A 57,671-nucleotide genomic window follows, 5' to 3' on the forward strand; every position below is an offset into this window, starting at 1 on the left:
GAGCGCTGATTTTAAAGGGCGCTTCCGCCTGAAAGACGGCAGCTGGTGCCGCCCCTTCACGCTCACCGATAACCACAGCCGCTACCTGCTGTCCTGCGAGCCGGGCACGTCGGAGACCACGGTGTTCGTGCGCGGCTGCATGGAAAAGGCCTTCCTGGAAGGCGGGCTGCCCGACGTTATCCGCACCGACAACGGCTCGCCCTTCGTTGCGCCGGGCATCCTCGCGCTGACGCAGCTGAGCGTGTGGCTGATAAAACAGGGGATACAGCCGGAAAGAACCGCGCCGGGCTGTCCGGGGCAGAACGCCCGCCACGAGCGGATGCACCGGTCGCTGAAGGTCGCCATGAGCCATCACGACGTCTTTGGCTCGCTGCCGGAGCAGCAGGCATGGTGCAGCGGATGGCGGAACGAGTTCAATCAGGAAAAGCCGCATGAGGCACACGGGCAGCAGCCGCCCGCAAAAATATGGACGCCTTCACCGCGGAAATGGAACGGAAAAGTGCCGGAGGTGGGTTATCCGGAGGGGGCGAAGCTGTACAAAGTCGGTGAAAAAGGCGACCTGAGGCTGAACGGGCGGACCTTCCTGAGCGCGGCGTTACGGGGCGAGTACGTGCGGTTCCTGGAAGTGGACGACGGCATTGACGTCATCCTCTTCGACAGGCTCATCCTTGCGTATTATGACCGGGCAGAAAAGCGTATTATCCGGATCGAATGACCACAAAAAGTGTTACCTGTGTGCCCGGTCTGATCTGTTACCCATGTGCCCGGTCGTACCTTAACGCGCACCAGGGAGATTACGGTGCCGGATACGTGTACTGACGGTGAATCGCTTCCAGCGCCTCTAACACCTCGCCGCTCAGCGTCAGATTGAAACTCTCCACGTTAACCTTCAGCTGTTCCATGGTGGTGGCACCGAGCAGGGTGCTGGCCACAAACGGCTGCTGCCGCACATAGGCCAGCGCCATCTGTGACGGATCCAGGTTGTGCTGTTTCGCCAGTGCCACGTAGGCAGCAATCGCCTGCTGTGACTGCTCGCCGCTGTAACGGGTAAAGCGGCTGAACAGCGTATTGCGTGCACCGGCCGGTTTCGCCCCGTTGAGGTATTTGCCGCTCAGCGTACCAAAGGCCAGGCTGGAATAAGCCAGCAGTTCCACGCCCTCATGCTGGCTAATCTCCGCCAGACCCACTTCAAAACTGCGGTTCAGCAGGCTGTACGGATTCTGAATGGTGACGATACGCGGCAGCTCGTGCTTCTCCGCCAGTTGCAGGTAGCGCATCACGCCCCAGGCCGTTTCGTTCGAGACGCCAATGTAACGGATCTTGCCCGCGCGCACCTGTTCGGTCAGCGCTTCCAGCGTCTCCAGCAGCGTAACGGTGGCGGTGTTATCACTGTACTGATAACCGAGCTTGCCAAAGTAGTTGGTCTGGCGCTGCGGCCAGTGCAGCTGGTAGAGGTCGAGGTAATCGGTATTGAGGCGCTTCAGGCTGGCGTCCAGCGCTTCGCGGATGTTCTTGCGATCCAGCGCCTGGTTGGGGCGAATCAGCGCATCGCTGCCGCGCACCGGACCGGCGACTTTACTCGCCAGAATGATTTTGTCGCGGCTGCCGCGCTTTTGCAGCCAGCTGCCAATGTATTTTTCGGTCAGGCCCTGCGTTTCCGGACGCGGTGGCACCGGATACATCTCGGCGGTATCAATCAGGTTAATACCCTGGCTAACGGCGTAATCAAGCTGCTGGTGGGCGTCGGCTTCGCTATTCTGCTCACCAAACGTCATCGTGCCTAACCCCAGCTGACTGACTTCCAGCGTGCTATGGGGGATACGGTGATAATGCATTGCCGGCTTCCTTTTTTCATTATGAAACGGAATGTTGTGTTCTCTGGGACTATAGCCTGTGAAGTGGCGCAGAAGGAAGGGGGGAAAGTTCGGGAAATCGCCTGCACAGGGGGAAAACGCGTACAGGCGAGGCAATTTGGCACTTAACGCTCAATGATGGTGGAAACCTCGTCACCATTAATTTGCATAACATGGCCCTGTTCATCGGTGTACTGCACCAGACCGGTTTCTTTATCAATCGACGGCTTACCTTCGGTCATAATCATGCGGCCATCTTTGGTGGCCATAACGTAATCACTGCTGCAACCGCTTAATGCCAGCGCCGCCAGCAGCAGGCCCACTGCACTTACCAACCCTTTCATTCTCAGCTCCCTCAAGCCACTTCAACAGCAAAAGTGTAGTAATAAATGCTTTTGCCAGCTGGAGTAATCGCATCATTCCTAAAATAACAGGGCGAGATGCGCTCGCCCTTGACAGGTTACGCTTTGTTTTTCCTGCTGCGCATCAGGTTCAGACACTCTACCGCCATGGAGAAGAACATCGCAAAATAAATGTAACCTTTTGGTACATGCATACCAAAACTCTCGAGGATCAGGGTAAAGCCGACCAGAATTAGAAACGCCAGCGCCAGCATTTTGACCGACGGATGCCGCTCAACAAACTCACCAATCGCGCGCGCGGCCACCATCATCATCAGCACTGCGATGACCACCGCCGCCATCATAATGAACAGGTGATCGGACAGACCGACGGCAGTGATCACTGAATCCAGGCTGAAGATGATGTCGAGCAGCATGATCTGCACGATGGCGCCGAAGAAAGAGTGCACATTGGTTTTGTGCTCCTCTTCGCCGCCTTCGATGGTTTCATGGATCTCCATGCTCGACTTCCACAGCAGGAACAGGCCGCCGAACAGCAGAATCAGATCGCGCGCGGAGAAGGCGTGGTCCATGATGGAAAACAACGGCTGCGTCAGTCTCACCACCCAGGCGATGGAGGCCAGCAGCCCGAGGCGCATCAACATCGCCCCCATCAGACCCAGCCGGCGCGCCCGGTTTTGCTGGTGCTGCGGCAGTTTCGCGACCACCAGAGACAGGAAAATAATGTTATCGATACCCAGCACCACTTCCAGAATGGTTAATGTTCCCAGCGCCAGCCAGGCGTTGGGATCAGCAATCCAGTCAAACATGAATCCTTCATTCCTAAACGAAAAGTAAACGGGAATTATACACGGCGCAGGCGGCGCTGCCTAAAGCGATCCTGCAAGGGCGAGGTTGTACCGGGAATTACAGCAGAAAATGCCGCGCCAGCAGCGGTCCGGTAAAGCTCTTCTTGAGATAAAAACCGCGCGGCAGCGTCATGATCGGCTCGCCGTGTTCGCCGATGGCTTCGGTCAGCGCTTTGCTGTTGGCCGCTTTCGGCCGGATTTGCAGCCACGCACCGTGGCGGGCGCTGATGCGCTCCACCTGGCCGAGCACGATCATGTCCATCAGCTCTTCCCAGTCCTCACGTAACTGCTGCTCTTCCTGCGCATTCGGCTGCCACAGCAGCGGCGAACCCACGCGGCGCTCGGCCAGTGGAATGGCGCGATCGCCCTCCACCGGGATCCACAGTACCCGCGCCAGCTTGTGGCGCACGTGGCTGGTTTGCCAGGTAACGCCGCTGTTGCCGGTGAGCGGTGCCACGCAGACAAAGGTGGTTTCCAGCGGCTTACCCAGCTCGTCGACCGGAATGGTTTTGAGTTCAATACCCAGATGCGCAAAATCCTGCTCGGCTTTACTGCCGGCACTGGCGCCAAGCAGCAGCTCCAGCAGCATGCCAACCCAGCCTTTGTCACGGCGTAAATCGGCAGGCATCGGCAGGCCAAGCTGCGCGGCCAGCGCGGCAAAGCTCTGACCAGCCAGCTGTTGGGCACGCTGGAGCAGTTCGGCTTCGTTACGGGGCGCAGCAGGCAAGGCGGCAGGGCAATTCATGATAAAACTCGCATTGGTCAAAATATGGTCAGTAAAGGTCAGCACGTGTTGTCCACACCGTGCCGGACAATGTAAACGTGATAATAGCATGATTCAGCATGCTTTTTTAGCGCGATTGACCTGGCGCTCACCAGTGTAAGAGGCGGTTATCCCGGTTTGTTATCGACAATGAACAGGATCTTAAACCCAGTTATCCACAGAAAAGTGGGATAACCCCACGTTTTGCCCACCCCTGTTTCCATTTACAGCCTTGACTTTGCCGAACTGCGCGCTTTTTTTCCATTCTCTGCCCAGGTTTAGGACATTCTCTGTGGATAAAATCAACGGTGATGGATCTTTGAGCAGCGGTAACCGCGTGGGGAAGAATAACCGGCTTTCACGCTGTGTATCTGAACGGGTTAATTGGCTATCGCTATGATAAATGGGTATTTTAGTGCTATTCTCCCCGCCGTGCATGAGAATTTTCCGAAGCGGTTATTCAACTCATTCCCGTGTTCTGCACAAAGCTATCCACAGAAAAGGTGAATAAGATCGCCGTTAAATGCCCCTGTCTGTTTATAACATGGCTATTATCTGTGAGTTATCCCATTGTTATCCGGTCAGCGGCGCGGATATCCAGTGGTTTACCGCCTGTAAGGAGTATGAAACAATCAGGCTATTCAAATTTAGCTTTGAGGTAGTCCAGTGATCGATGATGATGGCTACCGCCCGAATGTTGGTATCGTAATCTGTAACAGGCAAGGACAAGTGTTATGGGCCAGGCGCTTTGGACAGCACTCCTGGCAGTTTCCTCAGGGAGGCATCAATCCGGGTGAAACCGCTGAACAGGCGATGTATCGCGAACTGTTCGAAGAAGTGGGTTTACACCGCAAAGATGTTCGAATACTTGCTTCAACCCGTAACTGGTTACGTTACAAGTTGCCAAAACGTTTGGTGCGTTGGGACACAAAGCCGGTGTGTATCGGCCAGAAACAAAAGTGGTTTCTTCTGCAGTTGATGTGTAGTGACGCGGATATCAATGTGCAACACAGCAGCACGCCGGAGTTCGATGGCTGGCGCTGGGTCAGCTTCTGGTATCCGGTACGTCAGGTTGTCTCTTTCAAGCGCGATGTGTATCGCCGCGTCATGAAGGAATTCGCTGGCGTGGTGATGTCTATGCAGGAGAGTGCGGGGCAGCGCAATAACAACGCCGCCCATCGACGTAAAAGAGGATAGGCCACGCCCTTTATGCTCACTCAGTTGCGCGAAATTGTAGAAAAAGTGGCGAGTGCACCGCGTCTGAATGAAGCACTCGACATTCTGGTCAACGAAATATGCCTGGCGATGGAGACCGAGGTCTGCTCGGTTTACCTCGCCGATCACGATCGGCGTTGCTACTACCTGATGGCAACGCGCGGCCTGAAAAAGCCGCGCGGCCGCACGGTTACGCTGGCGTTCGACGAAGGTATCGTCGGTCTGGTGGGCCGCCTGGCCGAACCGATCAACCTCGCCGATGCGCAAAGTCATCCCAGCTTCAAATACATTCCCTCCGTCAAAGAAGAGCGCTACCGCTCGTTTCTGGGTGTGCCAATCATCAGCCGGCGTCAACTGCTCGGCGTGCTGGTGGTGCAACAGCGAGAGCATCGTCAGTTCGACGAAAGCGAAGAGTCATTTCTGGTTACGCTGGCCACGCAGATGGCCGCGCTGCTGTCGCAGTCGCAGCTTGGCCAGCTGTTCGGTCAGTTCCGCCAGACGCGCGTCAAAGCGATTGCCGCCGCGCCGGGCGTCGCCGTTGCACCTGGCTGGGTTGATGAAACGCAGCCGCTGCTCGACCAGGTGTCCGCCGCCTCTACGCTCGATCCACAGCGTGAACGCGAGCGCCTGATTGTCGCCATGGGCGAGGCGGGCAACGAGTTTCGCCGCTTCAGCAAGCGTTTCGCGGCCAGCGTGCAGAAAGAGAGCGCGGCGATCTTCGATCTCTACTCGCACCTGCTCACCGATGCGCGACTGAAAAAAGATCTGTTTGCCGAGATCGAGCGCGGATCGGTAGCCGAGTGGGCGGTTAAAACGGTGATCGAGAAGTTTGCCGCACAGTTTGCCAGCCTGCAGGATCACTATTTACGCGAGCGCGCCGGGGATTTGCGCGTGCTCGGCCAGCGCCTGCTGTTCCACCTTGACGACACGCTGGTGGGCACCAATGCCTGGCCGGAACGCTTTGTGCTGGTGGCCGATGAACTCACCGCCACCACGCTGGCGGAGCTGCCGCAGGAGCGGCTGGCGGGCGTAGTGGTGCGCGATGGCGCAGCCAACTCGCACGCGGCGATCCTCACGCGCGCCATGGGTATTCCAACCGTGATGGGCGCGGATATCCTGCCGTCGCAGCTCAACAAGCGGCTGCTGATCGTGGACGGCTATCGCGGCGAAGTGCTGATCGATCCAGAGCCGGTGCTGGTGCAGGAGTATCAGCGGCTGATCAGCGAAGAGAACGCGCTGAGCAAAATGGCCGAAGACGTGGTGGAGCAGCCCGGCGAGCTGAAAAGCGGCGAGCGCGTGCAGGTAATGCTCAACGCCGGTCTCAGCCCGGAACACGAACAGGCGCTCGACAACTGGGTTGACGGCATCGGCCTGTATCGCACCGAAATTCCGTTCATGCTGCAAAGCGGCTTCCCGTCGGAAGAGGAGCAGGTGGCGCAATATCAGGGCATGCTGCAACTGTTTTACGACAAACCGGTGACGCTGCGTACGCTGGATGTCGGCGCTGACAAACAGCTGCCTTACATGCCGATTAGTGAAGAGAACCCCTGTCTCGGCTGGCGTGGCATTCGTCTGACGCTCGACCAGCCGGAGATCTTCCTGGTGCAGGTGCGCGCCATGCTGCGCGCCAACGTCGCTTCGGGCAACCTGAGCATTCTGCTGCCGATGATCAGTCATATTGACGAGATCGAAGAGGCGCGGCGCCTGATCGATCGCGCCGGTCGCGAAGTGGAAGAGATGCTCGGTTATGCCATTCCAAAACCGCGTATTGGCGTGATGATTGAAGTGCCGTCGATGCTGTTCCTGATCCCGCATCTGGCGCAACGCGTGGACTTTATCTCCGTCGGCACCAACGATCTTACCCAGTATCTGCTGGCGGTCGATCGCAACAATACCCGCGTTGCCAACCTTTATGATTCGCTGCATCCGGCGATGCTGCGGGCGTTGCAAACCATCGCCAGTGAAGCCCGCCAGGCCAAACTGGAGCTATGCCTGTGTGGTGAAATGGCGGGCGATCCGATGTGCGTCGCGCTGCTGGTGGGTCTGGGTTATCACCATCTCAGCATGAACGGCAAGAACATTCCGCGCGTCAAATACCTGCTGCGCCACCTCGATTATGAAGAGGCGCAGAAACTGAGTCAGCAGGGCGTGATGGCGCACACCGCAACGGAAGTGCGCCATCTGGTGTCGGCCTTCATGGAGCGGCGCGGCCTGGGCGGATTGATTCGCGGCGGACGTTAACTGTTTACATTTCTGCGGAAATTGTGAAAAGCGGCTGTGCTATGATGCGCAGCCTTTTATTGTATGGCCCTTTAGCCACGCCCTTTTGCGGGCAGAAAAAACATGGTGAAAGATGACTAACGGCTACATTTCATTTCCCCAATTCGATCCGGTGATCTTCTCCATCGGACCGGTTTCGCTGCACTGGTACGGCCTGATGTATCTGGTAGGCTTTGTGTTTGCTATGTGGCTGGCAGTGCGCCGCGCCAACAAACCCGGTAGCGGCTGGAAAAAAGAAGAAGTTGAAAACCTGCTGTACGCGGGCTTCCTCGGCGTGTTCCTCGGCGGCCGCATCGGCTACGTGCTGTTCTATAACCTGCCGCTGTTCCTCGACAACCCACTCTATCTGTTCAAAGTGTGGGACGGGGGCATGTCATTCCACGGTGGTCTGATTGGGGTGATCGTGGTGATGCTGATCTTCGCCCGCCGTACCAAACGCACCTTCTTCCAGGTCTCTGATTTCATTGCGCCGCTGATCCCGTTTGGCCTCGGTGCTGGCCGTCTCGGCAACTTCATCAACGGCGAACTGTGGGGCCGCGTGGCGCCTGAGTTTAAATTCGCCATGCTGTTCCCGGGTTCGCGCAGCGAAGACCTCGCGCTGGCGGCCAATAACCCGCAATATCAGGAACTGCTGAACACGTACGGCGTGCTGCCGCGCCATCCGTCACAGCTGTACGAGCTGTGCCTGGAAGGCATCGTGCTGTTTATCATTCTCAACCTGTTTATTCGCAAGCCGCGCCCGATGGGCAGCGTCTCCGGCCTGTTCCTGATTGGCTACGGCGCATTCCGCATTATCGTGGAGTTTTTCCGCCAGCCGGATGCCCAGCTTGGCCTGTTCGAAGGCGGTATCAGTATGGGCCAGATTCTGTCGATCCCGATGATTCTGGCCGGAGTGATTATGATGGTCTGGGCGTATCGTCGTCGCCCGCAGCAACAAACGCGTGAGGTAAAATGAAACAGTATCTGGATTTGATGCAACATGTGCTGAATGAAGGCGCAGAAAAGGCCGACCGTACCGGTACCGGCACGCTCTCCATCTTTGGCCACCAGATGCGTTTCAATTTGCAGGACGGTTTTCCGCTGGTCACCACCAAGAAGGTGCATCTGCGCTCAATCATTCATGAGCTGCTGTGGTTCCTAAAAGGCGACACCAACATCGGCTACCTGAAAGAGAACAAGGTCACCATCTGGGACGAATGGGCGGATGAAAACGGCGATCTGGGACCGGTCTACGGCAAGCAGTGGCGCAGCTGGGGCAATGCTTCCGGCGAAGAGATCGATCAAATCAGCAAGGTGATTGAGCAGCTGAAACGCGATCCGGATTCGCGCCGCATTATCGTTTCGGCATGGAATGTCGGTGAGCTGGATCAGATGGCGCTGGCGCCGTGCCACGCGTTTTTCCAGTTCTACGTGGCGAATGGCAAGCTGTCGTGCCAGCTGTACCAGCGTTCGTGCGATATCTTCCTCGGCCTGCCGTTCAATATCGCCAGCTATGCGCTGCTGGTGCATATGGTGGCACAGCAGTGCGATCTTGAGGTGGGCGATTTCGTCTGGACCGGCGGCGATACGCACCTGTACAGTAACCATCTCGAACAGGCGCGACTGCAGCTGACGCGTGAAACGCGACCGCTGCCGAAACTGGTGATTAAGCGTAAGCCCGCGTCGATTTTTGATTACCAGTTCGATGATTTTGAGATCGAAGGCTACGATCCGCATCCGGCGATCAAAGCGCCGGTTGCCGTGTAATCTGCCGCTCTTCAGCATCAGGCCCTGCCATCGTGCAGGGCTTTTTTTTTTGCCTGGCCCCGTCCGCTTCTGCGGGGATTTTCTGAATCCGACGCGCAAAAAAAGGGTGTTGTCTGCACCGGGCATAACTTTCCTGCGGCACGCTTTCCATCTTCTCTGTTTGCCGCTGTTGCTTTTCATCCGGCAGGCGCAGAGTGCCGGTTATGAACAGAACCCAAAACGCCGGCTTTACGCTGCCGGAACTGCTGCTGGTTATGGTGATTGCCGGCATCCTCAGCATCGCAGCCTTACAGGGCTGGCAGCGCTGGCAGCAGTATCAGCAACTGCGTGAGAGCGTACTGCAGTTGCAGAGCTTTTTGCTGCGGCTGCGTGCGCACGCCAGCTGGCACAACCGCGACCTCAGCCTGTGGCTGCAGCCGGGCGAAAACGGCTGCCTCGGCACCGGGCCGCAGCCCGCAGAAGGGTGTCAGTTGCCGTCGCGCTGGCTGTTTCGGCCGCCTTATCGCGAAGTGCGCATCACCGCGCTGGTCGGCGAGCCGGGCTTTTACGGCCGACGCGATGTGGCCCGGCCCGGCAGTATCGAACTGGAGAGCGCAGCTGGCCGCTGGCGCGTCATCCTCTCCGCCCGGGCGCGCATCCGGGTCTGCCAGCCAGGAGAGAAGGGATGCGAATAGCGCAGGGGGGCTTCAGTCTGCTGGAGATGCTGATCGCCATGGCGATTGGCGCAGTGCTGATGGTCAGCGTCGGCCGCTTTCTGCCGCTGCTGCTGGAGCAGAACCTGCGCCTGCAGCAGCGGGTCCAGCTGCAACAGGAGCTGCAGCAGATTGCCGGCTCGCTGGCCAAAGCGCTGCGCCGTGCCGGTTACTGTCACGGTCAGTGCGCCGGTGCGGCGCTCACGCTGATGAGCAGCGGCAGCTGTGTACTGCTGCGCTGGGACGAAAACAGTAACGGACGCTGGGAAGGTGTCGGTCACAGTGAAAGCGATTATTACGGCTATCGTCTGCGCAACGGACAGCTGGAGATGCAGCGCGGAGTGGACGAGTGCAACAGCAACGGCTGGGAGCGCATCACCGATCCGGCATTCCTCACCCTCAGCACCTTCCGGGTTGAGCGCCAGGGCACGCGGCTGCTGTTGCAGCTGGCCGCCACGGCGGGCCGCCAGCAGGCAGAGCTGACGATGATAGCGGAGGGGCTGAATCTGTGAAGCAGCGCGGCAACAGCACGCTAGGCATGGTGGTGATGTTACTGCTGATGGGCGGGCTCACGCTGCACGCCGCGCGCACGCAGCTGGCGCAGGGCATGGCGCTGGTCGCCGACGAGCAGCAGCATCAGCAGGATTTCTGGCAGGCGCAGGCCGCTTTAACGTGGGGCCGACAGCAAAACTGGCCGCAGGCCGCGGGCTGGCAATGTCAGACCGCTCTGGCCGACGCGTGGCAAAGCTGTCTGCTGCGGCAGGAGGAGAATCATGGCTTATTATCGGCGCGCGGCACCGGACGTGCGCTCGTGCTCTATCAGTGGGTGTCGCTGCGCAACGGCCAGCTGCAGCCACAGCCGCATGGCTGGATCGACTACTGCCCGCTGGCAAAGGCGGAGCAGTGTCAGCTGCCAGAGGCGACAGCAGGGTTTTAGCCTGGCGGAAACGCTGGTCGCGTTGCTGCTGCTGGCGATGACCATCAGCACGCTGCTGCAGTATCATCGCGCACTGGCGCTGGGATTTAGCCAGCAGTGGCAGCAGCGCCAGGCGTGGCAGGTGGCCGGGCAGGCGCTGCTCGGGCGTGATATTGCCGGCTGGCACATTGTGCACCAGCCGCAGAGTTTACCTGGCGGCTGCGTGCTGGATCGCGTTACCGTCACCGGACCCCATCAGCGCACGGCGTCGCTGGCGCGGCTCAATTGCCGCGAAGGTGATGCCGGCGGGTAGGCAGGCCAGACGATTAAGGGTAGAGTGACCGGGCTGCGCTTTCCCTTCTTTAAGGAGTTTTATGTTCCGGGTTTACCACTCCAATCGGTTAGATTTATTGAAAGACTTAGCGGTAGAGCTGATAAAACTCCAGCCGCTGGCCGATCCGCTCGCGGCTGAGCAGGTGCTGGTACAGAGCCCGGGCATGGCGCAGTGGCTGCAGATGGAGCTGGCTAACCGCTTCAACATTGCCGCCAACATTGATTTTCCGCTGCCCGCCAGCTTTATCTGGAGCATGTTCGTTAAAGTGCTGCCGGATATCCCGGAAGAGAGCGCTTTCACCAAAGCCAGCATGAGCTGGAAGCTGATGCACCGGCTGCCGGTGCTGCTGGAGCAGGAGGCGTTTCAGCCGCTGCGCAGCTATCTGCATGACGACGACGATCAGCGCAAACTCTACCAGCTCAGCGCGCGTGTGGCGGATCTGTTCGACCAGTATCTGGTCTACCGCTCCGACTGGCTGAACCGCTGGGAGCGCGGCGAACAGGTGGACGGGCTGAGCGATGCTCAGCAGTGGCAGGCGGCGCTGTGGCGCGATCTGGTCGAATTCACGCGCAGCCTCGGTCAGCCGATGTGGCACCGTGCCAACCTCTATGCACGGTTTATCCAGGCGCTGGAGCAGGCGTCAACGCCGCCGCCGGGGCTGCCGCAGCGCGTCTTCATCTGCGGTATCTCTGCGCTGCCGCCGGTTTATCTGCAGGCGCTGGAAGCGCTGGGCCGCCACATTGATATTCACCTGCTGTTTACCAATCCCTGTCGTCACTACTGGGGCGACATTCAGGATTACGCCTTCCTCGCGAAGCTGCAGAGCCGCCAGCGGCTGCGCCTGCATTCGCAGGAGACGCAGCCGCTGTTCCGCGATCCGGATGCCGCGCCAGCGCTGTTTAACGAACTGGGCGAGCAGCAGCTGACCAATCCACTGCTGGCCTCGTGGGGTAAGCTGGGCCGCGACAACCTGTTTCTGCTGAGCCAGATGGAGTCAGCCGCCAACGACATCGATGCGTTTGTGGAGATGTCACCGGATAATCTGCTGCACTGCCTGCAGGCTGATCTGCTCAATCTTGACGATCGCGCGGTGATTGGGCTCAGCGCTGGCGAGCTGGCAGACAGCATGGACAAGCGCCGGCTCGATCCGCATGATCGTTCCATCACGCTGCAGGTGTGTCACAGCGCCCAGCGTGAAGTGGAAGTGCTGCAGGATCACCTGCTGGCGCTGATGGAAGCCGATCCGGAGCTGAAGCCGCGCGATATCATCGTCATGGTGGCAGACATCGACAGCTACGCGCCTTTTATTCAGGCGGCTTTTGCCAGTGCGCCGCCTGAGCGCTATCTGCCGTTCGCCATTTCTGACCGGCGCGCCAGTCAGGCGCATCCGGCCATCCTCGCGCTGCTCAGCCTGCTGGCACTGCCGGACAGTCGCTTTGCCTCAGAAGAGGTGCTGGCGCTGCTGGAGGTGCCGGCGCTGGCACAGCGTTTCTCCGTCGAGGAGAGCGGCCTGCGCCTGCTGCGCCGCTGGGTGATGGAATCCGGCATCCGCTGGGGACTGGATGACGCCAGCGTGGAAGCGCTGGCGCTGCCGGTCACCGGCCAGCACACCTGGCGCTTCGGCCTGCAGCGTATGCTGCTGGGCTACGCGCTGGAAAGCCGCAACGGTGACTGGCAGGGCATTCTGCCGTATGACGAATCCAGCGGCCTGATCGCCGAGCTGGCGGGTCATCTAGCCGAGCTGCTGGCGCGGCTCGACAGCTGGCGCACGCGCCTTGCGCAGACGCGCACCCTGGCCGAGTGGCTGCCGCTATGCCGTGAGCTGATCGACAGCTTCTTCAGCGGCGATGCCGACAGCGAGGCGGCGCTGCTGCTGGTCGAAACGCAGTGGCAGGAGATCATTGAGCAGGGGATGCAGGCCGCTTATCAGCAGCCGATTCCGGTCACGCTGCTGCGCGATGAGCTGCGTTCGCGCCTCGATCAGCAGCGCATCAGCCAGCGCTTCCTGGCCGGGCCAATCAACTTCTGTACGCTGATGCCGATGCGCTCCATCCCGTTTAAAGTGGTGTGCCTGCTGGGCATGAACGACGGCGTGTATCCGCGCACCCTGGCGCCGCTCGGTTTTGACCTGATGCAGCAGCAGACGCGGAAAGGCGATCGCAGCCGGCGTGATGATGACCGCTATCTGTTCCTTGAAGCGCTGATCTCGGCGCAGCAGCAGCTGTACATCAGCTTCATTGGCCGGGCGATTCAGGACAACACCGAGCGCTATCCCTCGGTGCTGGTGACTGAACTGGTGGATTATCTGGCGCAAAGTTTCTGTCTGCCGGGCGATGAAGCCTGTGAGCCGGACGTCAGTGAGCAGCGGGTGCGGGCACATTTGCAACGCCTGCATAGCCGCATGCCGTTTGCGGCGGAAAACTTCCAGCCGGGAAGCCACATGCAGAGCTTCGCCGCAGAATGGTTGCCGGCGGCGACCGGCAGCGGCGTGGCGCAGCCCGGGTTTGTCCAGCCGCTGCCGGTTCAGCCGCTGACCACGCTGTCGCTGGAGCAGCTGCTGCGCTTCTGGCGTCATCCGGTGCGGGCGTGGTTCCAGCAGCGCCTCGGCGTGGCTTTCTGGATGGAGGAGAGCGAGCTGCCGGACAGCGAACCGTTCGCACCGGACAGCCTGGAGCGCTATCAGATCAACGCTGAACTGCTCAATACGCTGGTCAACGGTGACGATCCGGCCCAGCTGTATGCGCACCATCGCGCCGCCGGTAATCTGCCTTACGGCGCCTTCGGGGAACTTTTCTGGCAAAGCCAGACCGAAGAGATGCAGGAGGTGGCGGCGGAAGTGAGCGCGCAGCGGCTGCCGGCAGAGAGCTGGGAAGTCAACCTGACGCTGGGCGCAACGCAGTTGACCGGCTGGCTGACTCAGGTGCAAGCTGATGGGCTGCTACGCTGGCGTCCGGGCGTGCTCAACATCAACGATGGCCTGCTGCTGTGGCTGGAACATCTGGTGTATTGTGCGCTGGGCGGCAACGGCACCAGCCGCATGTACGGGCGCAAACAGAGCCGCTGGCGCTTCGCGGCGGTGGCTCCCGCCCAGGCGCAGGCGCAGCTGGCTGAATATGTGGCCGCCTGTGAGGCGGGGCTGGCGCAGCCGCTGCTGCTGCTGAATAAATCCGGCGGCGCCTGGCTGGACGCCAGCTTTGACAGCAAATCCGGCCAGCTTCAGGAAGATGACGCTACGCAGAAAAAGGCGCTCAACAAGCTGTTGCAGGCGTGGCAGGGCGGCTATCAGGTTGAAGGCGAGGGCAGCGATCCCTATCTGCAGCGCCTGTGCCGCACGCTGGACGAGCCGACGCAGCAGCAGATCATCGCTGCGGCGCGTCAGTGGTATTTGCCGGTGCGCCTCGCGCATCAGGATGATGAATAGCAACGGAAGTGCGGCCTGTACCTTGGCAGCCACCGTCTTATAAGAAAGTGTTTGAGTATCCCGACCGGCGCAACGCCGGCGGATAAGGGTAACGTTAAGGGGTTGAAATGCGGATTTACGCACGCTGGATAGGAGCGCTGCTGCTGAGCATGCTGGCGCTGAATGCCTTTGCCGACGACGGGCGTGGCTGGCAGCCGATTGATGAAACCATCCGCAAGAGCGATCACGATCCGCGCAGTTATCAGGCCATTACCCTGAGCAACGGCATGACAGTGCTGCTGGTGTCAGATGCTGCCGCGCCGAAATCGCTGGCAGCGCTGACGTTACCGATCGGTTCTCTGGACGATCCCGACAGTCAGCTGGGCCTGGCACACTATCTGGAACACATGGTGCTGATGGGATCAAAAAATTATCCGCAGCCGGATAACCTGGCGGAGTTTCTCAAGAAGCACGGTGGCAGCCACAATGCCAGCACAGCCTCGTACCGCACCGCGTTTTATCTGGAAGTCGAAAACGATGCGCTGCAACCGGCGGTGGATCGTCTGGCGGATGCAATTGCGCAACCCCTGCTCGACCCAACCAATGCGGACCGCGAGCGGCATGCGGTTAACGCTGAGCTGACGATGGCACGCTCGCGCGATGGGCTGCGTATGGCGCAGGTTGGCGCGGAAACCCTCAATCCGGCGCACCCCGGTTCGCGTTATTCGGGCGGTAACCTTGATACTCTGAGTGACAAACCCGACAGCAACCTGCATCAGGCGCTGCTCGATTTCTATCACCGCCACTACTCGGCGAATCTGATGAAAGCGGTGATTTACAGTAACAAACCGTTGCCGGAGATGGCGACGATCGCTGCACAGACCTTTGGTCGCGTGGCCAATCATCAGGCCAGCGTGCCGGACATTACCGTGCCGGTGGTCACCGATGCGCAGAAAGGCATCATCATTCATTATGTGCCAGCACAGCCGCGCAAGCAGCTGAAAATTGAGTTTCGCATCGCCAACGACAGCGACCAGTTCCGCAGCAAAACCGACACCTTAATCAGCTATCTGCTGGGCAACCGCAGCAAAAATACCCTGAACGACTGGTTGCAGCAGCAGGGACTGGCGGATGGCGTCAATGCCGGCGCGGATCCGATGACCGAGCGCAACAGCGGCGTGTTTGCCATCTCGGTTTCGCTGACCGACAAAGGTCTGGCGCAGCGCGATCGCGTGGTGGCTGCAGTATTCAGCTACCTTGATATGCTGCGCAAACAAGGCATCGACAAGCGCTATTTCGATGAAGTTGCGCACGTGCTGGCGCTGGATTTCCGCTATCCATCAATTACCCGCGATATGGATTACATTGAGTGGCTGGTGGATACCATGCTGCGCGTGCCGGTGACGCACACGCTGGATGCGCCTTATCTGGCCGACCGCTATGATGCGGCCGCGATCAGCGCCCGTCTGGCTGAGATGACGCCGCAGAACGCCCGCATCTGGTACATTAGTCCCGCTGAGCCGCACAACAAACAGGCTTACTTTGTGAATGCGCCTTATCAGGTGGATAAAATCAGCGCCGCGCAGTTTAGCGACTGGCAGCAGCAGGCGCAGCAGATTCCGCTGTCGCTGCCGACCCTGAATCCCTACATTCCGTCGGACTTCGCCCTCATCCCGTCTGACGGTAAGCATTACGATCATCCGGTGGCGCTGACCAGTGGCGATAGCATGCGCATCTACTGGATGCCGAGCCAGTTCTACGCCAGCGAGCCGAAGGCCGCTATTACGCTCGCGCTGCGTAACAAATCCGCGATCAGCGATGCGCGCCAGCAGGTGTTGTTTGGTCTCAACGACTACCTCTCCAGCCTGGCGCTGGATGAGCTGAATTCGCAGGCTTCGGTGGGCGGCATCAGCTTCTCTACCGGTGAGGACGACGGGCTGGTATTCAATGCCAGCGGCTTCACCCAGCGCCTGCCGGAGCTGCTGAAAAAGCTGGTTGAAGGCTACGCCAGCTTCCAGCCGGATGCGCAGCAGCTGGAGCAGGCGAAATCCTGGTATCTGGATCGGCTGGAAGCAGCGGAAAAGGGCAAAGCGTTTGAACAGGCGATTCAGCCGATGCAAATGCTGTCCCAGCTGCCTTATACCCAGCGTGAGGCGCGACGCCAGCTGGTGAAACAGATCACGCTGCAGGAGGTGATGGATTACCGCGATGCGCTGATCCAGCACGCCACGCCGGAAATGATGGTGGTCGGCAACCTGTCGGCCGATCGCGTCAGGCAGCTGGGCGAAGAGCTTAAACAGCAGCTGCACAGCACGGGGCACGGTTACTGGCACAGCAATTATGTGGTGGTGGATAAGCCGATCAAAGCCAACCTGCAGAAAACCGGCAGCAGCACCGACTCAGCGCTGGCGACGCTGTATGTGCCGCTCGGCTACAGCGAGTATCTAAGTATGGCTAACAGCACCATGCTGAGCCAGATTGTGCAGCCGTGGTTCTACAATCAGCTGCGCACCGAGGAGCAGCTGGGCTATGCGGTGTTCGCCTATCAGATGCCGATTGGTCGCCAGTGGGGCATTGGCTTCCTGCTGCAAAGCAACAGTAAACCGCCCGCTTATCTGCTGCAGCGTTTCCAGGCGTTCTATCCGCAGGCGGAACAGCGTCTGCGCAGCATGAAAGCGGAGGATTTCGCCCAGTATCAGCAGGCACTGATCAACGATCTGAAACAGCGTCCGCAAACGCTGGATGAAGAGGCCAACCGCTACAGCCGTGATTTCAATCGCCAGAACTTCGCGTTTGATACGCGCGAAAAAGCCATTGCGCAAATTCAGCAGCTGACACCGGCCAGCCTGGCTGACTTTTTCCATCAGGCCGTGCTGGCGCAGCAGGGCATGGCGATGATCTCGCAGATTGGCGGCAGTCACGATGGCACCCACGATGCGGATTACGCGCCGCTGCCGGGCTTTACCACCTGGGATGAAGTCGCCCGGCTGCAGCAGTCGCTCTCCGTGAAGAGTGATGCGCCATGAGTCAGCGCCCTGAATCGCTCAATCCCCTGACGCTGCCGCTGCAGGGTGAGCGTCTGATTGAGGCCTCCGCTGGCACCGGTAAGACCTTTACCATTGGTCTGCTCTACCTGCGTTTGCTGCTGGGACTTGGCGGACCGAATGCTTATGCGCGTCCGCTGTCGGTGGAAGAGATTCTGGTGGTGACCTTTACCGAAGCCGCCACCGCCGAACTGCGCGGCCGTATCCGGGAAAATATTCATGAGCTGCGGCTGGCCTGTCTGCGCGGCATCAGCGCAAATCCGATGCTGATGCAGCTGCTGGCCGACATTGCCCAGCCCGCTGAGGCGGCCTCGCTGCTGCTGGCAGCGGAACGTCAGATGGACGAGGCGGCGATCTTCACCATTCACGGCTTCTGCCAGCGCATGCTCAATCTCAACGCGTTTGAGTCCGGTATGCTGTTCGAGCAGCAGCTGATTGAAGATGAACAGCAGCTGTTGCGTCAGGCGACGGCGGATTTCTGGCGGCGCCACTGCTATCCGCTGACGCTGGATATTGCGCGCGTCATCGTTTCGGAATGGAGCGGGCCGGAACAGCTGTTGTCGACGCTGCGCCCGTGGCTGCAGGGCGAGTCGCCCAGCCTGCGTCTGGCGCCGCACGACAGTGAAACCCTGACATCGCGCCACAGCAGCAACCTGGCGCGTATTGCCGAAATGAAAGCGCAGTGGCGGGCGCTGGGCGAAGAGGTGCTGACGCTGGTCGGGCAGTCTGATGTCGATAAGCGCAGCTACAGCAGCAAAAACCTGCCGCTGTGGGTCAGCAAAGTCAGCGCCTGGGCGCAGAGCGAGACCGCGGATTACCAGATCCCCGCCGAGCTGGCGCGTTTCGGTCAGCAGGTGCTCAATGAAAAAACTAAAAAGGGCGCGCCACCGCAGCACCCGTTGTTTGCTGCCATTGATACGTTCCTGGCGCAGCCGCTGTCGCTGCGCGATTTGGTGATTGCACGCGCGCTGGTGGAGGTGCGTCACGCGGTGCGTAAAGAGAAACGCCTGCAGGCGCTGCTGGGGTTTGACGATCTGCTGAGCCGGCTGGACGAGGCGCTGCAACAGCCCGGCGGCGAGCAGCTGGCGCAGGCGATTCGCCAGCGCTTTCCGGTGGCGCTGATTGACGAATTCCAGGATACCGACCCGCTGCAGTACCGTATTTTCCGCACGCTCTATTTACAGCAGCCGCAGCATGCGCTGCTGCTGATTGGCGACCCGAAACAGGCTATCTACGCCTTCCGCGGTGCGGACATCTTTACCTATATCCGCGCGCGCAGTGAAGTTCACGCGCACTACACGCTGGATACCAACTGGCGCTCGTCACCGGCGATGGTGGAGAGCGTCAATCAGCTGTTTATGCGCCAGCCCGCACCGTTTCTGTTTGCGGACATCCCGTTTCTGCCGGTCAATGCCGCGCCGCCCAATCAGCGTTTGTCGCTGAGTATCGACGGCGAGGAACAGGCCGCGCTGCGCTTCTGGCTACAGCCGGGCGCAGGCTGCAGCGTCAGCGAATACCAGCAGCTGATGGCGCAGCAGTGCGCCGCCGATATCAGCCGCTGGCTGCAGGCGGGTCAGCAACAGCGCGCGCTGCTGGGCAAAACGCCCGACCAGCGGCCGGTGCAGGCCTCGGACATTACCGTACTGGTGCGCAGCCGGAACGAAGCCAACCTGATTCGCGCCGCGCTCAATCAGCTCGGCATCCCTTCGGTGTATCTCTCCAACCGCGACAGCGTGTATACCACGCCCGAGGCGCGAGAACTGCTGTGGCTGCTGCAGGCGATCCTCGCGCCCGAGCAGGAGCGGATGCTGCGCACCGCGCTGGCCACGTCGCTGTTTGCCTTTGATGCCGCGCAGCTGGACGCGCTGGATCAGGATGCACGCGGCTGGGATGCGCTGGTGGATACCTTTGCCCGCTGGCAGCAATTATGGCACCAGCGTGGCGTACTGCCGATGCTGCGTCAGCTGATGCTGGAGCGCCAGCTGGCAGAAAACCTGCTGGCCTCAGAGAATGGCGAGCGTCGCCTGACCGATCTGCTGCACCTCGGCGAACTGCTGCAGGAGGCGGCGGCCCAGCTCGACAGTCCGCACGCGCTGGTGCGTTATCTGGCGCAGCAAATCGCCCGACCGGACAGCCAGTCGGCCAGCCAGCAGCTGCGGCTGGAGAGCGACCGCCACCTGGTGCAGATTGTCACTATCCATAAATCCAAGGGGTTACAGTATCCGCTGGTGTGGCTGCCGTTTGCCGCCGGTTTCCGCGAGGCCGATATCGCTCTCTATCACGACCGCGAGCATTACAACGCGGTGCTGGATTTGCAGAATGATGAGCAAAGTCTGGCGCTGGCGGAGCAGGAGCGGCTGGCAGAGGATTTACGCCTGCTGTACGTGGCGCTGACGCGTTCGGTGTATCACTGCAGCGTCGGCGTGGCACCGCTGTTTCGCGGCACGCGCAAGAAAGAGGGCGAGAGCGATTTACATAAAAGCGCGCTGGGTTTCCTGCTGCAGCGCGGCGAGCCGGCCACCGCAGAACAGCTGGCGAGTTTACTGCACGACATCAGCGTGACCGGAACCGAAGTGGTGCTGGCGCAGTCGCAGGGCCATGAACGCTGGCAGGCGCTGGACGAGGTTGACGATGAGCTGGATGCGCGCAGCGTCACGCGCGCGCTGGCCGATCCGTGGCGTGTCACCAGCTACTCCGGGTTGCAGCAGCACGGCAGTCACCGTCTGCTGGATGTGATGCCGGGCTTCGATGCGGAAGCGCTCGGGGAAGATCGCGAGGCGGAAGTGCTGGAAGCCGCGCTGACGCCGCACCATTTCCCGCGTGGCGCAGCGCCCGGGACTTTCCTGCATACGCTGTTTGAATCGCTCGACTTCACCCAGCCGCCGTCAGCGCCGCAGCTGGAACAGCAGTTGCAGCAGAGCGGCTATCCGCTGCACTGGCAGCCGATGCTGAGCGAGTGGATTACCCGCGTGGTGAACACGCCGCTCAACACTGAAGGGATCCGGCTGAGCGACATCACACCGGGCAATCGCCTGATCGAGATGGAGTTCTATCTGCCGATTGACGGACTGCTGACGGCACCGGCGCTGGACGCGTTAATGCGGCAGGATCCGCTGTCGCGTCAGGCGCCGCCGCTCGACTTCCGTCAGGTGCAGGGCATGCTGAAAGGCTTCATCGACCTGGTATTTCGCTGGCAGGGCAAATACTATCTGCTGGATTACAAATCTAACTGGCTGGGCGAGAGCCATCAGGCATACACACCGCAGGCGATGGCGCAGGCGATGATCGACCACCGTTACGATTTGCAATATCAGCTGTATACGCTGGCGCTGCATCGCTATTTGCAGCACCGCCTGACGGATTACGATTATGAACAGCATTTTGGCGGCGTATTCTATCTGTTTTTACGCGGCATGGATGGCAGCTCGCCGGATAACGGGGTGTTCCATACCCGACCAACATCAGATTTCGTTTCACAACTGGATAGCCTGTTTCGCGGGCCGGGAGCAGCAGCATGAGTAGCATGAGTACGCTATTGGCACAGGCGGCAGAACTGCGCCTGCTGCGGGCGCTGGATATTCAGTTTGCCCGGCTGCTGGCCGACGACGATCGGCCCGCGCATCTGCTGGCGGCTGCCTGTCTCAGCGCGGAAGCCGGTGACGGTCACGTCTGCCTGCCGCTGTCGCAGCTTACCCGTGAAGGACTCTTTAGCGGTCGTCATCCGGAGCTGGCGCACGCCATCTGGCAGGCCGCCGGCGAGCCGCAGGACTGGCCGACGCTGCTGGCGGACTGGCAGGCGCTCAGCGCCAGCGATCGCCCGGCGCCGGTGGTGTTGCGTGATAACCGGCTCTATCTGCACCGGCTCTGGCATCACGAAGGGGAAGTGGCGCGTTTCTTCCAGCCACAGGCGGCGCCGCAGCTGTTTGCGCCCGAACAGGTGCGCCTCGTGCTGGATACCTTTTTCGGCAGCCAGCCTGAGGACTGGCAGAAAATTGCGGCGGCGGTGGCGCTGACGCAAAAAACTGCGGTGATCTCCGGCGGGCCCGGCACCGGCAAAACCACCACGGTGGCGAAGCTGCTGGCGGCGCTGATTCGCCTCAGTGAGGGAACCCTGCGCATTCAGCTGGCCGCGCCTACCGGCAAGGCGGCGGCGCGGCTCACCGAGTCGCTGGGTAAGGCGCTGCGCAGTCTCGACGTCAGCGATGCGGAGCGCCAGCGTTTTCCGGCAGAAGCCACCACGCTGCACCGTTTACTCGGCGCTCAGCCGGAGACGCAGCGCCTGCGCTACCACGCCGGTAATCCGCTGCATCTCGACGTGCTGGTGGTCGATGAAGCCTCGATGGTCGATCTTGGCATGATGGCAAACCTGATCGCCGCGCTGCCCGCTCACGCGCGGGTGATTTTTCTCGGCGATCGCGACCAGCTGGCCTCGGTTGAAGCCGGTGCGGTACTCGGGGATATCTGCCGCTGTGCTGAGGCGGGCTACAGTCCGGTGCGCGCGCTGCAGCTCACCACGCTGACCGGCTGCGAGGTTGCCGGCACCGATGATGCGGTGGCCCCGGCGGTGCGCGATGCCATCTGCCTGCTGCGCAAAAGCTACCGTTTCGCGGCGCACTCCGGCATCGGTCAGCTGGCTGCGGCGGTCAACGCCGGCGAAGCGCAGGCGGTCGAGGCCGCCTTTCAGGCGGGCTTCAGTGATATCGTGCGCCAGCCGCTCAACGATGCCGAAGCGTATCAGGCGATGCTGACGCAGATTGCCGAAGGCTATCGGCCATTTCTCCAGCTGATTAACCAGCGTGCCGCACCAGCCGAGGTGATTGCTGCGTTTGGCCGTTATCAGCTGCTGTGCGCGCTGCGCGAAGGGCCATTTGGCGTGCAGGGACTCAATCAGCGTATTGAGCACAAGCTGATGCAGCTGCAGCTGATTCGTCGTCCGGCAGGGGGCAGCCGCTGGTATCAGGGACGTCCGGTGATGGTGACGCGTAACGACAGCGCGCTCGGCCTGTTCAATGGTGACATCGGCATTACACTGTTCGATGAGGAAGGGCTGCACAAGGTGTTTTTCCCGCTGCCTGATGGCAGCATCAAAGCGGTACAGCCAAGTCGCCTGCCGGCCCATGACACGGCATGGGCGATGACGGTGCACAAATCACAGGGTTCGGAGTTTGACCACACCGCGCTGGTGATGCCGGCTCAGTTCCTGCCGGTACTGACGCGCGAGCTGATTTACACCGCTATTACCCGGGCGCGCAGCCAGCTGACGCTGTTCAGTGATGAAGCGGTGTTCCGGCGCGCGGTGCAGTTGCGCACGCAGCGGCGCAGCGGGTTGCTGGATCGCTTAGGGGGAGAAGAGGGCAGATGATTGCGCCGCCGCGGGGACTTACCCTCAGCGGCGCGTAAGGTGCGCTGGCGCTTAGCGTAGGTCTGCCATCAGCACTTTGGAACGACGCTGATAGTTGTACATCTGCTTTTTGCTTTCAGGCAGCGACTCAATATCCACGGGCGTGAAGCCGCGCTCCTGGAACCAGTGGATACTGCGCGTGGTCAGCACGAACAGCTTCTTCAGCCCCATCTGCCGCGCCTGTAGCGCCACGCGCTCCAGCAGCAGCTCGCCGCGTGACGAGCTGCGATAGTCGGGGTGCACCGCCACGCAGGCCATCTCGCCGATTTGCTCGTCCGGGAACGGATAGAGCGCCGCGCAGGCGATGGTCATGTTGTCGCGCTGAATAATGGTGAATTTGTCGATCTCCATCTCCAGCTGCTCGCGTGAACGGCGCACCAGAATGCCCTGCTGCTCCAGCGGACGAATCAGTTCAAGAATCCCGCCGATGTCGTTGATGTTGGCGCGGCGAATCTGCTCGGCCGACTCCATGACAATCTGCGTACCGATACCGTCACGCGAGAACAGCTCCTGCAGCAGTGCGCCATCTTCCTGATAGCTGATCAGATGGCTGCGGCGTACGCCGCTGCGGCAGGCTTTGACCGCGCCACGCAGGAAGCGCACGGTGCCGGAGAGAAAATCACCGTCGCTCTCCATTTCATCAATCCGCGTCTGCGCCTCGTTCGGGAACAGCTCGGAAATGATGGTGCCTTCGCGGTCGGTTACGCCCTGTTCGGAGCAGAAACCGATCATCTTCTCGGCTTTCAGCTTAATCGCCAGCTGCGTCGCCACCTCTTCCGAGGTCAGGTTAAAGCTCTCGCCGGTCACCGAGACCGCCACCGGCCCCAGCAGCACAATGGCATTGTTATCCAGCTGACGATGGATCGCCTCTTCGTCAATGCGGCGGATGCGGCCGCTGTGGCAGTAATCGACGCCGTCATCCACGCCCAGCGGCTGAGCGATGATGAAGTTACCGCTCACCACATTAATATGCGCGCCCTGCAGCGGCGTATTATTCAGGCTCATCGACAGACGCGCCGTAATATCGAGCTGTAAACGCCCGGCCGCCTGCTTCACCAGCTCCAGCGATTGGGCATCGGTCACGCGGGTGTGTTTGTGATAAATCGGCTCCAGCTGCTGCTGCGCGAGGCTGGCATCGATCTGCGGCCGTGCGCCATAAACCACCACCAGGCGAATGCCGAGACTATGCAACAGGCCGATATCGTTAACGATGCTGGAGAAGTTCTCATGCTCGATGGCCTCGCCACCCAGCATGATGACAAACGTCTTGTCACGGTGGGCATTAATATAGGGAACGGTATGGCGAAAACCCTGAACCAGTTCGGTACTGCGTTCCTTCACGGCAAACCCTCTGTGAATGGTTATTCGAAATTTATGTATTTTTATGCTCTTTCGCCGCTTTTTGCAAGCATCGGACCTGACGTTACTTTACGATTTTCCTGATGCAAGCCACGCTAACAGACTGCATTATCTGGTTTTTCCGGCAAGACAAGACATTCCTCATTGAATAAAGTTTTCGCCTTCTGCTCGTCAACTGACGATTTTTTAGACATAACACAGTAGCTGGAGCGGCATGTCCGAAGCTTTTACCCGAAGACGACTTTTACAGGGCGCAGGTGCGCTGTGGTTGCTGAGCGTGACGCGCAGCGGTTTTGCGGCCAGTCAGCACATTGTGGCCGTGCGCATCTGGCCATCCTCGACTTACTCGCGCGTGACGCTGGAATCCAGCGTCGCGCTGCACTATAAGCAGTTCACGCTGAGCAACCCCGAACGGCTGGTGATCGATATCCAGAACCTGCACATCAACAGCGCGCTGAAAGGCATCGATAAGCTGGTGCGGGTGGACGATCCCTACATTAAAACCGCGCGCGTCGGTCAGTTCGATCCCACCACGGTGCGCGTGGTGCTGGAGCTGAAGCGCAGCGTGGCACCGAAAACCTTCACCCTCGATCCGGTCGCTGGTATTCGCCACCGGCTGGTGGTCGATCTCTATCCCAGCCAGTCGTCACAGGAAGAGGATCCGCTGCTGGCGTTACTGAAGGATTACAACCAGGGCGAACTGGAGCGCGATCAACCGGCGCAGGCGCCGCTACCGGGTAAAGCCGGGCGCGATCGACCGATTATTATCATGATCGATCCCGGTCACGGCGGGGAAGATCCCGGCGCGCACGGCAAGTACAAAACGCGCGAGAAAGATATCGTGCTGAAGATTGGACGCTATTTGAAAGCGCTGATCGACAAAGAACGTAATATGAAGGCTTACATGACGCGCAACGAAGATGTGTTTATACCGCTGCGCGTGCGGGTCGCGAAAGCGCGCAAGCAGCGCGCCGATCTGTTTGTCTCAATTCACGCCGACGCCTTTACCAGCCGGGCGGCGCGCGGCTCTTCGGTCTTCGCGCTCTCCACCAGCGGCGCAACCTCGGCCGCCGCGCGCTTTCTCGCCCAGACGCAGAACGAAGCGGATTTGATCGGCGGGGTCAGCATGAGCGGCGATCGCTATCTCGACCACACCATGTTCGATATGGTGCAGCGGCAGACCATCAGCGACAGTCTGAAGTTTGGCAAAGAAGTGCTGACGCGCATGGGCCACATTAACCACCTGCATAAACGCACGGTGGATCAGGCCGGCTTTGCGGTGCTGAAAGCGCCGGATATCCCGTCGATTCTGGTAGAAACGGCGTTTATCAGTAACGTCGAAGAGGAGCGGAAGCTGCGTACGCCGCGCTATCAGCATCAGGTGGCGGAAGCCATTCTGCACGGTATTAAGGCGTATTTTGACAAAGGCGGCGTGCTGGCACGACGTTAGGGCAGGGCGGCAGCGATGCCGCTTTTTACCAGGCGCAGAAACAAAAAAACACCCGTCAGGGTGTTGTGATGTTCTTCGTCAGAAGAAGTGGTTGCGGGGGCCGGATTCGAACCGACGACCTTCGGGTTATGAGCCCGACGAGCTACCAGGCTGCTCCACCCCGCGTCCGTCTGTCGCACTGAGCGACTTTGCACATTGTATTCTTCGTTAAGACAATTGGTTGCGGGGGCCGGATTCGAACCGACGACCTTCGGGTTATGAGCCCGACGAGCTACCAGGCTGCTCCACCCCGCGTCCGTCTGTCGCGCTAAGCGACTTGCCACATTGTCTCTTCATCACGAAGAATTGGTTGCGGGGGCCGGATTTGAACCGACGACCTTCGGGTTATGAGCCCGACGAGCTACCAGGCTGCTCCACCCCGCGTCCGTGGATGCGCACTATACACCGGGCGTATGATGATGCAACCCCTTTTTTGTGTTAAAGCGCTAAATAGACAAACAGTTGCTGAATTATTTGGCCATTGGGCGATTTATTATACAGATGTGAGCGCGCTAGCCTGCGGCAGATTTCATTCTGTCTGCCCCTTTGCTATCGTCGCCGTGCAAACAACCAGCTTAAAAAGAGAAGGTAATGAAAGGACATTGGGCGAAGTATGCACTTACTGGCGCATTTCTGGCGCTGTTAGCCGGTTGTAGCTCTAAGCCGACCGATCGCGGTCAGCAATATATTGATGGCAAGCTGGAGCAACCGCTCGGGCTGGTGAATGAGCCGAACGCCAAAGGGCGTCCGGTCAATGGCCGTGATTTCGGCCTGCAGGTGCAGCAGATCCAGTCGGCGTCGTCCGGTCTGTATGGCCGCAACCTCGGCACTTACAGTGCGATTCAGAACTGGCTGCTCTCCGGCGCCGATACGCGTCAGCTGCGCCAGTTCGGCCTGAACGCCTATCAGATGGAAGGCACCGACAGCTACGGCAACGTACAGTTTACCGGTTACTACACGCCGGTGGTGGAAGCGCGTTATACCCGTCAGGGCGAATTTCAGTATCCGATTTATCGCATGCCGCCGCGTCCGCGCGGACAGAAGCTGCCAAGCCGCGCTTCTATCTATAGTGGCGCACTGGATGAGCGTTATGTGATTGCCTGGAGCAATTCGCTGATCGACAACTTTATGATGGACGTGCAGGGCAGCGGCTATGTCGATTTCGGCGATGGCCGTCCGCTGCGCTTCTTCGGCTACGGCGGCAAGAACGGCTGGGCTTACCACAGTATTGGTAAAGAGCTGATCGATCGCGGTGAAGTGAAGCGCGAAGACATGTCGATGCAGGCGATTCGGCAGTGGGCGCAGGAGCACTCACCGCAGGAAGTGCGCAATGTGCTGGAAACCAACCAGTCGTTCGTGTTCTTTAAGCCGGAAGAGTATGTACCGGTGCGCGGCGCCAGCGCGGTACCGCTGATCGCCAAAGCCTCGGTGGCGTCCGATCGTTCGCTGATTCCCGCCGGCACGGCGCTGCTGGCTGAAGTGCCGCAGCTGAATGAGAAGGGCAAATTCAACGGCAAATATGAGATGCGCCTGATGGTCGCGCTGGACGTGGGCGGCGCGATCAAAGGCCAGCACTTCGATATCTACCAGGGCGTCGGCCCGGATGCGGCGCATCTGGCGGGCTTCTACAACCATTATGGCCGCGTCTGGGTGCTGAAAGCCGCACCGGGAACCGGCCAGCCGCTGTTCAGCAATCCGCAAAACGGCAATAATGGTTCATTGATTATCGGCGCAAATTGATAGGCTGCGCACCCTGGGTTTGTCGGGTGCGCGTCTGCGCATCGTACTAAAAGGTTAGCTATGAAAGTTGTCAGCGACGCCTGGCGCCAGCGATTTGGCGGCACGGCGCGTCTCTACGGGCAGGAAGCACTGCAGCGTTTTGCCGACGCGCATTTCTGCGTCATCGGCATCGGCGGCGTCGGTTCCTGGGCGGCCGAAGCGCTGGCGCGCACCGGCATCGGTAAAATTACCCTGATCGACATGGATGATGTGTGTATTACCAATACCAACCGTCAGATTCATGCGTTGCAGGGGCATGTCGGTCAGGCGAAAACCGAGGTGATGGCGCAGCGTATTCATGCCATCAATCCGGAGTGTGAGGTGATCTGCATCGATGACTTTATCACGCCGGACAATACCGCTGAGCTGATGGCTGCGGGGTTCGACTATGTGATTGACGCGATTGATAGCGTGCGCCCTAAGGCTGCGCTGATTGCCTGGTGCCGGCGTAATAAGATCCCGCTGATCACTACCGGTGGCGCCGGCGGACAGATCGATCCGACGCAGATTCAGGTCAGTGACTTAGCCAAAACCATTCAGGATCCGCTGGCTGCCAAATTGCGCGAGCGGCTGAAAAGTGATTTTGGCGTAGTGAAAAACAGCAAGGGTAAACTGGGGATCGACTGCGTGTTCTCTACCGAGGCGCTGGTGTATCCGCAGCCGGACGGCAGCGTATGCGCTTCGCGCAGCACGGCGGAAGGGCCAAAGCGCATGGACTGTGCCGCCGGCTTTGGTGCGGCCACCATGGTGACCGCCACCTTTGGTTTTGTTGCGGTGTCGCACGCGCTGAAAAAATTTCTCGCGCGCGCGGCGCGTCAGTCTGCCTGATGCGCGCGGGCAGCACGCTGTACCGCCTCAGCCAGCGCCTGTAAACCACTGCTGCGCGAGGCGCTCAGTTGCGCGCGCAGCCCTAAGGTATCAAACAGCGCCAGCGGATCTGTGGCTAACAGCGCCGCGGGTGTTTTTCCTTCCACCGCTGTCAGCAGCACCGCCAGCAATCCGCGCACAATGCGTCCCTCGCTGTCGCCGTAAAAATGCAGCGTACCGTCGGCCCGCTGCTGGCTGCTGAGCCAGACGCGGTTTTCGCAGCCGGACAGCTCAATTTCCGCCGTTTTCAGCGCTTCCGGCAGTGCCGGCAGCTGGCGGCTGAGCTGAATCAGCTGGCGATAGCGATCTTCCCACTGATGAAAATGGGCAAACTTCTCCGTCAGGCTGGCTTCGGTAATCAGATCACCAAACGGATGGGGGGCAAGCAGGGCTGATGTCATTACGTTACTCACTCAGTAAATCCACGGCATGGTGCATGGCGCGCACCAGCGCGTCCACGTCCTGCAGATTATTATAGGGGGCAAATGAGACGCGCAGCGTGCCGCTGACGCCAAGCGCCGCCATCAGCGGCTGGGCACAGTGCTGGCCGGCGCGCAGCGCGATGCCCTGTTCCGCCAGCAGCGTCACGATATCGCTGTGGTGAATACCGGCGATATCAAACGCCAGCAGGCTGGCGCTGCCGCAGCGGAAACTGCGGAAGCCGGGAATAGCGCTGAGTTGCTCTTCGGCAAGGCTGGCCAGCTGCTGGCTCCAGCGTTCGGCTTTTTCCGCATCGTACTGCCCCAGCCAGTCCAGCGCCGCACTCAGCCCGACCACGCCCGCCACGTTCGGCGTGCCTGCTTCAAAGCGCCACGGCACCGGCTGCGGCGTGAAGCCGCTGAAATCGACCTGCGTCAGCATTTTGCCGCCGCCCTGCCACGGCGGCATCGCGTCCAGCAGCTCCGCTTTGCCGTACAGCACGCCAGTGCCCATCGGGCCGTACAGCTTGTGCGCGGAAAAGGCGTAGAAGTCGATATCCAGCGCCTGCACATCCGGCGGGCAGTGCACCACGCCCTGCGCGCCATCCACCATCACTTTCGCCCCGACGCCGTGCGCCAGCGTAATCGCCTGCGCCAGATCCGGACAGCCGCCGGTCACGTTAGACATCTGACCTATCGCCAGCAGCCGGGTGCGCGCGTTGAGCAGCTGCGGCAGCAGGGCGATATCCGGTCGCCGGTCAGCGCCAAGCGGCCACTTTATCACTTTCGCACCGCTGGCCTGCGCCACCATCAGCCACGGCACCAGATTGGCGTGGTGCTCGGCTTCGCTCACCACAATCTCGTCGCCCGGCTGCAGGCGCGGCGCCAGCCAGCTGTGCGCCACCAGGTTGATGGCTTCCGTGGTGCCACGCGTCCAGACGATTTGCCGATCGTCCGCCGCCTGCAGCCAGTGCGCCACGCGCGCGCGCGCCTGTTCATACTGTGCCGTCAGCGCGCGGGCAGCGGCGAACTGGCTGCGGTGGACGGTGCCGCCACTCAGCGAATAAAACTGCGCGGTCGCGTCAATCACCGCCTGCGGCTTCAGCGCGGTGGCGGCGCTGTCGAGATAGACACCCGCATCGCTCAGCGCGGGAAACTGCTGACGAAACTCGCCAGGAGAGAAATGGGTCATACTCAGCTCACTTACTTGGATGTTAGGACCAGGCTGAAAGCCACGCCGTGGCCTGGCAAAGCTGGAAAAGCGCGTTATGCTAATTATTGCAAGGTTTGAACCGAAACCCGCATAACGAATCGGTCTGTTCCAGTCGATCGCTCTGTTTGCTGCCACTGGTCAGCGCACGCGGGTGGTTTAATGCAATCAATCTGCAAGGAGATAGAAGATGAATAAACTCGCCGCAGTGCTGGCCGTGTGCACCATGGCCTTTACCCTGGCCGCCTGTTCCAGCAACTACGTCATGCATACCAATGATGGTCGCACCATTGTTGCGGATGGCAAACCAAAAGTTGACGATGAAACCGGTATGATCAGCTATAAAGATGCCAATGGCAACGAGCAGCAGATTAACCGCTCAGATGTGAAAGAGATGGTGGAAATGGGCCAGTAAGCCCGGTAAGCAGGTAAAAAAAAGCACCGCAATTTGCGGTGCTATTTAAAATCACTATGGACAGACAGGGTAAATCTACAGGAATTAAAAGTTTGATCTGCAATCGTCAGATCAAAATGCAAACACAACATCACGACCACAAGCCAAAAGCTCTCTAAAAGTCTGCGATCTCTCGCACGTTTCCAGAAATCTTTTCGTTCCGGCTCAGGAAGTGCGGCAACTATAGGTATTTGCTGGAGCTTCCTCAACGGACAAATTATAATGTCTCGGATTAAAAAATCTAATACGTAACGACTTTGTATAAGTTGCAGTGTTACGCTGTCAATCCGGGTACGGAAAACCATGTCAAAACGCCTTCCGCCGCTTAATGCTCTTCGCGTCTTCGACGCTGCGGCCCGTCATTTGAGCTTCACCAAAGCCGCTGAGGAGCTGTTTGTGACCCAGGCGGCTGTCAGCCATCAGATTAAATCGCTGGAAGATTTTCTCGGTCTTAAGCTGTTTCGCCGGCGCAATCGTTCGCTGTTATTGACCGAAGAGGGTCAAAGCTACTATCTCGATATCAAAGAGATTTTTTCGGCACTGAACGATGCCACGCGCAAACTGCAGGCGCGCAGTGCCAAAGGGGCTCTCACCGTCAGCCTGTTGCCGAGTTTCGCCATTCAGTGGCTGGTTCCGCGCCTCTCCAGCTTTAATCTGGCTTATCCGGGCATTGATGTGCGTATCCAGGCGGTAGACCGTGATGAGGAGAAGCTGGCCGACGATGTCGACGTGGCGATTTTTTACGGCCGCGGCAACTGGCCCGGTTTGCGGGTAGAGAAATTGTATGCCGAATATCTGCTGCCGGTGTGCTCGCCGCTGCTGCTGACCGGCGACAATCCGCTCAAATCACCGGCCGATCTGGCGCATTTCACGCTGCTGCATGACGCCTCGCGCCGTGACTGGCAATCCTATATTCGTCAGCTGGGCTTGCAGCACATTAATGTTCAGCAGGGGCCGATCTTCAGCCACAGCGCCATGGTGCTGCAGGCGGCGATCCACGGCCAGGGCGTGGCGCTGGCCAATAACGTGATGGCGCAGAGTGAAATTGAGGCCGGACGTCTGGTCTGTCCTTTCAACGATGTCTTAGTGAGTAAAAATGCTTTTTATCTGGTTTGTCATGACAGCCAGGCAGAACTGGGTAAAATAGCCGCCTTTCGGCAGTGGATTCTGGAAAAAGCCGCAACTGAACAAGAAAAATTCCGCTTCCGCTACGATCACTAACGCGTTGCCTGCCGCACAGTGATGTGCGGTTTCACCTTGAGGATAAATGAATGTCCAGTCGTGCCATGTTTATATTTGCCGCCATCAGCGGCTTTCTGCTGGTGGCGTTTGGTGCTTTTGGGGCGCACGTGCTGAGTAAAGCGCTCGGCGCGGCCGAGATGGCGTGGATCCATACCGGCCTTGAATATCAGGCGTATCATACGCTGGCGATTATCGGTATTGGCGCAGCGATGCTGCGTCGCGCCAATATCTGGTTTTACTGGAGTAGCGCCGCGATGGCGCTGGGTATCGTCCTGTTCAGCGGCAGCCTGTATTGTCTGGCGCTGTCGCACCTGAAGTTTTGGGTGTTTGTTACGCCGGTTGGAGGCCTGTGCTTCCTGATTGGCTGGTTTTTGATGTTGATTGGCGCGCTGCGTCTGAAACGAAAGGCAGATCGCCATGAATAAAGTTTTACTCTATTGCCGTCCGGGATTTGAGAAAGAGTGTGCGGCAGAAATCAGTGCCAAAGCAGCGGAACGTGAAATCTATGGTTTTCCGCGCGTTAAAGACGACGCCGGTTACGTGCTGTTTGAGTGCTATCAGCCGGAAGAGGCGGAAAAACTGATCGCCACGCTGCCGTTCGCGGAGCTGATTTTTGCCCGGCAAATGCTGGTGGTGGGCGAGCTGCTGCGCGATCTCCCGCCAGAAGATCGTATTACCCCTATCGTCGGTATGCTGAGCGGCGTAGTGGAGAAGGGCGGCGAGCTGCGCGTTGAAGTGCCCGACACCAATGAAGCCAAAGAGCTGACCAAATTTTGCCGCAAGCTGACGGTACCGCTGCGCGCCAGCCTGCGCGACAGCAAAATCCTGCTGAATTATGAGAGCAATAAACGTCCGGTGGTGCATGTGTTCTTTATCGCGCCGGGCACCTGCTACGTTGGTTATTCGCTGCCGCACAACAACTCGCCGTTTTACATGGGCATTCCGCGCCTGAAGTTCCCGGCCGATGCGCCAAGCCGCTCTACGCTGAAGCTGGAAGAAGCATTCCATGTGTTCGTGCCGGCCGATGAGTGGGACGAACGGCTGGGCAGCGGCATGTATGCGGTCGATCTTGGTGCCTGCCCCGGCGGCTGGACCTATCAGCTGGTGAAGCGCAGCATGTGGGTCTACGCGGTGGATAACGGCCCGATGGCGCCAAGCCTGATGGATACCGGACAGGTTACGCACTGCCGCGAAGACGGTTTCAAATTCCGCCCGCCGCGCAGCAACATCAGCTGGCTGGTGTGCGACATGGTGGAAAAACCGGTGCGCGTCGCCAGCCTGATGACCGAATGGCTGGTCAACGGCTGGTGCCGTGAGGCGATCTTCAACCTCAAGCTGCCAATGAAAAAGCGCTATGAAGAAGTCACGCAGAACCTGGCAATGATGGACGCGGCGCTGAAGGAGAAGGGCGTAAACGCGCAGATCCAGGCGCGCCAGCTGTATCACGACCGCGAAGAAGTGACCGTACATGTGCGCCGGATCTGGGCGGCAGTCGGCGGACGGCGCGACGAACGCTAGTTCTGCTTCATACTTTGCACTATCGCGGCGTTGGCTGCGCCTGCTTCATACTTTGCACTACCGCAGCGTTGGCTGCGCCTGCTCGCCCCGGTCACATACTAATGTATGCTCCCGGGGACTCCCAGGCTTGCCGCCTTGCGCTAGCACAAATTATTTCGCAGATTGGCTGCTTCGTATTAATGCAGGTAACTGCAGGCCGCATAACATTTGTAGCGGCGCGATTCATCGCGCAATAAATTGCGCCGCTACCAAAACCACAACCGGTGTGGAATGGGGCTGAAACCTGCCTGACCAGCTCGGGCTTGCCGTCCTGCGGTGGCACAAATTATTTCGCAGAAATTAGGTGCACCAGCCCGTAGCGGCGCGATTCATCGCGCAATAAATTACGCCGCAACCAAAACCGCAACCGGTGTGGAATGGGACTGAAACCTGCCTGACCAGCTCAGGCTTGCCGTGCTGCTGTAGGGGCGCCATTCATGGCGACCTCAATGACGCGCCGGACCCTGATACCGCAGCGTATTTAAATTCCCCTGCAACACCAAATCCCGCTTCAGCGTTGACACCTGTCGGCACACCTCCGCGATCGCGCGGTGATCGCGTAACTTCTTCTGCCATTTGTCAGGTACCTGATCCAGCTGCTGATACAGCGCCTCGAGCGAACCAAACTGCAGCAGCAGTTCCCGTGCGCTTTTCGGCCCGATGCCGGGCACGCCTGGAATTTTGCTGCTGCTGATACCGCATAAGCCCCAGTAATCCGCCAGCTGGGCCGGCGCGACGCCGAACTCCTGTTCGATAAACGGTACGTCCAGCCAGCGCTTCTGAAAATAATCGCGGATGCGGATGCTCGGCGCCAGCAGCTGGCAGTAACCTTTATCGGTAGAAACGATGGTGGCCTGATGACCGGCGTCGGCCATCTTCACTGCCAGCGTCGCGGCCAGATCGTCCGCTTCATCCTGTTCGGCAACCCAGCAGCTGACACCGCTGGCCTCAAAGGCCGCCTGCAGCGAGGCCATCTCCTGCTGTAAATCGTCCGGCATCGGCGGGCGACCCGCTTTATAGTCCGGCAATAACTGATGACGCCAGCCAGGCTGTCGGTCATGGCTGTCAAACACCGCCACCACGTGCGTTGGTCGCGTGTGGCCCAGCAGCTGATGCAGCGCCGCCACGCAGGCCTCACGACAGGGCGAACCCTGCACCGCGTGCAGGCGGCGGATCAGATTGAGCGCGTCGATAATAAGCAGATGAAGCGACATAGTGATACCGGCAGCCCGCAGGCTGCCTTCCTGATGGGTTATTTGATGATTTCGTAGCAGGGGATGTAAGCGCTGCCGGGCAGCTTCATGCGCTGCTGCGCGACGAAGCCCTGCAGCAGTTCGTCCATGCGGTGCATCAGATCGGCATCACCTTGCAGCTGATACGGACCTTTTTCCCGGATTTCGCGGATCCCCATCTCTTTGACGTTACCGGCCACGATGCCCGAGAAGGCACGCCGCAGATCTGCCGCCAGTTTTTCTGCTGGCTGATTCGGGAACAGCTTCAGGTTGGCCATATTTTCGTGGGTTGGCAGGAACGGCACCTGCAGATCCGGCGCAATGCGAATCGACCAGTTGAAGCTGTAGGCATCGCCGGTTTCGCGGCGGTACTCTTTCACCTGCGGCATGGCTTTCTTCATCAGACGTGCCACTTCCGCAGCATCATCAATGATGATTTTGTAATGCCGGCGCGCAGCTTCACCCAGCGTATTAACGATGAAATCATCCAGCACGCGGAAGTAATCGGCGCTCTCTTTCGGCCCGGTGAGGATCAGCGGCAGCACCTGATCGCTGTTCTGCGGATTCATCAGAATGCCCAGCAGATACAACAGCTCTTCTGCCGTGCCCACGCCGCCCGGGAAGATCACGATGCCGTGCGCGATGCGCACAAAGGCTTCCAGACGCTTTTCGATATCCGGCATGATGATCAGTTCATTCACCAGCGGGTTAGGTGGCTCCGCAGCGATGATCGACGGTTCAGTCAGGCCGATAAACCGGCTGTCGTGATAGCGCTGCTGTGCATGGCCTACCGCCGCCCCTTTCATTGGCGCTTCCATCACGCCCGGACCACAGCCGGTACAGATATTCAGTTCGCGCAGGCCCATCTGGGTCCCGACATTGCGGCAATACTGATATTCGACCGCGTTAATGGAGTGACCGCCCCAGCACACCACGGTGTTGGGATATTCGCCCACGTGCAGCGCGCGCGCGTTGCGCAGAATAGAAAACACCTGATTGGTGATGTGCGCGGAGTCGGTGACGTCCTGATTTTGTAAACGATCCGCCGCTGAGAGCTGACCGTTAACAAACAGAATATCGCGCAGTACGGCAAACAGGTTCGCCTGCAGCGAACGGATAATCCGGCCGTCAACAAACGCCTCTTCCGGCGGGTTGATCAGCTCCAGTTTCACGCCGCGCTCGCGGCGCAGCACGTTGATGTCAAAGTTTTCGAAGCGGGAAAGCAGTTCGTGGCTACTGTCGGTCTGGCTGCCGGAGTTGAGTACCGCCAGCGAGCAGTTGCGAAACAGCTGGTAGAGATCGCTGCTGGCAGTACGCTTCAGCATGTCGACTTCCAGCTGGGAGAGCAGATCCATTGAGCCAAGCGGGCTGATATGTGTAATCAAGAGAACTCCTTTACACGCAAATGCGTGACTGATGACGCTGCGCTTAACCCGTTGAGCGCAGTGACGAAAATCCTTCGGTAAGCACGCTGTCGCCCTCGCGCCTGTACCAGAGTACCGTTGTCGGCCGCGAATGCTCAAGTGGAACCGCGCATCCGTGCGGCGGCCTGCGAGACATCTCGCAATCTGCTACTGGCGCACCAGGCGGGAGTAGCCCGGCATGAAGGGGACATTGCTGCGCCACGGATTGATATCCAGCCCGCCGCGCCGCGTGTAGCGCGCGTAGACGGTTAATGCTGCTGGCTGACAAAAGCGCTGAATATCGTTAAAAATACGCTCGACGCACTGCTCGTGAAACTCATTGTGCTGGCGGAACGAAATCAGATAGCGCAGCAGCGCTTCGCGATCGATACGCGGGCCCTGATAGCGAATCATCACCGAGCCCCAGTCCGGCTGATTGGTGATCAGACAGTTCGATTTCAGCAGATGACTGACCAGCGTCTCTTCAACCACTTCGCTGCCCGTTGCGCTGGCGAGGTAATCGGCGTTAAAGCCGTAATCGCTGATGGTGATATCCTGCTCGTCGATGACATCGCCAGCGAAGTGCCCGATCGGCTGACCTTCCACTTCGCTCAGGCGAAACAGCGCCACGCTGACCTGGCCGTTAGCGCAGGCGCTGAGATCGCGCTCCAGCGTTTGCCGCACGGCGCCCCAGTCGGCGAAAATCGTCTGGTTAAAGCTGTTAAGATAGAGTTTGAAGCTTTTGGACTCGATCAGATTCACGCTGTCGGCGCTTAGCACCACTTCGCCGACCGCGACCTGCGGCACGCCTTTGCTGTTAAGCCAGGAGAGTTCATACAGCGTCCAGATATCTGCGCCGTGGAACGGCAGGTTATCGGGATAAAGCCCGAGCGGCTCGCGATTCAGGCTGCGCGGCACCGCCTGCAGCAGCGTGTTATCGTAGCGATCAATATACGCGGTGGGCTTACCCAAAGTCAGGCCGCTCAGCGCCGTATCCCGGTTTTCAGAAGACATAACGGTTACCACTAAAATCCATCAAAGAGAGTCAGTGTAACCGATCACCAGCGAGAAGATGAATGATGCAGCAAACCGCAGAGGCCCTGCGCGATTTTACCGCCCGTTATGTAGCGCACTGGCAGCAGCAGCACGGCCATTTTCCCGCCAGCGCAGAGCTGTACGGCGAGCCGTCGCCCTGCATCATCAGTGAACTGGATGAGCGCGTTCTGTGGCAGCCGCAGGACTTTACCCTGCCAGCCTCGCTGGCAGCCGTTGAGCGCGCACTGGATATTCAGCTGCAGCCGGACCTCACCACGTTCTATACCACACAATTTGCCGGCGACATGCACGCGCAGTTTGCACAGCAGTCGCTGACGCTGCTGCAGGTGTGGAGCGAGGACGATTTTACCCGCCTGCAGGAGAACCTGATTGGTCATCTGGTGATGAAGCGCCGTCTGAAACAGAGCCCCACGCTGTTTATCGCCACGACAGATTCGGAGCAGGATGTTATCGCGGTGTGTAATCTGACCGGCGAGGTGATTGTGGAGCAGCCGGGTACGAAGAAGCGGCAGAAACTGGCGGTGGATATTCAGACATTTCTTAATGCTTTACAACCGGTTAGTTCCTGAGTTGCAGACTTTTCTCGCAGCCCATGTAAGAGATCTCTCACAACTGTTGTGCGAGATCGCCAGAACATTACGCAGACTTCCGGAAGTCCGCAATGTAAAAATATTGTGAATCATGCAGTTATGGCATCAATCCGAAAATACAGACATGGCTTAATCGTTTAACGGCGCTTACTGACTTGTTATTGCGATGGTTTCTGCCAGAATAGTCACCACTGGCAGGAAGCCACGGATTGAGAGACGTTCAGGAGAATGTCAGCCAGGCGGCAGGAACGTAACGGAGTTTACGTCACAGGGAAGGCTTCAGGATGAAGCAGGACACTCCGGAGTGAGTAAAGGACACCTCCAGGATGGAGAATGAGAGCCACGCGGGATGTGGCGGGCCAGGATGCTAAGGACCAATGTCACGATGACAGGCGACGGAAAGCGCAGGAACAGTTGTCATGGATGAGCAGGGAGCACAGCGGTGGCGGGAATGCTGCAAACGAACCGGGAGCACTGTAATCACAGTGCTCCCTTTTTTTATGCCGTTTTTGCGCGCGCACCCACTAATGATATGCTTGCCGCCCCTTTTTGACGCGGAGGTAGCGTATGTCGACGCACCTGATTATTCAGCGGCTGCAGCAGGTCGAAGCGGTGATGCGCGAACACGGCCACTGGCAGACGCACGCCCCGGCGGCGGAAGCCTTTAATAGCACGCAACCTTTCTGTCTCGATACCCTGCAGCCGCTCGAATGGCTGCAGTGGGTCCTGCTGCCGCGCATGCAGGCGCTGCTTGACGCCGGCGCCGCGCTGCCGCAAAACTTCGCCGTTACGCCTTATTATGAGATGGCCCTGCCGCCCACCACGCCGGGCCATGCAGCGCTGCTGCTGACGCTCAGCCAGCTTGATGCGCTGTTTGCGCCGCCGGACGCCTGATGCTGGAGATCATTTATCAGGATGCATGGCTGGTTGCGGTGAATAAACCGGCGGGCTGGCTGGTGCACCGCAGCTGGCTCGATCGCAAAGAGAAAGTGGTGGTGATGCAGACGGTGCGCGATCAGATTGGTCAGCACGTATTTACCGCGCATCGCCTCGATCGTCCCACGTCTGGCGTGCTGCTGATGGGGCTCTCCAGCGAAATCGGGCGGCTGCTGGCGCAGCAGTTTGAACAGCATCAGATACAGAAGACCTATCACGCAGTGGTGCGCGGCTGGCTGGACGGTAGCGCAACGCTGGATTATCCGCTGGTGGAAGAGCTGGATAAAATTGCGGACAAGTTTGTCACGGAACCGCGCGCGCCGCAGCCGGCGGTCACCGATTATCGCGCGCTGGCGCAGGCGGAACTGCCGGTGGCTATCGGCAAGTACCCCAGTGCACGTTATACGCTGGTTGAGCTGTCGCCGCACACCGGGCGCAAGCATCAGCTGCGACGCCATATGGCGCACCTGCGTCATCCGATTATTGGTGACAGCTCGCACGGCGATCTGCGGCAGAACCGCGGTGCCGCAGCCCACTTTGGCATGGATCGACTGATGCTGCACGCCAGTGCGCTGACGCTAACGCATCCGGTGACCGGCAAACCGCTGGTGATTCGCGCCGGGCTGGATCGCGTCTGGCAGCAGATGCTGCAATCGTTTGGCTGGCAGCAGCAACTGCCCGAGGTGCCGAGGGTTGAGTTTGCCGCTGAGGCAGTCCAGGATAAGCCGACAGAATAAAGGAGCGGCAAAATGGCAAAGATTGGCATTTTTACAGGTACGGTGTACGGCAACGCGCTGCTGGTTGCCGAAGAGGCGCAGCCGGTGCTGGAAGCGCAGGGGCATGAGGTGAAGGTGTTTGAAGATCCGTCACTGGCCGACTGGCAGGCTTACAGCAAAGAGGTCGCGTTAATTGTTACCTCGACCACCGGGCAGGGCGATTTTCCGGACAATATCGCGCGACTGTATGTGCAGGTGCGCGATGAGCTGGGCTATCAGCCTGAGCTACGCTATGGCGTGATTGCTTTAGGCGACAGCAGTTACGACCACTTCTGTGGGGCCGGTAAGACCTTTGATGCCACGCTGCAGGAGCAGCAGGCGCAGCGTATTGGCGAGGTGCTGCTGGTGGATGCGACGGAAAATCCGGAGCCCGAGTCAGTGACCACGCCGTGGGTGGAGAGCTGGGGTAAGCTGTTGTAGTTTGGCTTGGTTCACGCCCTCACCCTAACCCTCTCCCGCAGGCGGGAGAGGGAACAGCCTGTGCGCGCGGGGGCTGCAGGGATTAACCTTAACGGTTCACCCGAACCGCTTCCTCTTCCGCCAGGTGTGCACACATCACGTCACCGGTGCCGGATTGAATACCGCCAGCTGATTACGGATTCCCCAGCGATCTGACCACGTCTGTTTACGTCCGCTGGCGATATCCAGAATCAGCTCAAACAGCCGCCAGCCGACCTGTTCAATACTCTCTTCGCCCGTCGCGATGGTGCCGGCATTGATGTCCATCAGGTCATGCCAGCGGTTCGCCAGCGCGCTGCGCGTCGCCATTTTGATCACCGGAATTGCCGCCAGGCCGTAGGGCGTGCCGCGCCCGGTGGTGAACACCTGTAGCGTAATGCCGGAAGCCATCTGCTGGGTGCCACAGACAAAATCGCTGGCCGGCGTGGCGGCGTAAATCAACCCGCGCTGCGTCGGGCGCTGTCCGGGTGACAGCACTTCGACAATCGGGCTGCGGCCGGATTTAGCAATTGAGCCCAGCGCTTTTTCTACCACATTGGCCAGGCCACCTTTTTTATTGCCCGGCGACGGATTCGCGCTGCGGTCGGTTTGCCCCTGGCTCAGATAATCGTCGTACCACGCCATCTCCTCCAGCAGCCGTTTGCCCACCGCTTCGTTTACCACACGCGGCGTCAGCAGATGGATCGCATCGCGTACCTCGGTCACTTCCGAGAACATCACCGTCGCACCACAGCGCACCAGCAGATCCGAGGCAAAGCCAACCGCCGGATTGGCCGTCACGCCGGAAAACGCATCGCTGCCGCCGCACTGGGTGCCGACCACCAGCGCTGACGCCGGGCAGGTTTCGCGCTGACGCTGGTTGAGTTTTTTCAGATGGCGCTCGGCCACCTGCAGAATTTCATCGACCATCGCGCCAAAGCCCACGTGACGCTCATCCTGCAGGCGCACGATATCGCGCTCATCCAGCGAAATGGCCTGTACGTCCGGTGTGCCGGTCAGCAGGCGCTCCGGCTGTAATTTCTCGCAGCCGAGGCTCACCACCATCACTTCGCCGCCAAAATTAGGATTCAGCGCAAGGTTGTGAATGGTACGAATCGGCACCACCGCCGCCGGTGCGTTGATCGCCACGCCGCAGCCATATAAATGGTTGAGCGCCACCACCCCATCGACGTTGCTGTAGCGCGGCAGCAGATCGCGCTCAATCAGCTGCACCACGTAATCCACCACGCCCGCCACGCAGTGCACGCTGGTGGTGATGCCGAGCAGATTGCGCGTGCCGACGCTGCCGTCGGCATTGCGATAGCCTTCAAAGGTGTATCCTTCCAGCGGTGGTAGGGGCGGCGGCACGTTAGTTGCCAGCGGCAGGCTGGCCAGCGGTGGGGCGGCGGGCAGCGCCACCAGCGACTCCTCAATCCAGCTGCCGCGCGCAATCGGGCGCAGCGCTGTGCCAATCACTTCACCGTAACGCACGATGGCACCGTGGAGGGCGATATCGCTCAGCGCCACTTTGTGCCCCTGCGGCACATGCTCAGTCAGCTGCAGACCGTCATCAAAGCGGCTGCCTGCGGGCAATCCCTGATCGTTGACCACAATCGCCACGTTATCGGCGTCGTGCACTTTAATGTAGCGCGGTTTGTCTGTCAGAGGTCGGTTCATTGCTCACCTTCCTGTTCGTCGCACCGGTCATAGCGGTGCGGTTGAAATCACGTCCGTCACATCATCGTTATTTGCCAGCCTCAGTATAAGCAGGGGTATTGGCCCACGCATTGTGCAACTGACTGGCTTTGTGCCGCGATCGGCGCGCAGTTTGGTTCGTTTTACCAAACGCAAGTGAAGAGCCTCACAAAGCGTACGCTTGCTGTTCACTTTTACAGCAATCTGGCGGCTGAATGGCGGGTTCCGTGAGCCACGCCGCAGCGTTATGGGCAAATGCCAGAAAATCGTGCCGGATTGATGATTATCCTCGGGCGTTCCTCCAGTGTTTAGCGGCGATGCTGTTCCTATACTGATTGCCGTTCTTCAACGTTTGGTTATTCGTCACGACGCATCATCGTTTTGCCATAACAACAATCGCCGTGTTTAACCCAACATCATTCTGATACCCAACGCGATGTGTATGCAGTCAGAGTGAATGTAGCGTTCGCTATATTTTCAGGAGTGCATCATGAATAGTTACAGCCAGACAGCGGCAGCAGTGCAGAAGCGCACTAATGCCCGTTACTGGATTGTGGTGATGTTATTTATCGTCACCTCGTTCAACTACGGTGACCGGGCCACCATCTCGATTGCCGGTTCGGCAATGTCGAAGGAGATCGGTCTCGATTCCGTCGGCCTTGGCTACATCTTCTCCGCTTTTTCGTGGGCGTATGTTATCGGTCAGATTCCTGGCGGCTGGCTGCTGGACCGCTTTGGCTCCAAACGCGTCTATTTCTGGAGCATCTTCCTGTGGTCGCTGTTTACCCTGCTGCAGGGCTTTGTCGATATCTTTAGCGGCTTCGGCATTGTGGTGTCGCTGTTCCTGCTGCGCTTCATGGTGGGACTGGCGGAAGCGCCGTCTTTCCCGGGTAACAGCCGTATTGTTGCTGCCTGGTTCCCGGCGCAGGAGCGCGGTACCGCCGTCGCCATCTTTAACTCCGCCCAGTACTTCGCCACGGTGATTTTCGCACCGATCATGGGCTGGCTGGTGGCTGAGGTGGGCTGGGCGCACGTGTTCTGGTTCATGGGCGGGCTGGGCATCATTCTCAGCTTTATCTGGCTGAAAGTGATTCACGATCCGAACGATCATCCTGGCGTGAACAAAGCCGAACTGGAGTACATGGAGCAGGGCGGTGCGCTGATCAACATGGATGCGAAGAAAGCCGATCGCAAAGTGAGCTGGGATGAGAAGTGGTTTCAAATCAAGCAACTGCTCTCCACCCGCATGATGTGGGGGATCTATCTCGGTCAGTACTGCGTTAACGCCCTGACCTATTTCTTTATTACCTGGTTCCCGGTGTATCTGGTGCAGGCGCGCGGCATGTCGATTCTTAAAGCCGGCATGATCGCCTCGATTCCCGCCATCTGCGGCTTCCTCGGCGGCGTGCTGGGCGGCGTGATTTCAGATTACCTGATGCGTAAAACCGGCTCGCTGAACATCGCGCGTAAAACCCCGATTGTCATCGGTATGCTGCTCTCCATCAGCATGGTGATGTGTAACTACACCGAAACCGAATGGGTAGTGGTGCTGTTTATGGCGCTGGCGTTCTTTGGTAAAGGCATTGGTGCGCTGGGCTGGGCGGTGATGGCCGATACCGCACCCAAAGAGATCAGCGGCCTGAGCGGCGGGCTGTTCAATATGTTCGGTAACTTCTCTGGCATCGTCACGCCGATTGCCATTGGCTACATCATCGCCTCCAGCGGATCGTTTGAAGGCGCGCTGATTTATGTCGGCATCCATGCGTTTGTGGCGGCGTTCAGCTTCCTGGTGATAACCGGCGATATCAAACGTGTCGAACTCAAACCCCGTTCATAAGGAACCGAATATGAATACGCAAAGTTCCCCGGTGATTACCGACATGCAGGTGATCCCGGTGGCGGGTTACGACAGCATGCTGCTCAACATCGGCGGCGCGCACAGCGCCTGCTTCACCCGCAATATCGTGGTGCTGACCGACAGCGCCGGCCACACCGGCGTCGGCGAAGCGCCGGGCGGTGAAACCATTTATCAGACGCTGGTCGCGGCAATTCCGCAGGTGAAAGGGCAGCAGGTGGCGCGCATGAACCGGCTGGTGCAGCAGGTGCACAAAGGCAACCAGTCGGCGGATTTCGATACCTTCGGCAACGGCGCCTGGACGTTTGAGCTGCGGGTCAATGCGGTGGCGGCGCTGGAAGCGGCGCTGCTCGACCTGCTCGGCCAGTGCCTTGGCGTACCAGTGGCCGAGTTGCTGGGGCCGGGTCAGCAGCGCGATGAGGTCACGGTGCTGGGCTACCTGTTTTACATTGGCGATCGGCGTAAGACTGATTTGCCGTATCAGAGCGGCGACGCGGCCGGTCACGACTGGTATCACCTGCGCCATCAGGAGGCGCTGACGCCAGACGCGGTGGTGCGCTTAGCCGAAGCGGCGCAGGACAGGTACGGCTTCAAAGATTTCAAACTCAAAGGCGGCGTGCTGCCGGGCGAGCAGGAGATTGCCTCGGCGGTGGCACTGAAGCAGCGTTTCCCGGACGCGCGCATCACCGTCGATCCCAACGGCGCCTGGCATCTGGATGAAGCCATCGCGCTGTGCAAAGGCCTGCACGAGGTGCTGAGCTATGCCGAAGATCCGTGCGGTGCCGAGCAGGGATATTCCGGGCGCGAAGTCATGGCCGAGTTTCGCCGCGCCACCGGTCTGCCGGTCGCCACCAATATGATCGCCACCAACTGGCGGGAGATGAACCACGCGGTGATGCTCAACGCGGTCGATATTCCGCTGGCCGACCCGCACTTCTGGACGCTGAGCGGCGCGGTACGCGTGGCGCAGCTGTGTGATGAGTGGGGACTGACCTGGGGCTGCCACTCCAATAATCACTTCGACATTTCGCTGGCGATGTTTACCCACGTCGGCGCAGCGGCACCGGGTAAACCGACCGCCATTGATACCCACTGGATTTGGCAGGAGGGCGACCAGCGCCTGACCAAAGAGCCGCTGCAGATCCGCAACGGCAAAATTGCTGTGCCGGACAAGCCCGGCCTCGGCGTTGAACTGGACTGGGATCGCCTGCGCCAGGCTAACGCCCTGTATCAATCGCTGCCGGCAGGCGCACGTAATGACGCCACGGCAATGCAATATCTGGTTCCCGGATGGTCGTTCGACCGCAAGCGTCCGGCTTTTGGACGCCGCCATGCATAAGGAGCAGGAAATGAGTCACACCCCCAAAATTACAGCAATGCAGGTCATTCCGGTGGCCGGTTACGACAGCATGCTGCTGAATCTGAGCGGTGCCCACGCGCCGTTTTTTACCCGCAATATCGTGATTGTGAAAGATAACGCCGGCCACACGGGCGTGGGCGAGATCCCCGGCGGCGAGAAAATTCGTCAGACGCTGGAAGACGCGGCGGCGCTGGTAACCGGAAAAACCGTCGGCGAGTACAAAAATATCCTCACCCTGGTACGCACCACCTTTGCCGATCGCGATGCCAGCGGGCGCGGCAATCAGACCTTTGACCTGCGCACCACCATTCACGTGGTGACCGGCATCGAAGCGGCGCTGCTGGATCTGCTCGGCCAGCATCTGGGCGTCAACGTGGCGTCGCTGCTGGGCGAAGGACAGCAGCGTGACCGTGTCGAGATGCTCGGCTACCTGTTTTACATCGGAGATCGCCGCAAAACGTCACTGCCGTATCAGAGCCAGACCGATGATCCGTGCGACTGGTATCGTCTGCGGCATGAGGAAGCGCTGACGCCGGACGCGGTGGTGCGCCTGGCAGAAGCCGCCTATGAAAAATATGGCTTTAACGATTTCAAACTGAAAGGTGGCGTACTGCGCGGCGGTGAAGAGGCCGAAGCAGTAACCGCACTGGCGAAGCGTTTCCCGCAGGCGCGCGTGACGCTCGATCCCAACGGGGCCTGGTCGCTGAATGAGGCCATCCTGCTCGGTAAACAGCTGAAAGGCGTGCTGGCTTATGCAGAAGATCCGTGCGGCGCTGAACAGGGTTACTCCGGACGTGAAGTGATGGCCGAGTTCCGGCGCGCCACCGGTCTGCCTACCGCCACCAATATGATCGCCACCGACTGGCGCCAGATGGGCCACACGCTGTCGCTGCAGTCGGTCGATATTCCGCTGGCCGATCCGCACTTCTGGACCATGCAGGGCTCGGTGCGCGTGGCGCAGATGTGTCATGACTTCGGCCTGACCTGGGGTTCGCACTCCAACAACCATTTCGATGTTTCGCTGGCGATGTTCACCCATGTGGCCGCCGCCGCACCGGGCGCCATTACCGCCATCGACACCCACTGGATCTGGCAGGAGGGCAACCAGCGCCTGACCAAAGAGCCGTTGCAGATCAAGGGTGGCATGGTGCAGGTGCCGCAGAAGCCGGGCCTTGGCGTCGAACTGGACATGGATCAGGTGATGCAGGCCCATGCGCTGTATCAGCAGCATGGACTGGGCGCGCGCGACGATGCGCAGGCGATGCAGTTCCTCGTGCCGAACTGGACATTTGATAACAAGCGTCCGTGCCTGGTGCGCTGATTTTATTCCGCGCGCCCGCGGGCGGCGGTGCTAAATAACAGGAGTAGAGATCATGAGCAATGCCTGGCCCAACCCTTTTCGTCGTCGTTTGCTGGCAGGGGAAACCCTGATTGGCAGCTGGTGCGCCCTTGCCAATCCTCTCACCACGGAAGTGCTGGGGCTGGCGGGCTTTGACTGGCTGGTGCTGGACGGCGAACACGCGCCGAACGACATCACCACCTTTATTCCGCAGCTGATGGCGCTAAAAGGCAGCCCGAGCGCGCCGGTGGTGCGACCGCCGTGCAATGAGCCGATCATCATCAAGCGTCTGCTGGATATTGGCTTCTATAACTTCCTGATTCCGTTTGTGGAAACTGCAGAAGAGGCGGCGCGCGCGGTGGCATCGACCCGCTATCCGCCAGCCGGGATTCGCGGCGTGTCAGTTTCGCATCGCAGCAACATGTACGGCACGCTGGCGGACTACAACGCCACCATCAATGACAACATCACCGTGCTGGTGCAAATCGAAACCCAGCAGGCGGTGGACAACATTGACGCCATCGCGGCGGTGGATGGCGTAGACGGCATCTTTGTCGGCCCGGGCGATCTGTCAGCGGCGCTGGGCTATCTCGGCCAGCCGGCGCATCCGGAAGTGCTGAAAGTGATCCGTTACATCCTTGAGCGCGCCAAAGCTGCCGGTAAGCCGAGCGGGATTCTGGCGCCGGTGGAGGCTGACGCACGCCGTTATCTCGAATGGGGTGCCAGCTTTGTTGCCGTCGGCAGCGATCTCGGTGTTTTCCGCCACGCCACGCAGGCGCTGTGCGACAAATTTAAGCAGTAACTGACGAAGGGGAAAGGCAATGAAAATTGGATTTATCGGCCTCGGCATCATGGGCAAACCGATGAGTAAAAACCTGGTGAAAGCCGGTTACACCCTGGTGGTGCGCGACCACAACGCCAGCAACGAAGCCGAACTGGTGGAGCTGGGTGCCACCGTGGCGAAAACGCCGAAAGAGCTGGCCGCGCAGGTTGACGTGGTGATCACCATGGTGCCGAACTCACCGCAGGTGAAAGAGGTGTGTCTGGGCGAGAACGGCATTATCGCAGGGGCGAAGCCGGGGCTGGTGGTGATCGACATGAGCTCCATCGCGCCGCTGGCCAGCCGCGAAGTGCATGATGCGCTGGCAGAAAAAGGCATCAGAATGCTGGATGCGCCGGTGAGCGGCGGTGAGCCAAAAGCGATTGAAGGCACGCTGTCGGTGATGGTCGGCGGCGATAAAGCGCTGTTTGATCAGTGCTACGATGTTCTTAAGGCGATGGCCGGTTCGGTGGTGCACACCGGCGATATCGGCGCGGGCAACGTCACTAAACTGGCCAACCAGGTGATTGTGGCGCTCAACATTGCCGCGATGTCAGAAGCGCTGTCGCTGGCCACCAAAGCCGGCGTCAATCCGGAACTGGTTTACCAGGCGATTCGCGGCGGTCTGGCGGGCAGCACCGTGCTGGATGCCAAAGCGCCCATGGTGCTGGACCGCAACTTTAAGCCTGGCTTCCGTATCGATTTGCATATCAAGGATTTAGCTAATGCGCTTGATACCTCACACGGCATTGGCGCACATCTGCCGCTGACCGCGGCGGTGATGGAGATGATGCAGGCGCTAAAAGTCGACGGGCAGGGTACGTCCGATCATAGCGCGCTGGCTTGCTATTATGAAAAATTAGCCAAAGTTGAGATCACCCGGTAGTGCCCGCGTCCGGTGTCTGCGGATGCCGGACGCTGTACTGCCTTAGCCAGACGGATTTCCGTCACCTACCGCGCTCGGATTGCCTATGAAAATTGTCATCGCACCGGATTCATACAAAGAGAGTTTGTCCGCCCTGGAAGTGGCTACCGCGATAGAAGCGGGATTTCGCGAAATTTTCCCCGCCGCTGACTATGTCAAAATACCGGTCGCCGACGGCGGAGAAGGCACGGTTGAAGCAATGGTGGCGGCAACCCAGGGCAACATCGTCAGACTGACGGTGACCGGGCCGCTCGGCGAGCCGGTCGACGCGTTTTACGGATTATCCGGTGATGCGCGTACCGCCTTTATTGAGATGGCGGCGGCCAGCGGGCTGGAGCTGGTGCCTGCGGCACAGCGCGATCCGCTGATCACCACCTCCTACGGTACCGGTGAACTGATCAAAAACGCGCTGGATCGCGGCGTCGATCACATCATCATCGGCATCGGCGGCAGCGCCACCAACGACGGCGGCGCCGGCATGGTGCAGGCGCTCGGTGCCCGGCTGCTGGACAGCGACGGCAGCGGGATTGGCTACGGCGGCGGGGCACTGCCGCAGCTGGCGAAGATTGAGATCGCCGATCTGGATCCGCGCCTGCTGCAGTGCCGCATTGAAGTGGCGTGCGACGTGACCAATCCGCTGATTGGCGAAGAGGGGGCGTCGGCGATTTTTGGCCCGCAGAAGGGGGCCACGCCGCAGCTGGTGCAGCAGCTGGATGCCGCGCTCGGCCATTACGCCGCGATTATTCAGCGCGACCTGGATATTGATGTGCTGCACATCGCCGGCGGTGGCGCAGCCGGCGGCATGGGCGCGGCGCTGCATGCGTTTTGCCACGCGGAACTGCGGCGCGGCATTGAGATTGTCACCGAAGCGCTGGGGCTGGCGCAGCAGGTGCAGGATGCCGATCTGGTGATTACCGGTGAAGGGCGCATCGACAGTCAGTCAGTTAACGGCAAAGTGCCGGTTGGCGTGGCGCAGGTGGCGAAGCAGTTCAATAAGCCGGTGATCGGCATTGCGGGCAGCCTGACGGCGGATGTCGGTGTGGTGCATCAGCACGGGATCGACGCGGTGTACAGCGTGCTGTCGGGTATCTGTTCGCTGGAAGAGGCGCTGGCCAATGCCGCGCAGAATGTCCGCCTGACGGCAAGGAACGTCGCTGCCACGATCAAGGTGGGGCAGGGTTTGTAAGGGGAGGCGGTGCGGTTTTCCCCTCACCCCAGCCCTCTCCCGCAGGCGGGAGAGGGGGCTGATGGTGCACGGATTTGGATTTCGCGCTGTTCCTCTGGATCGCACCGGACGGTTCCCTCTCCCGCCGGGAGAGGGTTAGGGTGAGGGCCCAGCGCACAACCCAGAACGCACAACCCTCACTACGCCACGCCCAGCACCTGACGCGCTTCGCGCGCTACATTCGCCATCTCGTCGCTCAGCTCCAGCAGCTCTGGTTCCAGCGCTGCGATATCGCTCTCCTGATGCAGACTCTTCTCCAGCTGCTGACACAGCTGTTTCAGCCGCGGCACGCCGCTGTAGCTGGCGCTGCCGTGCAGCTTGTGGATAATCTCGCGCAGCCCATCGAGGTCATTCTGCGCCATACATTGCGCCACGCGCTGCTCCACTTCCGGCAGAAAATCCAGCAGCATCTGCAGCAGATCGCGCGCCAGCTCGGCTTTATTCGCCGCCTGGCGCAGCGCCAGCGCCCAGTCGAGTGAGGGCGCGATCGCTGGTTGTCGCACCGCGCTCGCCACGCTGCCCGGCGCATAGCGCTGCAGCAGCTGCTTCAGCTTGTCCTCATCAATCGGCTTGGCGAGATAGTCATTCATGCCGGCGGCGATCAACTGCTCACGTTCGCCATCCAGCGCATGCGCCGTGACCGCGACAATCGGCGTGCTGGCGTGCTGTGGCAGGCTGCGGATGATCTCGCTGGCGCGGATGCCGTCGATGTCCGGCATCTGAATATCCATCAGGATCACGTCCAGCCGCTGCTGCCGCGCCTGGTGAATCGCCTGACTGGCGTTGTCGCACAGAATGATGTTCTGGACCTGCTCCTCCAGCAATGCGCCGATCAGCTTCAGGTTGGCCGGATTATCATCCACCGCCATCACCGTCAGCGGCTGTCTTACGCCGCGCGGGGCGGCGTCGCTATGACGCATGTTGAGATCGAGCAGCATCGGCAGCAATCGCGTCAGCGACACCGGTTTGGCAATGCAGCCGGCGATACCGCGCGCGCGCAAATCATCGGCGAACAGCATCATTTCGCTCGGCAGCGCCAGCAGCACGGAGTCGGCGTGTGCGCGCAGGCGGGCAATCAGCGCATCGGACAGCGTAGCCGGATGGGGATCGCTGACCGGCAGCCCCATCAGCAGCAGCGGGAAGTGGGCGTCGGGCAGATCGTCAAGGCTGGCAAAGTGCTGCACCTGCAAAGGCGTAATGCTCAGCATTTCCTGAACCGCTTTCGCCACCGCCGGATGGGGTTCGATATAAGCCAGCGGTGTGGCGTGCAGATCGTCGAGCATGCGTGGAATCGCCGGTGCATTAGGATTGAGATCCAGATGTACCTGTACCCAGAAGGTGGAGCCCTGATTCTGCCGGCTGTGGAAGGCGATCTCACCGCCCATTTCGTGCACCAGTTTCTGCGTAATCACCAGGCCAAGACCGGTACCGCCGTGACGGCGCGAAATACTGGCGTCCGCCTGACGAAATGCCTGGAACAGCTGCGACTGCTGCTGCTCAGAGATACCGATGCCGGTATCGTGCACCTGAATCTCCAGTTCCGCCCGCGTGATGCTGAGATGACGCAGCTCGACGCGCAGATCAATGTGGCCGCGCTCGGTGAATTTAATGGCGTTGCCAATCAGGTTGATCAGAATTTGCTGCAGACGCAGCGGATCGCCAATCACATTATCCGGCACCTGTTTCCCGAGGCACACGGTGATCTCGAGGCCTTTCTCGTGCGCGGACGGCGCCAGCAGCACCAGCGTTTCATCCAGCGTGGCGCGCAGCGGGAACGGGATCGACTCCAGCACCAGCTTACCGGCTTCCAGTTTGGAGAAATCGAGCACGTCGTTAATGATGCTGAGCAGGTTATTGGCCGAACGCTCAATGGTGCTCATGTAATCACGCTGGTTGGTGCTTAGCCCGGTTTTCAGCATCTGGCGGGTAAAGCCAATCACGCCATTGAGCGGCGTGCGCAGCTCGTGCGACATATTGGCGAGAAACTCCGACTTGATGCGTGCCGCTTCCTGGGCGCGCTTTTTCGCCAGGTCCAGCTCGACGTTCTGAATCTCCAGCTGCTCGAGCGTTTCGCGCAGATCGTAGGTTGCCTGGTCGATGTTCTGCTGCATCTCTTCATGGTAGGCAGTAAGCGACATCGCCATGGCGTTGATGCCGTTTTTCAGGATGCTCAGTTCCCCCAGCATGTAGCCATCCACGCGGCTGTCGAGCTGGCCACGCCGGATGCGGTCCACGGTGGTAACCATGTTGCGAATCGGGCCAGTGACGTCGCGCATCAGTCGATAGGCAAACAGCATGGCGATACACAGGCAGAACAGCAGCAGCAGAGTGGCGACAAACACCTCTTTGTACTGTTCCAGCCGCACCGACTGCAGATCCAGCTCAATCGCCACATAACCCAGCGGATTGCCTGCCGGCTTGGCGTCTTCACCCGGCAGTTCGTCCACCGAATAGCGTTCAGAGATAATCGGCGTGCGCAGCACCATCAGGTTGCCGTGTCGCTCCACCGACACGCCATCCGCCAGCGTGGAAATATCGGCTTTTTGCAGCAGCGCGAGGTTCTGGTTGTTATTGGAGCTGACGTAGATGTGATTGTTGTTGTCGAAAACCGTAATGGCACGGACAATATCGGAATGACGGCGATGCAGCAGGCTGACCAGCTCGCGAATCGCATCACGATTATGCCACGTCATGCCGTACTCGCTCGACACCGCCAGCGGTTCGATAATGTTAGCGCCGGCATCGCGCACCTGGTGCTGCAGTTCGTTGTAGCGGTGCACCACGAAGAAGGTACTGAGCAGCAGGCCAATCATCAGCGTCGGCGCCAGTATCAGAATCATCATTCGCGCCCGCAGGCTGTATTTGGTCATAATTGTGGCCTGGCGACTCCTGGCATTTTATCCCTGTGCAAAAACCGCATACGGCTGCACACCTAATGAAAACTGAGAATTCACAATACTATGGCGCAATTTTACTCCGCAAAACAGCGCGTGACGACGAAGCAACGTCTCAGCGTCACCATTGACGAGCTTGATCCCTTTGGTCAGGGCGTGGCGCGCCATAACGGTAAAACGCTGTTTGTCAGCGGCGCGCTGCCCGGCGAACAGGCCGAGGTGATCCTGACCGAAGATAAGCGTCAGTTTGCGCGCGGCAAAGCCAAAAAGATTACACAACCGAGCCCGCAGCGCCAGCAACCGCGCTGCATCCATTTCGGCGTGTGCGGCGGCTGCCAGCAGCAGCACGTGTCCGTGGCGCTGCAGCAGGAGAGCAAAGCGCGGGCGCTGGGCCGCATGCTGAGTCAGGAAGCGGCGCTGCCGGTGCAGGTGGATGAGATCATCAGCGCTGCGCCCTGGGGCTATCGCCGGCGCGCGCGTCTCGGTTTGCAGTGGCTGCCGAAGCAGCAGCGCCTGCAGATGGGCTTCCGTCAGGCGGCCAGTAACGATCTGATTGATGTGACGCAATGCCCCGTTTTGGTGCCCGAGCTTGAGGCGCTGCTGCAGCCGCTGCACCACTGTCTCAGCAACCTGCACGCAGTGAAACGGCTGGGGCATGTGGAACTGGTGCTGGCGGATAACGCTCCGCTAATGGTGCTGCGCCATCTTGATGCGCTCTCCGCTGCGGACCGGACAAAACTGGAACGTTTTTCGCATGAGCACCGGCTGATGATCTGGCTGGCGGACGGCAGTGACGCGCTGCAGGCGCTCGGTGCTGAGCAGCCTTACTATCGCTCGTTTGATTTGCAGCTAACCTTTAGCCCGCAGGATTTCATTCAGGTCAACGATGGCGTGAATCAGCAGATGGTGGCACAGGCGATTGCCTGGCTGGATCTGCAGCCGGACGATCGGGTGCTGGATCTGTTCTGCGGCATGGGCAACTTCACATTGCCGCTAGGAAAGTTCGTACAAAATGCGGTGGGTGTGGAGGGCGTTGCAGCATTAGTGCGCCAGGCAGAGTATAATGCTCAGCTTAACAATCTCAGAAATGTCTGCTTCTTCCAGCACAATTTAGAGGAAGATGTCTCGCGCCAGCCCTGGGCGGCGCAGGGATTTAATAAGGTGTTACTGGATCCGGCGCGTGCCGGGGCCGCGGGCGTGATGTCGCATATCGTTAAACTTGCGCCGCAACGCGTGGTCTATGTTTCCTGTAACCCGACAACACTTGCCCGCGACAGTCAGACATTACTGTCGGCGGGCTACCATCTGGAAAGGGTCGCGATGCTGGATATGTTCCCTCATACCAGCCATCTCGAATCCATGGTGCTGTTTAGCAAAACATAAGCGATGTTTAAGTCGCTGTGGCAGGAGAGGATATGGTTGCGGTTAGAAGTGCGCATTTAAATACGGCCGGGGAATTTGCCCTTGACCAGTGGATCGCCAGCTTGAGTATCAGTAATCCGCAATCCTGCGAACGACTGGCGGAAACATGGCGCTACTGTGAAGCCGAAACGCACGACCATCCTGATCAGGCTCTGCTGCTGTGGCGCGGTATTGAGATGGTGGAAATTCTCACCATGCTCAGTATGGACATCGACAGTCTGCGCGCCGCGCTGCTGTTCCCGCTGGCCAATGCGGGCGTGGTAAGCGAAGAGGATCTGGAAAAGGCCTTTGGCAAAAGCATCGTCTCGCTGGTGCACGGCGTGCGCGATATGGATGCCATCCGCCAGCTGAAAGCCATTCACAACGACTCAATGGCCTCGGAGCAGGTGGATAACGTGCGCCGCATGCTACTGGCGATGGTGGAAGATTTCCGCTGCGTGGTCATCAAGCTGGCAGAACGTATCGCCCATCTGCGCGAGATGAAAGATGCGCCGGAAGATGAGCGCGTGCTGGCGGCGAAAGAGAGCACCAACATCTACGCGCCGCTGGCCAACCGTCTCGGGATCGGCCAGCTCAAATGGGAGCTGGAAGATTACTGCTTCCGCTATCTCCATCCTGACGAATACAAACGCATCGCCAAACTGCTGCACGAACGCCGCATCGATCGTGAACAGTACATTGATAACTTCGTCGATAACCTGCGTAAAGAGATGCAAAAAGAGGGCGTGCGTGCGGAAGTTTACGGCCGTCCCAAGCATATCTACAGCATCTGGCGCAAAATGCAGAAGAAGTCGCTGGCGTTTGATGAGCTGTTCGACGTGCGCGCAGTGCGCATCGTCGCTGAACGCCTGCAGGACTGCTACGGCGCGCTCGGCACCGTCCATACGCTGTATCGTCATCTGCCTAGCGAGTTCGACGATTACGTCGCCAATCCCAAGCCAAACGGCTATCAGTCGATTCATACCGTGGTGCTGGGACCGCAGGGCAAAACGGTCGAGATTCAGATCCGTACCCGCCAGATGCACGAGGACGCTGAACTGGGCGTCGCGGCACACTGGAAGTACAAAGAAGGACCGACCGCCAGCAACGCACGCGGTGCCGCAGGGCACGAAGAGCGCATCGCCTGGCTGCGTAAACTGATTACCTGGCAGGAAGAGATGGCGGATTCCGGCGAGATGCTGGAAGAGGTGCGCAGCCAGGTATTTGATGACCGCGTTTACGTGTTTACGCCAAAGGGCGACGTGGTCGATTTGCCGGCCGGTTCCACGCCGCTCGACTTTGCCTACCACATTCACAGTGATATTGGTCATCGCTGCATCGGCGCCAAAATCGGCGGCCGTATCGTGCCCTTTACCTATCAGCTGCAGATGGGCGATCAGATTGAGGTGATCACCCAGAAGCAGCCGAACCCGAGCCGCGACTGGCTGAACCCCAACCTCGGCTATATCACCACCAGCCGCGGGCGCTCGAAGATTCATGCCTGGTTCCGTAAACAGGATCGCGACAAAAATATCGCGGCCGGCCGGCAGATTCTGGATAGCGAGCTGGGCCAGCTGGATATCAGCATGCGCGAAGCCGAGAAGCTGCTGCTGCCGCGTTATAACGTCAGCTCGCAGGATGAGCTGCTGGCGATGATTGGCGGCGGGGATATCCGTCTTAACCAGATGGTTAACTTCCTGCAGGCGAAGCTCAACAAGCCGAGCGCCGAAGAGGAAGATCGCGAGGCGCTGCGTCAGCTGACGCAGAAATCGCATCAGCCGTCGTCGGCGCGCAAAGAGAGTGGCCGCGTGGTGGTGGAGGGGGTCGGCAATCTGCTGCACCACATTGCACGCTGCTGCCAGCCGATTCCGGGCGATGATATTGTCGGGTTTATTACCCAGGGGCGCGGCATTTCGATTCACCGCGCCGACTGCGATCAGCTCAGCGAACTGATTTCGCATGCACCGGAACGCATTGTCGATGCGGTGTGGGGCGAAAGTTACTCCAGCGGTTATTCGCTGGTGGTACGCGTGACGGCCAACGATCGCAGCGGGCTGCTGCGCGACATCACCACCATTCTGGCCAATGAAAAGGTCAACGTGCTGGGCGTGTCCAGCCGCAGCGACACCAAAAAGCAGCTCGCCACCATCGATATGGATATCGAGATTTATAACCAGCAGGTGCTGGGTCGCGTGCTGGCGCGCCTTAATCAGGTGCCGGATATTATCGATGCGCGCCGCTTACATTAAGCCCTGCTGAGACCGGTGCGCAGCAATGCGCACCCAGGCAAAACCGCGTAATTACCCTGCAGGGTCGCCATTAATGGCGGCTTTTTATCTTGTTGTTCCGGGGAGTTTCATGACTGCTTTAGACCGCCTGCTCACCATCATGCAAACCCTGCGCGATCCGGTGCGCGGCTGCCCGTGGGATCGCCAGCAGACCTTTGCCTCAATCGCGCCGTATACGCTGGAAGAGACCTATGAAGTTATCGACGCCATCCAGCGCGAAGACTTTGACGATCTGCGCGGCGAACTGGGCGATCTGCTGTTTCAGGTGGTGTTCTACGCCCGCATGGCCGAGGAGCAGCAGCGTTTCAACTTCGATGACATCTGCAACGCCATCAGTGACAAACTGGAGCGTCGCCATCCGCACATCTTCGGCGAAGTCCAGGTCGATTCCACGGCTGAAGTGCTGAAAAACTGGGAGGCGATCAAGCAGCGCGAGCGTGCGGAGAAGTCGCAGCACTCGGTGCTGGACGATATCCCTAAAGCGCTGCCGGCGCTGATGCGCGCCTATAAAATCCAGAAGCGCTGTTACAGCGTAGGCTTCGACTGGGACAGCCTCGGGCCGGTGCTGGATAAAGTGCATGAAGAGATCGACGAAGTAATGCATGAAGCGCAGCAGGCGGTGGTGGACAGCGACAAGCTGGAAGAGGAGATTGGCGATCTGCTGTTCGCCACTGTCAATCTGTCACGCCATCTTGGCAGCAAAGCGGAAACCGCGCTGCAAAAGGCCAACGACAAGTTCGAGCGCCGCTTCCGTCAGGTAGAGAATATTATTCAGGCCCAGGGGCTGAGCATGGAACAGGCTACGCTGGCGCAGATGGAAGCCGCCTGGCAGCAGGTCAAAGCCGGCGAATAACCTTATTCAGCCTCTCTGCGCAGCGCTGGTGATTATTCCAGCGCTGCGCATAAAATCACCGTCTGAGCTTACTCGATTCAGCCAGTCGGCAACTTTGTGACGTACGTCAACATTTCACCCGGCACTCTCCGCTATGTTACAGGCTGTAATGCGAGGAGGATGGTGTGATTCATCAATTGTGGCTGCGGACGACTTCGGGTATACTGTTTTCCCGTCCTGGTTATTCCACCGTCTTTAAACCTAAACTCTCAGGTTCAGCATGACAACGAATTATATTTTTGTGACCGGCGGGGTCGTTTCCTCTCTGGGCAAAGGCATTGCCGCAGCCTCCCTCGCAGCCATCCTTGAAGCACGTGGTCTGAATGTGACCATCATGAAACTCGATCCGTATATCAACGTCGATCCGGGTACCATGAGTCCTACGCAGCACGGTGAAGTGTTCGTCACCGATGACGGGGCCGAGACCGATCTGGATTTAGGTCACTACGAGCGCTTCATCCGTACCAAAATGTCGCGCCGCAACAACTTTACTACCGGCCGTATCTACTCAGAAGTGCTGCGCAAAGAGCGTCGCGGCGACTATCTGGGCGCGACCATTCAGGTTATCCCACACATCACCAACGCCATCAAAGAGCGCATCATTGAAGGTGGCGAAGGTCATGACGTCGTGCTGGTGGAAATCGGCGGAACCGTGGGCGATATCGAATCCCTGCCGTTCCTGGAAGCGATTCGCCAGATGGCGGTCGATGTTGGCCGTGAACACACCATGTATATGCACCTGACGCTGGTGCCTTACATGGCGGCGGCGGGTGAAGTGAAAACCAAGCCAACTCAGCACTCGGTCAAAGAGCTGCTGTCGATTGGTATTCAGCCTGACGTGCTGATTTGCCGTTCAGACCGCGCGGTGCCCGCTAACGAGCGTGCGAAGATCGCCCTGTTCTGTAACGTGCCGGAAAAAGCGGTTATCTCGCTGAAAGACGTTGATTCGATCTACAAGATCCCGGGCCTGCTGAAATCACAGGGTCTGGATGATTACATCTGCAAGCGTTTCAACCTGAGCGCGCCGGAAGCCAATCTGGCCGAGTGGGAGCAGGTGATTTACGAAGAAGCCAATCCGGGCGGCGAAGTCACCATCGGTATGGTCGGCAAATATGTCGAACTGCCGGATGCCTATAAATCCGTGATTGAAGCGCTGAAGCACGGCGGCCTGAAAAATCGCGTCACCGTTAACATCAAGCTGATCGATTCGCAGGATGTGGAAACGCGCGGCGTCGAAATTCTGAAAGATCTTGATGCTATCCTGATTCCTGGTGGCTTCGGTTACCGCGGTGTGGAAGGAAAATTGCTGACCGCGC

Annotated in this window: 46 protein-coding genes and 3 tRNA genes (1 of these 49 running past the window's edge); 34 read left to right on the plus strand and 15 right to left on the minus strand. The window is 59.4% G+C overall.

Annotated elements, in window-relative coordinates; genetic code table 11:
* Nucleotides 1-715, plus strand: a 715-nt coding sequence (locus tag H7K56_RS21190) for an integrase core domain-containing protein (protein ID WP_182689053.1), incomplete at its 5' end; no start/stop codon positions are given.
* A gap of 79 nt (nt 716-794) precedes the next feature.
* Here H7K56_RS21190 and H7K56_RS21195 read toward each other — a convergent pair.
* From H7K56_RS21195 to mutH, 4 genes are all read right to left on the minus strand, one after another.
* The gene (locus H7K56_RS21195) at nt 795-1,835 is read right to left on the minus strand and encodes an NADP(H)-dependent aldo-keto reductase (protein WP_021506697.1); all 1,041 of its coding nucleotides are present in this window, start codon (nt 1,833-1,835) and stop codon (nt 795-797) included.
* A 143-nt stretch (nt 1,836-1,978) separates the two neighbouring features.
* Nucleotides 1,979-2,197 (minus strand): YgdI/YgdR family lipoprotein, encoded by a 219-nt coding sequence (locus tag H7K56_RS21200; RefSeq protein WP_021506698.1) that lies wholly within the window; start codon nt 2,195-2,197, stop codon nt 1,979-1,981.
* Nucleotides 2,198-2,313: 116 nt separating this feature from the next.
* Nucleotides 2,314-3,024, minus strand: a complete 711-nt coding sequence (locus H7K56_RS21205) for a TerC family protein (RefSeq protein ID WP_021506699.1) — start codon at nt 3,022-3,024, stop codon at nt 2,314-2,316.
* A gap of 97 nt (nt 3,025-3,121) precedes the next feature.
* The gene (mutH, locus tag H7K56_RS21210; RefSeq protein ID WP_150361106.1) at nt 3,122-3,808 is read right to left on the minus strand and encodes a DNA mismatch repair endonuclease MutH; all 687 of its coding nucleotides are present in this window, start codon (nt 3,806-3,808) and stop codon (nt 3,122-3,124) included.
* 684 nt (nt 3,809-4,492) lie between these two features.
* Here mutH and rppH point away from each other — a divergent pair.
* From rppH to recD, 12 genes are all read left to right on the plus strand, one after another.
* The gene (gene rppH, locus H7K56_RS21215) at nt 4,493-5,023 is read left to right on the plus strand and encodes an RNA pyrophosphohydrolase (RefSeq protein WP_031279497.1); all 531 of its coding nucleotides are present in this window, start codon (nt 4,493-4,495) and stop codon (nt 5,021-5,023) included.
* A 12-nt stretch (nt 5,024-5,035) separates the two neighbouring features.
* On the plus strand, nt 5,036-7,282 hold the full coding sequence (gene ptsP, locus H7K56_RS21220) for a phosphoenolpyruvate--protein phosphotransferase (protein WP_058757064.1): 2,247 nt from the start codon (nt 5,036-5,038) through the stop codon (nt 7,280-7,282).
* A 112-nt stretch (nt 7,283-7,394) separates the two neighbouring features.
* Nucleotides 7,395-8,276 (plus strand): prolipoprotein diacylglyceryl transferase, encoded by an 882-nt coding sequence (gene lgt, locus H7K56_RS21225; protein ID WP_058780285.1) that lies wholly within the window; start codon nt 7,395-7,397, stop codon nt 8,274-8,276.
* Entirely contained in the window at nt 8,273-9,067 is a 795-nt protein-coding gene (thyA, locus tag H7K56_RS21230; RefSeq protein ID WP_104188425.1) for a thymidylate synthase, read from the plus strand. The genes lgt and thyA overlap by 4 nt, the downstream gene beginning before the upstream one ends.
* A 203-nt stretch (nt 9,068-9,270) precedes the next feature.
* A complete protein-coding gene (locus tag H7K56_RS21235) occupies nt 9,271-9,741 on the plus strand; it encodes a prepilin-type N-terminal cleavage/methylation domain-containing protein (RefSeq protein ID WP_150361107.1) in 471 nt (156 codons plus the stop codon).
* On the plus strand, nt 9,732-10,271 hold the full coding sequence (locus tag H7K56_RS21240; RefSeq protein ID WP_150361108.1) for a prepilin peptidase-dependent protein: 540 nt from the start codon (nt 9,732-9,734) through the stop codon (nt 10,269-10,271). Before H7K56_RS21235 ends, H7K56_RS21240 begins: the two co-directional genes overlap by 10 nt.
* The gene (locus tag H7K56_RS21245) at nt 10,268-10,696 is read left to right on the plus strand and encodes a DUF2509 family protein (protein ID WP_125309778.1); all 429 of its coding nucleotides are present in this window, start codon (nt 10,268-10,270) and stop codon (nt 10,694-10,696) included. Before H7K56_RS21240 ends, H7K56_RS21245 begins: the two co-directional genes overlap by 4 nt.
* 1 nt (nt 10,697) lies before the next feature.
* On the plus strand, nt 10,698-10,988 hold the full coding sequence (locus H7K56_RS21250) for a prepilin-type N-terminal cleavage/methylation domain-containing protein (RefSeq protein ID WP_249042734.1): 291 nt from the start codon (nt 10,698-10,700) through the stop codon (nt 10,986-10,988).
* 61 nt (nt 10,989-11,049) lie between these two features.
* A complete protein-coding gene (recC, locus tag H7K56_RS21255; protein ID WP_127834502.1) occupies nt 11,050-14,430 on the plus strand; it encodes an exodeoxyribonuclease V subunit gamma in 3,381 nt (1,126 codons plus the stop codon).
* Nucleotides 14,431-14,537: 107 nt separating this feature from the next.
* Complete coding sequence (gene ptrA / locus H7K56_RS21260; RefSeq protein WP_150361110.1) at nt 14,538-17,435, plus strand: pitrilysin; 2,898 nt, start codon at nt 14,538-14,540, stop codon at nt 17,433-17,435.
* Complete coding sequence (gene recB / locus H7K56_RS21265; RefSeq protein ID WP_150361111.1) at nt 17,432-20,971, plus strand: exodeoxyribonuclease V subunit beta; 3,540 nt, start codon at nt 17,432-17,434, stop codon at nt 20,969-20,971. The genes ptrA and recB overlap by 4 nt, the downstream gene beginning before the upstream one ends.
* Nucleotides 20,968-22,815 (plus strand): exodeoxyribonuclease V subunit alpha, encoded by a 1,848-nt coding sequence (gene recD / locus H7K56_RS21270; RefSeq protein WP_150361112.1) that lies wholly within the window; start codon nt 20,968-20,970, stop codon nt 22,813-22,815. The genes recB and recD overlap by 4 nt, the downstream gene beginning before the upstream one ends.
* A 51-nt stretch (nt 22,816-22,866) precedes the next feature.
* On the opposite strand, the gene argA is transcribed toward recD, so the two are convergent.
* Complete coding sequence (gene argA, locus H7K56_RS21275; protein ID WP_021506712.1) at nt 22,867-24,195, minus strand: amino-acid N-acetyltransferase; 1,329 nt, start codon at nt 24,193-24,195, stop codon at nt 22,867-22,869.
* 232 nt (nt 24,196-24,427) lie between these two features.
* Here argA and amiC point away from each other — a divergent pair, with 232 nt between their 5' ends.
* On the plus strand, nt 24,428-25,663 hold the full coding sequence (gene amiC / locus H7K56_RS21280) for an N-acetylmuramoyl-L-alanine amidase AmiC (RefSeq protein ID WP_104093652.1): 1,236 nt from the start codon (nt 24,428-24,430) through the stop codon (nt 25,661-25,663).
* A gap of 88 nt (nt 25,664-25,751) precedes the next feature.
* Here the strand turns inward: amiC and H7K56_RS21285 are convergent.
* The 3 genes from H7K56_RS21285 to H7K56_RS21295 form a co-directional block, all read right to left on the minus strand.
* Nucleotides 25,752-25,828 (minus strand) — tRNA-Met (locus tag H7K56_RS21285).
* Between the two features lie 52 nt (nt 25,829-25,880).
* Nucleotides 25,881-25,957 (minus strand) — tRNA-Met (locus tag H7K56_RS21290).
* Nucleotides 25,958-26,009: 52 nt separating this feature from the next.
* Nucleotides 26,010-26,086 (minus strand) — tRNA-Met (locus H7K56_RS21295).
* A gap of 207 nt (nt 26,087-26,293) precedes the next feature.
* Here H7K56_RS21295 and mltA point away from each other — a divergent pair.
* Together mltA and tcdA are read left to right on the plus strand one after the other, a co-directional pair.
* Nucleotides 26,294-27,442, plus strand: coding sequence for a murein transglycosylase A (gene mltA / locus H7K56_RS21300; protein WP_021507388.1), 1,149 nt, complete (start codon nt 26,294-26,296; stop codon nt 27,440-27,442).
* Nucleotides 27,443-27,502: 60 nt separating this feature from the next.
* Entirely contained in the window at nt 27,503-28,309 is an 807-nt protein-coding gene (tcdA, locus tag H7K56_RS21305) for a tRNA cyclic N6-threonylcarbamoyladenosine(37) synthase TcdA (protein WP_021507387.1), read from the plus strand.
* On the opposite strand, the gene csdE is transcribed toward tcdA, so the two are convergent.
* A complete protein-coding gene (gene csdE, locus H7K56_RS21310) occupies nt 28,297-28,749 on the minus strand; it encodes a cysteine desulfurase sulfur acceptor subunit CsdE (RefSeq protein WP_021507386.1) in 453 nt (150 codons plus the stop codon). The two genes, tcdA and csdE, sit on opposite strands and share 13 nt — an antisense overlap.
* 4 nt (nt 28,750-28,753) lie before the next feature.
* Complete coding sequence (gene csdA / locus H7K56_RS21315; RefSeq protein WP_104093651.1) at nt 28,754-29,959, minus strand: cysteine desulfurase CsdA; 1,206 nt, start codon at nt 29,957-29,959, stop codon at nt 28,754-28,756.
* Nucleotides 29,960-30,167: 208 nt separating this feature from the next.
* Between csdA and H7K56_RS21320 the strand changes: the two genes are divergently transcribed.
* The 4 genes from H7K56_RS21320 to rlmM all read left to right on the plus strand — a co-directional run bounded on the left by H7K56_RS21320 (nt 30,168) and on the right by rlmM (nt 33,191).
* On the plus strand, nt 30,168-30,392 hold the full coding sequence (locus H7K56_RS21320) for a YgdI/YgdR family lipoprotein (RefSeq protein ID WP_010616412.1): 225 nt from the start codon (nt 30,168-30,170) through the stop codon (nt 30,390-30,392).
* Between the two features lie 342 nt (nt 30,393-30,734).
* Entirely contained in the window at nt 30,735-31,652 is a 918-nt protein-coding gene (locus tag H7K56_RS21325; protein WP_010616414.1) for a transcriptional regulator GcvA, read from the plus strand.
* Between the two features lie 50 nt (nt 31,653-31,702).
* The gene (locus tag H7K56_RS21330) at nt 31,703-32,098 is read left to right on the plus strand and encodes a DUF423 domain-containing protein (protein ID WP_021507384.1); all 396 of its coding nucleotides are present in this window, start codon (nt 31,703-31,705) and stop codon (nt 32,096-32,098) included.
* Nucleotides 32,091-33,191: a 23S rRNA (cytidine(2498)-2'-O)-methyltransferase RlmM gene (gene rlmM, locus H7K56_RS21335; protein WP_021507383.1), complete on the plus strand. Its 1,101-nt coding sequence runs from the start codon at nt 32,091-32,093 to the stop codon at nt 33,189-33,191. Before H7K56_RS21330 ends, rlmM begins: the two co-directional genes overlap by 8 nt.
* A gap of 485 nt (nt 33,192-33,676) precedes the next feature.
* On the opposite strand, the gene xni is transcribed toward rlmM, so the two are convergent.
* The 3 genes from xni to queF form a co-directional block, all read right to left on the minus strand.
* Nucleotides 33,677-34,444 carry a flap endonuclease Xni gene (gene xni, locus H7K56_RS21340; protein ID WP_150361113.1) on the minus strand — a complete coding sequence of 256 codons (768 nt, stop codon included), beginning with the start codon at nt 34,442-34,444 and terminating at the stop codon, nt 33,677-33,679.
* A gap of 38 nt (nt 34,445-34,482) precedes the next feature.
* Nucleotides 34,483-35,847: a nucleotide 5'-monophosphate nucleosidase PpnN gene (ppnN, locus tag H7K56_RS21345; protein WP_021507381.1), complete on the minus strand. Its 1,365-nt coding sequence runs from the start codon at nt 35,845-35,847 to the stop codon at nt 34,483-34,485.
* A gap of 186 nt (nt 35,848-36,033) precedes the next feature.
* Complete coding sequence (gene queF / locus H7K56_RS21350; protein ID WP_150361114.1) at nt 36,034-36,879, minus strand: NADPH-dependent 7-cyano-7-deazaguanine reductase QueF; 846 nt, start codon at nt 36,877-36,879, stop codon at nt 36,034-36,036.
* Nucleotides 36,880-36,941: 62 nt separating this feature from the next.
* Between queF and syd the strand changes: the two genes are divergently transcribed.
* The 4 genes from syd (at nt 36,942) to H7K56_RS21370 (ending at nt 39,643) form a co-directional block, all read left to right on the plus strand.
* Complete coding sequence (gene syd, locus H7K56_RS21355; protein WP_150361115.1) at nt 36,942-37,490, plus strand: SecY-interacting protein; 549 nt, start codon at nt 36,942-36,944, stop codon at nt 37,488-37,490.
* A gap of 588 nt (nt 37,491-38,078) precedes the next feature.
* Nucleotides 38,079-38,405 (plus strand): YqcC family protein, encoded by a 327-nt coding sequence (locus tag H7K56_RS21360; RefSeq protein WP_058771608.1) that lies wholly within the window; start codon nt 38,079-38,081, stop codon nt 38,403-38,405.
* A complete protein-coding gene (gene truC / locus H7K56_RS21365) occupies nt 38,405-39,184 on the plus strand; it encodes a tRNA pseudouridine(65) synthase TruC (protein WP_150361116.1) in 780 nt (259 codons plus the stop codon). The genes H7K56_RS21360 and truC overlap by 1 nt, the downstream gene beginning before the upstream one ends.
* 12 nt (nt 39,185-39,196) lie before the next feature.
* A complete protein-coding gene (locus H7K56_RS21370) occupies nt 39,197-39,643 on the plus strand; it encodes a flavodoxin (RefSeq protein ID WP_021507375.1) in 447 nt (148 codons plus the stop codon).
* 135 nt (nt 39,644-39,778) lie between these two features.
* Here H7K56_RS21370 and garD read toward each other — a convergent pair whose 3' ends face one another.
* Nucleotides 39,779-41,338, minus strand: coding sequence for a galactarate dehydratase (gene garD / locus H7K56_RS21375; protein ID WP_132467002.1), 1,560 nt, complete (start codon nt 41,336-41,338; stop codon nt 39,779-39,781).
* Nucleotides 41,339-41,846: 508 nt separating this feature from the next.
* Between garD and H7K56_RS21380 the strand changes: the two genes are divergently transcribed.
* The 6 genes from H7K56_RS21380 to H7K56_RS21405 all read left to right on the plus strand — a co-directional run bounded on the left by H7K56_RS21380 (nt 41,847) and on the right by H7K56_RS21405 (nt 48,841).
* Complete coding sequence (locus H7K56_RS21380) at nt 41,847-43,193, plus strand: MFS transporter (protein WP_150361117.1); 1,347 nt, start codon at nt 41,847-41,849, stop codon at nt 43,191-43,193.
* Nucleotides 43,194-43,203: 10 nt separating this feature from the next.
* Nucleotides 43,204-44,550, plus strand: a complete 1,347-nt coding sequence (locus H7K56_RS21385) for an enolase C-terminal domain-like protein (RefSeq protein ID WP_058771606.1) — start codon at nt 43,204-43,206, stop codon at nt 44,548-44,550.
* A 10-nt stretch (nt 44,551-44,560) separates the two neighbouring features.
* Entirely contained in the window at nt 44,561-45,892 is a 1,332-nt protein-coding gene (gudD, locus tag H7K56_RS21390) for a glucarate dehydratase (RefSeq protein WP_125310155.1), read from the plus strand.
* A 52-nt stretch (nt 45,893-45,944) separates the two neighbouring features.
* On the plus strand, nt 45,945-46,712 hold the full coding sequence (gene garL, locus H7K56_RS21395; protein WP_021507370.1) for a 2-dehydro-3-deoxyglucarate aldolase: 768 nt from the start codon (nt 45,945-45,947) through the stop codon (nt 46,710-46,712).
* 19 nt (nt 46,713-46,731) lie between these two features.
* The gene (garR, locus tag H7K56_RS21400) at nt 46,732-47,616 is read left to right on the plus strand and encodes a 2-hydroxy-3-oxopropionate reductase (protein ID WP_150361118.1); all 885 of its coding nucleotides are present in this window, start codon (nt 46,732-46,734) and stop codon (nt 47,614-47,616) included.
* Between the two features lie 85 nt (nt 47,617-47,701).
* Nucleotides 47,702-48,841: a glycerate kinase gene (locus tag H7K56_RS21405; RefSeq protein ID WP_058757043.1), complete on the plus strand. Its 1,140-nt coding sequence runs from the start codon at nt 47,702-47,704 to the stop codon at nt 48,839-48,841.
* Nucleotides 48,842-49,020: 179 nt separating this feature from the next.
* Here the strand turns inward: H7K56_RS21405 and barA are convergent, their stop codons facing one another.
* Complete coding sequence (gene barA / locus H7K56_RS21410; protein ID WP_150361119.1) at nt 49,021-51,750, minus strand: two-component sensor histidine kinase BarA; 2,730 nt, start codon at nt 51,748-51,750, stop codon at nt 49,021-49,023.
* 90 nt (nt 51,751-51,840) lie between these two features.
* Between barA and rlmD the strand changes: the two genes are divergently transcribed.
* The 4 genes from rlmD to pyrG all read left to right on the plus strand — a co-directional run.
* Entirely contained in the window at nt 51,841-53,157 is a 1,317-nt protein-coding gene (gene rlmD, locus H7K56_RS21415; protein WP_150361120.1) for a 23S rRNA (uracil(1939)-C(5))-methyltransferase RlmD, read from the plus strand.
* A gap of 32 nt (nt 53,158-53,189) precedes the next feature.
* Entirely contained in the window at nt 53,190-55,424 is a 2,235-nt protein-coding gene (gene relA / locus H7K56_RS21420; protein ID WP_021507365.1) for a GTP diphosphokinase, read from the plus strand.
* Nucleotides 55,425-55,533: 109 nt separating this feature from the next.
* Nucleotides 55,534-56,316 (plus strand): nucleoside triphosphate pyrophosphohydrolase, encoded by a 783-nt coding sequence (mazG, locus tag H7K56_RS21425; protein WP_150361121.1) that lies wholly within the window; start codon nt 55,534-55,536, stop codon nt 56,314-56,316.
* 259 nt (nt 56,317-56,575) lie between these two features.
* A protein-coding gene (gene pyrG / locus H7K56_RS21430; protein ID WP_021507363.1) for a glutamine hydrolyzing CTP synthase crosses the window boundary here: on the plus strand, nt 56,576-57,671 show its 5' portion. 542 nt of this gene lie beyond the right edge of the window; only the first 1,096 of its 1,638 coding nucleotides appear in the window; its start codon is at nt 56,576-56,578; its stop codon lies off the right edge, out of view.

Origin of the sequence: Pantoea dispersa (assembly GCF_014155765.1) — a bacterium.
GTDB classification, from domain to species: domain Bacteria; phylum Pseudomonadota; class Gammaproteobacteria; order Enterobacterales; family Enterobacteriaceae; genus Pantoea; species Pantoea dispersa.

What these genes read in the sequence shown, in the direction of transcription:
- lgt (WP_058780285.1), top strand. Translation starts at nt 7,395, where the DNA reads ATGACTAACGGCTACATTTCATTTCCCCAATTCGATCCGGTGATCTTC.
- H7K56_RS21240 (WP_150361108.1), top strand. Translation starts at nt 9,732, where the DNA reads ATGCGAATAGCGCAGGGGGGCTTCAGTCTGCTGGAGATGCTGATCGCC.
- garD (WP_132467002.1), bottom strand. Translation starts at nt 41,338, where the DNA reads ATGAACCGACCTCTGACAGACAAACCGCGCTACATTAAAGTGCACGAC.
- H7K56_RS21200 (WP_021506698.1), bottom strand. Translation starts at nt 2,197, where the DNA reads ATGAAAGGGTTGGTAAGTGCAGTGGGCCTGCTGCTGGCGGCGCTGGCA.
- mltA (WP_021507388.1), top strand. Translation starts at nt 26,294, where the DNA reads ATGAAAGGACATTGGGCGAAGTATGCACTTACTGGCGCATTTCTGGCG.
- barA (WP_150361119.1), bottom strand. Translation starts at nt 51,750, where the DNA reads ATGACCAAATACAGCCTGCGGGCGCGAATGATGATTCTGATACTGGCG.
- syd (WP_150361115.1), top strand. Translation starts at nt 36,942, where the DNA reads ATGATGCAGCAAACCGCAGAGGCCCTGCGCGATTTTACCGCCCGTTAT.
- recC (WP_127834502.1), top strand. Translation starts at nt 11,050, where the DNA reads ATGTTCCGGGTTTACCACTCCAATCGGTTAGATTTATTGAAAGACTTA.
- H7K56_RS21330 (WP_021507384.1), top strand. Translation starts at nt 31,703, where the DNA reads ATGTCCAGTCGTGCCATGTTTATATTTGCCGCCATCAGCGGCTTTCTG.
- H7K56_RS21320 (WP_010616412.1), top strand. Translation starts at nt 30,168, where the DNA reads ATGAATAAACTCGCCGCAGTGCTGGCCGTGTGCACCATGGCCTTTACC.
- xni (WP_150361113.1), bottom strand. Translation starts at nt 34,444, where the DNA reads ATGTCGCTTCATCTGCTTATTATCGACGCGCTCAATCTGATCCGCCGC.
- tcdA (WP_021507387.1), top strand. Translation starts at nt 27,503, where the DNA reads ATGAAAGTTGTCAGCGACGCCTGGCGCCAGCGATTTGGCGGCACGGCG.
- mutH (WP_150361106.1), bottom strand. Translation starts at nt 3,808, where the DNA reads ATGAATTGCCCTGCCGCCTTGCCTGCTGCGCCCCGTAACGAAGCCGAA.
- H7K56_RS21195 (WP_021506697.1), bottom strand. Translation starts at nt 1,835, where the DNA reads ATGCATTATCACCGTATCCCCCATAGCACGCTGGAAGTCAGTCAGCTG.
- thyA (WP_104188425.1), top strand. Translation starts at nt 8,273, where the DNA reads ATGAAACAGTATCTGGATTTGATGCAACATGTGCTGAATGAAGGCGCA.
- rlmD (WP_150361120.1), top strand. Translation starts at nt 51,841, where the DNA reads ATGGCGCAATTTTACTCCGCAAAACAGCGCGTGACGACGAAGCAACGT.
- truC (WP_150361116.1), top strand. Translation starts at nt 38,405, where the DNA reads ATGCTGGAGATCATTTATCAGGATGCATGGCTGGTTGCGGTGAATAAA.
- queF (WP_150361114.1), bottom strand. Translation starts at nt 36,879, where the DNA reads ATGTCTTCTGAAAACCGGGATACGGCGCTGAGCGGCCTGACTTTGGGT.
- garR (WP_150361118.1), top strand. Translation starts at nt 46,732, where the DNA reads ATGAAAATTGGATTTATCGGCCTCGGCATCATGGGCAAACCGATGAGT.
- H7K56_RS21405 (WP_058757043.1), top strand. Translation starts at nt 47,702, where the DNA reads ATGAAAATTGTCATCGCACCGGATTCATACAAAGAGAGTTTGTCCGCC.
- H7K56_RS21325 (WP_010616414.1), top strand. Translation starts at nt 30,735, where the DNA reads ATGTCAAAACGCCTTCCGCCGCTTAATGCTCTTCGCGTCTTCGACGCT.
- csdA (WP_104093651.1), bottom strand. Translation starts at nt 29,959, where the DNA reads ATGACCCATTTCTCTCCTGGCGAGTTTCGTCAGCAGTTTCCCGCGCTG.
- amiC (WP_104093652.1), top strand. Translation starts at nt 24,428, where the DNA reads ATGTCCGAAGCTTTTACCCGAAGACGACTTTTACAGGGCGCAGGTGCG.
- H7K56_RS21385 (WP_058771606.1), top strand. Translation starts at nt 43,204, where the DNA reads ATGAATACGCAAAGTTCCCCGGTGATTACCGACATGCAGGTGATCCCG.
- csdE (WP_021507386.1), bottom strand. Translation starts at nt 28,749, where the DNA reads ATGACATCAGCCCTGCTTGCCCCCCATCCGTTTGGTGATCTGATTACC.
- H7K56_RS21370 (WP_021507375.1), top strand. Translation starts at nt 39,197, where the DNA reads ATGGCAAAGATTGGCATTTTTACAGGTACGGTGTACGGCAACGCGCTG.
- recB (WP_150361111.1), top strand. Translation starts at nt 17,432, where the DNA reads ATGAGTCAGCGCCCTGAATCGCTCAATCCCCTGACGCTGCCGCTGCAG.
- relA (WP_021507365.1), top strand. Translation starts at nt 53,190, where the DNA reads ATGGTTGCGGTTAGAAGTGCGCATTTAAATACGGCCGGGGAATTTGCC.
- ptsP (WP_058757064.1), top strand. Translation starts at nt 5,036, where the DNA reads ATGCTCACTCAGTTGCGCGAAATTGTAGAAAAAGTGGCGAGTGCACCG.
- rlmM (WP_021507383.1), top strand. Translation starts at nt 32,091, where the DNA reads ATGAATAAAGTTTTACTCTATTGCCGTCCGGGATTTGAGAAAGAGTGT.
- H7K56_RS21360 (WP_058771608.1), top strand. Translation starts at nt 38,079, where the DNA reads ATGTCGACGCACCTGATTATTCAGCGGCTGCAGCAGGTCGAAGCGGTG.
- H7K56_RS21380 (WP_150361117.1), top strand. Translation starts at nt 41,847, where the DNA reads ATGAATAGTTACAGCCAGACAGCGGCAGCAGTGCAGAAGCGCACTAAT.
- H7K56_RS21235 (WP_150361107.1), top strand. Translation starts at nt 9,271, where the DNA reads ATGAACAGAACCCAAAACGCCGGCTTTACGCTGCCGGAACTGCTGCTG.
- recD (WP_150361112.1), top strand. Translation starts at nt 20,968, where the DNA reads ATGAGTAGCATGAGTACGCTATTGGCACAGGCGGCAGAACTGCGCCTG.
- H7K56_RS21205 (WP_021506699.1), bottom strand. Translation starts at nt 3,024, where the DNA reads ATGTTTGACTGGATTGCTGATCCCAACGCCTGGCTGGCGCTGGGAACA.
- gudD (WP_125310155.1), top strand. Translation starts at nt 44,561, where the DNA reads ATGAGTCACACCCCCAAAATTACAGCAATGCAGGTCATTCCGGTGGCC.
- mazG (WP_150361121.1), top strand. Translation starts at nt 55,534, where the DNA reads ATGACTGCTTTAGACCGCCTGCTCACCATCATGCAAACCCTGCGCGAT.
- ptrA (WP_150361110.1), top strand. Translation starts at nt 14,538, where the DNA reads ATGCGGATTTACGCACGCTGGATAGGAGCGCTGCTGCTGAGCATGCTG.
- garL (WP_021507370.1), top strand. Translation starts at nt 45,945, where the DNA reads ATGAGCAATGCCTGGCCCAACCCTTTTCGTCGTCGTTTGCTGGCAGGG.